Raw genomic sequence first — 57,671 nt, forward strand, 5'->3', positions numbered from 1 at the left:
GTCTACCGCGACAAGCACCGGGACCTGGTCGGCCGGCTCCGCAAGGAGGGCTTCCAGCCGGTCGCCGCCCGCGCCGTGCGTGCCACCCCCGAGATGATCGACGACCTGTACGCGGACCTCATCGCGGGCCAGTGGCGCACCTGGCGCTACCGGCTGGTCGACGCCGCCCTGGCCATCGGCCCGGCCCTCGGGGTGATCTGCCGCTACACCGGCGACGACCCCGACCCGTACGCGCTGCTGGCCCGGCGCAAGGGCTACCAGCACCCGATGGAGGCGGAACCGGGCACCATCCGGCTCGACCTGGGCGCCGTCAACAGCGTGCTCAACCTGATGCACTCCTCCGACGATCCCGCCGAGTCCGAGCGCGAGGCCGCCGTCTTCGGCCTGACCGCGGCGGACGCCGTCGACGACCCGGACGAGGCCGCGGTGACGGTCGACTACCTGGCGGACCTCGTGGCCCCGGCGACCGCCGAGCACCGCGACTTCGACGCCGTGCTGGCGTCCGTCCGCACCAAGGTCCTCGCGACCCGCTGGAACGGCCTCACGGCGGACGGCAGGAGGGCCGTCCGCACGGCCTTCCCCACCACCAGCGCCCTCGCCGCTCCCGGCGCCGGGGACCGGCTCGCCGGACTCCTCGCCGACCACGTGCCGCACGAACTCCTCCCGGCGGTGCGCTGCGACTTCACCCCCGAGTGGCTCGGCCGCATCACCATGAGCGACGCGGACGAGCAGCTGCGCCGGACCGGTGTCGTGCTCGACCCCTGGGAACGACTGGTGCTGGAGACCTCGCTGCAGTTCCAGCCGCTGCGCCGCGAAGGGACGGCCGTATCGTGACCGCCCTGCGGACGGACACCGGGATGTCCCTCTCGGTCGCCGGCTCCCTGGACGGGATCGGCGCGGGGGCGTGGGACGCGCTCGCCGACGCGGCCGGCGCCTCGGTCTTCTACCGCCGCGCGTTCCTCGAAAGCGTCGAGAAACAGCCGCTGTCCAGCCCGTCCGAGGCGATGTACCTGCTCTGCCACGACCCGGCGGGACGGCTCGTCGCGGCGCTCCCGCTCTACCTCCAGGAGACCCGCGACCCGTTCGCGGCCTCACCGGCCTCCGGCACCGTCAGGGCCCTGCTCGGGCACGTCTGGCACTGCTACGACACCGCGCTGCTCAGCGCGGGTCCCCTCGGCGCGGACCTGGTCGCCCGCTTCTGGTCCGCGCTGGAGGACCTCGCCGACGCGTCGGGCGCCGAGCTGTGGGGGCTGGTCAACCTCCCGCTGGAGGAACCGCTGGCGCAGCACCTGGCGGCGGCCGGCGTGGACATCGAGGAGACCGTGCCCCGCTACCGGCTGCCCCTCGTGGCCGGCCCCGCCTCGCTGGACGACCACCTCGCCTCCGTCGGCCGGGCGTCCCGGCGGACCCTGCGCCACTACGTGCGGCGCGCCGAGCACGCGGGCGCCGTGATCACCGTGCGGGAGGGCCGGGAGGTGCTGGACCGGGCGGTCCTCGACCTGTGCCTGGCGACCGCGGACAAGCACGCCCCCGGCTACTACCCGCCGGACCGGCTGGCCGCGCTCGTCGAACGGCTCGGCACGGACTGCCGCATCATCCGGCTGGAGCTCGGCGGGGAGCTCCTCGCCGTGTCGCTCTGCATGCTCGACCACACGCGGATGCACGCCTGGGCCGGCGGCTGTCTGTATCCGCCCGAGCTCAACTGGAGCCCGCAGTACGTGCTGTTCGCCGCCGAACTGCGCGCCGGGTTCGAGTCCGGGCGCGCCGTGCTGGAGTGTGGCCGGCGCAACGACGAGTTCAAGACCCGGTACGGGCTGAAGGCCCACCGCCTCGGCCGGGCCGTCCGCAGGCGGGACGGCTGACATGGCGACCGGGACCACACGGATCACCGCCGGCTTCGACGCCGGCGCCTGGCAGGCGCTGCGCACCTCCTCGCCCCTGCAGAGCACGGCCTGGCTGCGGGCGATGCACTCCCGGCTGCCGGGGGCCGTCCACACCGTCACGCACGGGGACGAGGTGGGCTTCGTCGGCGCCGTCGTCGACGACCCCGACGCCTACGAGGCGTACAACCCGTACGCGATCCTCTGGCGCGACCCGCCGGTGTTCGGCGTGACGGACCCGCTGCGGCGCCGCACCGTGCTGGAGCGGCACGGCCCCGGCGCCGCCGGGGTGCTCCCCGCCCTGGTCCTGGTCGTGCCCGGCTACAGCGGCAACCCGGCCGGCGCCGGCGCCCGGCGCCCCGAAGCGGTCCGGGCCTGTCTGGAGGACACCGCGGTGTGGTGCGCGGTGAACGGGCTCGCGGGCCTCTACGTCCTGTACACGGACGACTCGCCCGAGGGCACGGCCACCGCCCGGGCGGCCGCCGCACTCGGCGCGACGTCCTTCCCGCTCACCACCCGGTGGGGCCTGGACGTCCGGTGGGACGACTGGGACGGCTATCTGGCCGGGCTGCCGGGCCGGCGGCGCGCGGAGGTACGGCGGGAAGTGCGCCGCGCCGCCGAGGCGGGAGTGGTCCCGTGCGGAGTGGACCCGGTGCGGGAGTTCGACCAGATCATCGACGCCCGCTGCGAGCTGCTGGAGCAGTACGGACAGCACGCCGACCGGGACGCGGAGAGCCGCCGGCTGTCGTCCCTGATCGACGCCTTCGGCCCGGCGCTCACCGCCTACGGCGCCCGGGGCGGCGACGGGCTCGCCGCGGCGTCGGTCTGCGTCCGCGACGGCCGCTCCCTGCACGTCGTCTACAGCGGGACGAGGAAGGCGGCGCACCGGCAGCCGTTCGCCCACTTCCTCGCCACCTACTACGCCGTCGTGCGGCACAACGGGCGGGACGCGCTGGACGAGATCGACTACGGCATCGGGCACGGCTCCGGCAAGGCGCTGCGGGGCTGCCGCGGCCGTCCCCTGCACGGACACGCCCTGGCGGTCGACGCCCGCACCGCGCCCCGTCTGGCCGAGGCGGCCCGCCTCCTGGACCCCGTCCCGGACGGCCGGTCCGCCTGACCGGCCGTCCCACCCACGAGCACCGGAGTGGCCATGCGACAGCACGAACACGACGCCGACTTCGAACGGCGGGCGGCGAGCCTGTTACGGGCCGCCGCCAACGACCTCAAGCGCGACGAGGAGAGCGCCGACCGCGACCTGGGGCTGGAACCGGGATCCTTCGCCGCGTACGTGTCCGGGCGTACCCCCGTCACCTGGGAGCTCATCCAGCGGGCGGCCGGGGTGTGGCCCCTCAGCGAACGCGATCTGCTGCCGGTCCGGGACGACTGCCCTGACGGGGTGCGCGTCCACCGCCTCAAGGAATCGCTGGCGAGCTCCCGCGTCCTGACCAGGGACGGCGCCGACTACTACGAGTACCGGGACACGGCGATGTCCCGTGGCGCCTCCTACCGGCCCGAGTGGATCCGCATGCTCCAGGTCGTGGAGGACAACGACCCGGACAACCCTCTGGTCAAGTGGAACCGTGGTCATCTGCTGTACCAGTTCACCTACTTCGTCGGCCCGGTGAACTACTACTACAGCTGGGGCGGGGAGCGGGTCTGCGTCCCCATGGACACCGGCGACTCCGTCTGGGGCCTGCCGTTCGCCCCCCACACCTTCACCGCGCGGGAAGCCGGCCGGCCCGCGTACATCCTGGCGCTGACCTACGGCGGCGATCTGGTCGGCGACGCCCAGCGGGAAGCCGCCCTGCTCGGCGCCGGCACCGCCCACGACCTGGCGCTGCCGGTCGACGACCCGCGGCGGGCCGGGGCCCGGCTGCTGGCGTCGTTCTTCGCCGCACGGGCGATGACGGTGCCCGAGGCCGCGGACCGGACGGGACTGCCGGCCGACCGGCTCACCGAGCTGCTGGCCGGAACGGCCGAGCCCGCCGCGGGGGAACTCCAGCGGCTGGCCCGGGCCCTGGGGGTCTCCGTGCGCGATCTGCTGCCGCCGCGCAGTACCGCGGAGCGGGGCGTGGTGGTCCGCCGCGCGGCCGGAACCCGCCGGTGGCTCCACCCCGACCCGGCCGCCCCCTCCTACCGGATGCGGGAACTGGCCACCGACCCCCTGCACCCGCACACCAGCGCCCTCGAAGTCGAGGTGCTGGACACCGCGGGCCGCCCGGCGGCCCCGCTCACCACGACACAGCACCAGTACGCGTACGTGCTGGGCGACGCCCCGGTCACGCTCACCTGGACGCACGACGGCACCGAGCGCCGGGAGGAACTGGCCCCCGGTGACTCCGTGTACGTCCGTCCGTGCGTCCCGGTCGCCTTCTCCGGGGAACGGCCGCGCGTGCTGCTGCTGCGCATCGGCGGCGCCGTCGGCCCCGGCGTCCGCTTCGCGCTGGGGGCGATGGCCGAGGGCGGGATCAGCCGGTACATCGCCGAAGACAGGCTCTGGTACGCGAAAGGGAAGGGAACACAGTGACAACGACGACTCCCGGCAAGGCATCCGGCCGGCAGCCGGCCCCCGGCGCCCCCCTGTCCAAGGCCGCCAGGCTGCGTGCCATGCTCCGCGACGGCCCCGGGCCGGTCCGTGCCGTGGGCGCGCACGACGGGCTCACGGCGAAACTCGTCGAGCAGGCGGGGTTCGACGCGGTGTGGTCCTCCAGCTTCGAGATATCGGCCAGCCACGGGCTGCCCGACGCCAGCCTGATCACGATGTCGCAGTACCTCGCCGCGTCCGAGGCGATGGACCTGAGCGTCGGCATCCCGGTGATCGCCGACTGCGACACGGGGTTCGGCGGGCCGCTCAACGCCGCGTACACCGTGCAGCGTTACGAGCGGGCGGGGATCGCCGCCGTCTCCATCGAGGACAAACTCTTCCCGAAGATCAACAGCTTCGCGGACGCCTCCCAGGACCTGCTGCCCACGGAGGAGTTCGTGCTGAAGATCAAGGCGGGCAAGGAGGCGCAGACCGACCCCGACTTCCTGCTGATCGCCCGCACCGAGGCGCTCATCGCCGGGATGGAGGTGTCCGAGGCGCTCGACCGGGCCCACGCCTACGTCGCCGCGGGCGCCGATGCCGTCCTGGTGCACAGCAAGAGCAAACGCCCCGACGAGGTGCTGGAGTTCGCCTCCCGCTGGGACAGTGAGGTCCCGCTGGTCGCGGTGCCCACCACCTACCACGTGGTGGACGAGGCGACCCTGTACGACGCCGGTTTCCGTGTGGTGATCTACGCCAACCACGGGCTGCGGGCCGCGGTGCGCGGTGTGCAGGAGACCCTGGGCGAACTGCGCCGGGCCGGGCGGGCGCAGGCGGTCCAGGAACGCATCGCGCCCATGCACGAGGTCTTCGCGCTGCAGGGCATGCCGGCCCAGTACCGGGAAGGCCGATGACGAGCGCCCGGGAATTCCTCGACGCCCTGCGGGACCAGCACGTCGGCCTGGTGGCGGGGGTGCCGTGCTCGTACTTCGCCGGCCCGATCCAACTGCTCGAACAGGGCGCGGGACCGGTGTACGTGCCGGCCGCCAACGAGGGCGGTGCTCTCGCCGCCGCGGCGGGTGCCGGGCTGGCCGGGCGGACGGCCGTCGTCCTGGCGCAGAACTCCGGCTTCGGCAACCTCGTCAACCCGCTGACGTCTCTGGTGCTGCCCTACCGCATCCCGGTGCTGGTGATGATGAGCATGCGGGGATGGCCCACCGCGGGCGCCGGAGAGCCCCAGCACCGGTGGATGGGGCGCGTGGTGCCGCAGTGGCTGGAGTCTCTGGAGATCCCCCATTGGACCCTGTCGCCCGGCGGTGAGCCCCTCGACGCGCTGCTGAGCAAGGCCCGGCCCGTCCTGGACGGCGGCGGCACCGCGTTCGTCCTGGTCGAGAAGGGCGCGATCGGGGCCGCCGAGCCGTCGGCCGCCCACGGCGCTGCGGCGTCCCGCGCTCCGGCACCCGCACCGGCGGACGCGTCCCCGGTGCCGACGCGGGACGACCTGGTCGACGCGCTGCTCGCGGAGGTGAGCGACGAGAACGTGCTGTCCACCACGGGCTACCTGTCCCGCACCCTGTTCAACCGGGGCGACCGCGACCGGAACTTCTACATGCAGGGCTCCATGGGACACCTGCCGTCCCTGGCCCTGGGGGCCGCCCTGGCCCGCCCCGACGAGCGCTTCGTCCTGTTGGACGGCGACGGGGCGGTCCTGATGCACATGGGAGCCCTGGCGACCGTCGGACACCACGCCCCGCGCCACTTCCTGCACATCGTCTTCGACAACGGTTCCTACGCCTCCACGGGCGGACAGGCCGCCGTGCGGGCGGACTTCGCCGCGGTCGGGCGCGGCTGCGGCTACCGGCACGTCCACCGCGTCGCGACCACCGCGGCTCTCGGGCCCGCGCTGCGCGAGGCGCTGGCCGCCGAGGGTCCGGCCCTGCTGGTCGTCACCGGCTCGGACGGCGGCGCACTGGGTGAACGGGCCTCCAGCGCCCTGGGCGTCGAGCAGGTCGCCCGGCGGTTCGCGGGGGCGCTGGAGGGCTCCCGGGGAGGTGAGGCACGTGATACTGCCGACCGCCTCTGAGGGCCTCGCCGTCCCTGTCGCGCCGGACGGCCTGTTCGAGGGGCCGGCCGCGCTGCCCGGCCACCCCGCCGCCCACCTCGGCGACGGCTGTGCCGCCCTGCTCGGTGGTGTCCTGGACCGGCTCGGCGCCACCCGTCTGCTGCTGGTGCACGGCCGGGGCTCGTTCTTCCGGTGCGGCGCCGGCCGGCTGGCCGAGGAGTGGGGACGCCACCGCGAGGTACGTCACTTCGACGCCTTCACCGCCAACCCCCGGGTGGAGGACGTCGAGGCCGGGGTGCGCCGCGCCCGGGCGTTCGGGCCGCACGCGGTGGTCGGTGTCGGCGGGGGCAGCGCCCTGGACATGGCCAAGATGATCGCGGTTCTGAGCGGACAGGACGCCGCCCCCGGCGACTGCCTGGCCCACCCGGAACTCGTGCGCGCGCCACGCGCGTGCTCGCTCGTCCTGCTGCCCACCACGGCCGGGTCGGGCAGCGAGATGACCCGCTTCGCCACCGTCTACGCCGGGGGCCGCAAACGGTCCCTGGACCATCCGGACGTCCGGGCCGACGTGGTGCTCGTCGACCCGCTCCTGACCGCGTCGGTGCCCCGTCCCGCCGCCGTGGCCGCGGCACTGGACGCGCTGAGCCAGGCCGTGGAGTCGTACTGGTCCGTCAGCGCCACCCCGCAGTCCCGGCAGCTGGCCCGGGGCGCCCTGACCGAACTCCTCCCGGCGCTCGGCGGGATCGCCGCGGGCGGCGTATCCGGACCGGGGCGCGGCGGGTCCGGACGCTCAGGGTCCGGACGCGCCGGACCGGGACGCGCCGGCGCGGGCGGCGGTGGGGGCGGTTCCGGCCGGCTCACCCCGTCGGACGTGCGGACCCGGCTCGCCCGCGGGGCCTCGGCCGCCGGGGCCGCCATCGACATCACCCGCACCACAGCGGCCCACGCCCTGTCGTACGCGCTCACCGCGCGCCTCGGGCTGCCGCACGGCGCGGCGGTCGCCGTCCACCTGCGCTGGCTCATCGGGCACCACGCGCAGGCCACCGCCGAGGACTGCCGGCACCCCGGGGGACCACGTGAACTCCGCCGGATCATCGAGGACGTCCAGGAACTGTCCCTCCGGGCGACCTCCCTGCCCGTCGAGCAGCTGCTGGCCCGGCTGCTCGCGGCGGGCGGCCACCCGGCCGGCATCCACGACCTCTCCCTGCCCGCCGGTGACTGGGCCGCCCCGCTCACCGAGGCGCTGGCCTCCCGGCGGGCGGAGAACACCCCGCGCGCGGTCACCGAGGCCGATGTGCACCGTCTGCTGTCCTGACCAGAAAGGTTGCGCTACGCATGGCCACTCACCAGGTCCTCTACACCGACCCGCCCTACCTCGTCGAGCAGGGTGTCTGTGACCCCGGCCGGGCCGTGACGGAACGGGAGGTGCTCGGCGCGGACGTCGACCTGCGCTTCGGCCGCCACTTGGAGGGGCGGTACGAGATCACCGGCGACGGTCTCCTTCAACGGGCCGCCGGCTCCGACGTTCTGGTGGTCTACCGGTGCCGGGTCACCCCCGAACTCCTCGACGCGGCCGGGGACCGGCTGCGTGCCGTCGTCCGGCAGGGCGTCGGCGTGGACAACCTCGACCCCGCCCTGCTCGCCGAGCGCGGTCTGCCGGGCTACAACGTTCCCGACTACTGCGTGGACGAGGTGGCGACCCACACCAGCGCCCTCGCCCTGGCCCTGGAACGCCGCGTCGTCCCCCAGCACGGCACGCTCGTCGGCGGCACCTTCGACATCTACGCCGGCGGCGTCCCGCGCCGCCTCAACCGGGCCACCCTCGGCATCGTCGGCTTCGGCCGCATCGGCCGGGCCGTCGCCCGCAGGCTCGGCACCTTCTACGGTGCCGTCCGCGTGTACGACCCCTATGTGGGACGGGACCTGGCCGAGGGGTACGGCGCCCGCGCGGTCGACTCCCTCGACGAACTCCTCGCCACCTCCGACCTGGTGACCCTGCACTGCCCGCTGACTCCCCGGACGGAGCTGCTGATCGGCGAGGAGCAGCTGCGCACCATGAAACGCGGGTCCTACCTCGTCAACGCCGCCCGCGGCCGGCTGGTCGACCCAGGCGCGCTGCACAAGGCACTCGACGAGGGATGGATCGCCGGCGCCGGTCTCGACGTGTTCTCACCGGAGAACCCCCACCACGACGAGCTGTGGACGCCGGTGCTGGGCCACCCCGGCGTCGTCGTCACGAGCCACCGGGCCTTCCTCTCCCAGGAGGCCGAGAGCAGCAGCCGCCGCCGGGTCGCGGAACTGGTCCGCGCCGTGCTGGACGGCCGTACCGAGGGCCTCGTCGGCCGGGTCGACCCGGAAGCGGGCCGCCGGTGACCGTGCTCTCCCCCACCGCCGCCGCGTCCACCGCGGCGGACGTCGTCGTGCTGTCCACCGGTGACGTGCGCGTGCCCCTCCACGAGGAAGCGGCGCCCTTCGCCCCTCGGGCCGAGGACCAGCCCTACCGCGCGCCCCAGGGGGACGCCGGGCTGCGCGAGGCCGTCGCCGCGTACACGGCCCGGGCCGGTGCCGTGATCACGGCGGACCAGGTCGTCGTCGCGCCCGGGGCCCGTCAGGCCATCGTCGTCACGCTGCGCGCCCTGCTCGGGCAGCGGCCCGAGGTCCTCCTGCCCACCCCGTACTGGACCAGCTACCCCGAACTCATCGGCATGGCGGGCGGCACCACGGTGCGTGTCCCGGGCACGGTCGGCGACGGCGCCCTGGACGTGGCCGCGCTGGACGCCCGCAGAACGCCGCGCACCGGCGCCGTCGTCGTCAACTCCCCGCGCAACCCCGACGGCGCCGTCGTGCCCGGGCACGCCCTGCGGGAGGTGGTCGGCTGGGCGGAGCGCCACGGCATCGCCGTACTGTTCGACCAGGTGTACCGGGGCGTCGCCCTCACCTCCGAGCCCGCGCCGACCGTCGCCGGCCTGTACCCCGAACTGCCCGGTCACTGTGTGGTGGTGGACGGGCTGACCAAGAGCCACGCCCTGGCCGGGCTCCGGGTGGGCTGGGCGGTGGTCCCACCCCGGCTGCGGGCTCCGGTCACCGCCCTGGCCTCGCACCTGATCGGCGGCACCTGCGGCCCCGCGCAGGACGCCGCGCTGACCGCACTGGCGGGCACCGTGCCCGGCCGGGTGCGGGAGGCCCTGACGCGCAACCTCGACCGGGCCGTCGCGGCGCTGCGGGCGATTCCGGGGCTGGAGTGCCCCCGCCCCACCTCCGGCATCTTCCTCTTCCCCGATCTGCGGCCGTGGCTGGCCCGCGACGCGCCCGACGCCGCCCGGCGCGACCTCGGCGGCTGGCTGAGGGATCACCACCGCGTCGCCGTCGTGGACGGCGGGCACTTCGGGGCGCCCGGGCACGTCCGGCTCTCGTTCGCCGTGCCGGCGCCGCAGCTCGACGAAGGCCTGCGCAGACTGAGGTCCGCGCTCGAAGGGAGCGCGCGGTGACGGACGCCCTCCGGGTGAGCCGGGCCTACCCCGCCTCCTGGCGGGCCGACCCCGCACTGCCGCTGCTCGCTTCGGAGCCCTGGCACGACGCCATGAGCGGCCGGTTCGAAGGGCAGCCCGTGTGGCTCTGGACCCAGAAGCCGTTCCCGGCCCCTTCCCCGGCCCTGTCCCCGGCCCCTCCCCCGGCCGTGTCTCCGGCCCCGGACGGCGACGACGGGACCGCCCCGCCCGCGGTCGGCCTCGCCGGCCATATCGTGTCCGAACCGGCCGGCTATCCGCTGGCCGACGCCCTGCACCTGGCCGCCGGAGCTGACTCGCCGTTCGCCGACGACGCGGTACGGGACCGCCTCGGCGCCCTCGCGCCCGAAGCGGCGGCCTGGTATCCGTATCTGCTGCTGACCTGCCCCGGCTACGCCACCTTCCCGGTCGGCGGCGCGGCGCACGACCCCGCCGCGCTGCGCCGGGCACTGGCCGCCGTGCTCGACTGGTCCCGGGCCCAGGGGCTGCGGGGTGTGGCGCTGCCGTACACCGAGGCGGCCGGTCCGCTCGCGAGCGCGGCCCGCGACCTGGGTGCCGTGGGACCGGTCATCGGCGCCGACTCGCAACTCGTGGTCGGCCCGGGGGGTTTCGGCCCGTACCTGGAGCGGTTCGAGCCGAAGCGGCGCAGAAGGCTCAGGGCCGAGCGGCGCGCCCTGCACGCCCGGGGGCTGCGCGGCCGTCGCGCCGGCCGGGTGACCGGCCCACTCCTGGACCGGCTGGCCGAACTGCGCTGCCACCACCGGGAGAAGTACGGCCTGCCGGCCGACCGGGCGGCCGAACGGGCCCGTCTCGCCGGCCTCGTCGGCCCCCTTGCGGACCGCACCGACGTCATCACGGTCGGAGGGGAGGCCGACGACGGCTCCGACGCGGTCTCCTTCGGTCTCTTCGTCCGCGACCGGCACGTCTGGCACGCCGTGTACACCGGCAACGACTACCGGGACCCGCGCAGCCGGAACGCCTACTTCGAGGCGGTGTACTACGCGCCCGTGGAGCTGGCCGGGCCGCTGGGCATCAGCCACATCTCGTACGGGCTCGCCGCCGACCGGGCCAAGAGGCTGCGCGGCTGCACGTCCGTCCCGGTCACCTGTCTGCTGCTGGGTCTCACCGAGCGATCGGCCGCCGTGGCGGCGCGGGTCGTGGACGCCTGGACACCCGGCTCGCCCCCGTCGCCGCCCCCGGCGGCCCCACCGCCCTCACCGACCGCATCGCTCACGGAAAGGAGCTGACCATGCTGAGCGGCGCCCACGGGGCCGGCGTCCCGGACACCGAGCGCGTCGATCCCCGCGAGGCCCTGCGCCGACTGCCCGGACCGCTGCAGCTTCCCCTCACCTGTCTCACCGGCAAGGCGTACCGCGGCCAGCGCGGCCCCGGCCTCACACCGACGTTCCACCTCGTCGCCGCACTGACGTCACTGACGGCCGGCGTGGCGCTCGGCGCATGGGCGCTGGCGGCCCTTCGGGCCCCGTCCTGGTGGGCGGTTCCGCTGCTGGCGGCGGGCTGGGCCGTCACGCTCCACGGCATGCGCAATCTGCGGATGATGGTGTTCCACCAGTGCGCCCACCGCAACATGTGGCGCCGCAGAGCCCTCGACCGGTTCACCGGCAAGCTGCTGGCGGGACTGCTGCTGATCCAGGCGTTCGACGCGTACAGCCGGGAGCACGTGAAGGACCACCACGCGGTGCACCACATGACCCTGCGTGATCCCACGGTGCAGGCCTTCCTGCTCACGCTGGGGCTGCGGCCCGGGATGACACGGCGCCGGATGTGGCGCATCGTGCTGCGCAAGCTGGTCTCCCCCGGGTACCACCTGCGGTTCCTGGTGGCGCGGTTGCGCGGCTACTGGGCGACGGCCGGCGCGGCCGCACGGGCGGTGACGGTCGCGGCGTACGCGGCGCTGGCCGCCGCCCTCACCTGGTGGGGCGCCTGGACCGTCTTCCTGGTGTGCTGGCTGGTGCCGCTGACCGTGCTGTTCCAGATCAGCAACACCCTGAGGCTGTGCGTCAAGCACACCTTCCCCCGGCCCGGTACCTCCACCAAGGGCAAGGAGTACTTCGCCTCCCTCACCAACGCCATCTTCCTCTGCTCGGCGCCCCCGTCCCCCGCGCTCACCGGGCTGCCGAAGTGGCGTGCGTGGTCGGGCTGGTGGGCCCGGCTCCTCCTCGTCCACTTCCCGAGCCGCTATCTGGTCCTGACCGGCGACACCGTGTGCCACGACTACCACCACCGCCACCCCATGAGCAGGGAATGGGCCGACTACGTGTTCGCCCGGCAGCGCGACATCGACCGCGGGCACCCGGGCTGGCCCCCGTACCAGGAGGCCTGGGGGCTGGTGCCCGCGATCAACCGGGTCTTCGACTCCCTGGCGACCGCCGATCCGGACGTGTACGACGCGGCGCGCATCGCGCGGGCCGCCGAGGGCAGCCGAGCGGCCTTCCTCGCCTTCGACGACTGAGACCGACCGAGAAACCGAGGTGCCATCATGCCCGCCCTGCCCGTCTCCGCACCCACCCCGGGCGCCCGGGGGACGGTGATCCTCGGCGTCGCGGCGAGCGACGCGCACGCCGTCGCCAACCAGCTCATCGCCGCGTCGCTCCGGCTCGCCGGCTTCACCGTCGTCAACCTGGGCGTGTGCACACCGCTGGAGGACTTCGCCCGTGCGGTGGACGAGCACCCGGACGCCCTCGCCGTCGCGGTCGGCAGCACCAACGGCCACGCGTACGACGATCTGCGCGCCCTGCCCGAGCTGCGCCGCGCCGGCCGTCTGCGGTGCCCCCTGCTGCTCGGCGGGAATCTCTCCGTCGGCCGGCACAAGGACGACGCGCACCGTGACCGGCTGCGGAGCCTGGGCGTGGACCGGATCGTGTCGGACATCCATGAACTGCACGACGTCCTCCTCCGGCTGGCGGCGAGCAGGGAACCCGACTCCCTGGTTTCGGGGCTGTGATGTTCGCCGGCATCGAGACCCCCCGCCTGCGGGACCTCCCGGACCTGGACTCCTGCGTCGGCTACATCGAGCGGCTCGGCAAGCCCACGTCCGCGCGGCTGATCGAGGACGCGGCCCGCACCGGCCGGCCGGTCCTCCAGCCGCGCTGCGGGGTGGGCGGCCAGGAGGAGATGCGGCGGTTGCTGCGCGCGCTGGAGGAGCGGGCGGCTCCGGAGGTGCTGTCCCTGACCATCGACTCGCACACCCGGCTGCTGCGGTTCGCCGAGGCGGGCCGGATCCTGCGCAGCGATCCCTCGCGGCTCAACGGCTATCCCCTCGTCAGCCACGGCTGGCGGCGCGGCCGGGAACTCAACGAGTCCGTGCGCGCTCCCCTGGAGGTGCGGCACGGCTCTCCCGACGCGCGGGAACTGTTCGTCACGGCGATCGCCTCCGGCATCACCTCGTTCGAGGGCGGCGGGGTCTCGTACAACCTCCCCTACGCCAAGGACGTGCCACTGGAGCACTCCCTGCGGGCCTGGCGGGAGGTGGACCGGGCGTGCGGGCTGCTCGCCGAGCGGGGCGTGGTCGTCGAACGGGAGCTGTTCGGCACGCTGACGGCGGTGCTCATGCCGCCCAGCATCAGCATCGCCGTGTCGCTGCTGGAGGCGCTCGCCGCGGCGGACGAGGGCGTCACCTTCCTCACCGTGCCCTATCCGCAGGGCGGGAACGCCGTCCAGGACGTCGCCGCGCTGAGGGCCATCGCGATCCTCGGCGAGCGCCATCTGGGCGGGCGGGCGGCCGTGCACCCGGCACTGCACCAGTTCATGGGCGCCTTCCCGCGCGACCCGGCCCAGGCGGACGCGCTGATCCTCCTCGGCGGTCTGGTGGCCGTGTGGGGCGGTGCGGCGAAGGTGGTCGTGAAGACGAACCAGGAGGCGTACGGCATCCCGGACGTCGCGGCGAACGTGCGCGGGCTGCACACGACGCGGGTGGCCGTGTCGGGATACCTGGGCGGCGGATTCGGTGTGGCGGAGGAAGCCGTGGCCGAGGAGACGCACTGGATCTGCCGGGAGGTGGAGGAGCTCGTCGAGCCCGTACTGCACGGTGGTGACCTGCCGCACGGCATCGAGGAGGCGTTCCGGGCGGGCCGGCTCGACGTGCCGTTCAGCGCCAGTGTGCACGCCCACAACGTGGTGCTGCCCTGCCGGGACCCGTGGGGGGCGATCCGCTTCGCCGATCCGGGCCGGCTGCCGTTCTCCGCCGGGACGCTGCACCGCAACAACCGGACGATCGAGCGCCGTTCGCCGCGGGCGGGCGCGAGCGCGACGGATCTGGTCGGCGCGATCCAGGCCGACATCGAGTACTTCTCCGCAGGGCTGAGGCAGCCCGTACGAAAGGAAGACGACGCATGCAGCACCACATGCTGGTGATCGGCAGGTCCCGGGAGATCCACGCCAAGGTGGCGAAACTGGGCTTCAGGATGTCGGTCGTCGCCGCCAGGTCGAAGCTGTCCACGATGGACATGGGCATCTACGACCGTGCCGTCGGGCTCCCCGCGGACGCGCCGCTCGACGAGTGGGTGGCCCTGGCCCGGGCGGTGCACGCCGTGGACCCCGTCATGGCGGTCGGGGGCCTCAGTGAGACCACGCAGTACGTCGCCGCCGCCGTGGCGGAGGAGCTGGGCCTGCCGTACGCCTCCAGCCGCACCGTCCTGCTGTCCCGCGACAAGTACGAGATGCGCCGGGTGCTGCGCGAGCGGGGCATCGACGCCACGGCGTCCCGCGTGGTGTCCGACGCGGCGGGCATCGAGAAGTTCGCCGCCGAGCACGGCTACCCGATCGTGCTCAAACCCCGTGACGGCCAGGGCAAGATGGGCTTCTCCCTGCTGCGCGGCGCGGACGACGTCCGGCCGGCCCTGGCCCGTTTCGAGGCCCAGACCCCCGCCTCGGACATGCTGGTGGAGGAGTTCCTCGAAGGCGAGGAGTACAGCGTCGAGGCCTTCTCCGAGGACGGGGAGCACCGGCTGATCTGCGTCACCCGGAAGTACAAGGACCCGCGGACGTTCGTGGAGATCGGCCACTGCGTCCCGGCCGCCGTGGACCCGGAGACCGACCGCACCCTGAAGGACTTCGCCGTGCGCGTGCTGGACGCCATCGGTGTGCGGGGCGGCCCCTCGCACACCGAGATCATGCTGGGCCCCGACGGCCCGCGGGTCGTGGAGACCCATGTCCGGCTCCCCGGCGGGGCCGTGGTCACCCTCATCGACCTGCTGAGCGGCGTCGACCTCGACGAGCTGTGGATACGCCAGCTGGCGGGCGAGAGCGTCCTGGCGGAGGTGCCGGTGGAGCTGCGCGGCCACGCCGCGTCCGCGTTCGCCGTCCCCGAGGGACCGGGGACGCTCCTGCGCATCGACGGCGCGGAGGAGGCCGCGCGGCAGCCCGGTGTGGCGGAGGTGCGGCTGATCTTCGAACCGGGCACGGAGATCTCCGGCATCTACGACTCCGACTCACGGGGCGCCGGGATTCTGGCCCGCGGGGCGACGGCCCAGGAGGCGGTGGCGCGCAGCCGGGCGGCGCTGGGTCTGCTGCGGTTCGACATCAGCCGCCCGGAGATGTGACGCGGCGCGCCACCGGACGACCCCTACGGGTGCAGGCGGTAGCGGAAGACGCCGGTCTCCCGGCGGGCGAAGCCCACCCGCTCGTAGAGGCGGTGGGCGGCGACGCGGCTCGGCCGGGAGGTGAGGTCCACCTCGCGGGCGCCGAGCCGCTCCGCCTCGCGCAGCGCTTCCTCCACCAGGGCACGCCCCACGCCTCGGCCGCGGTGGTCCTCGTCGACGACGACATCCTCCAGCCGTGACGTGATCCCGGTGGGAAGGACCACCACGACCAGGGTCAGCAGCCCGACCACCCGGCCGTCGATCCGCGCCGCCAGTACGGTGTTGGAGTCGGCGCGGACGACCCGTTCCAGGTGATCGGCGGCGACTTCCGTGGTCTCCTTGCCCAGTTGGGGAATGAGCCGGCCGACGTCCTTCACGACGTCGTCGGTCAGCCGGTCCAGCACAGTGACGGACAGATCGCTCACAGCCGAGTCTCCCTCGAACAACCCCGTACGGCGGAAAGTCACCCGCCCATCTTCGAACGGGTGGCAGCGACACGGCAAAGCTCCGCCCGTGCCACAACGGGCACGTTATGTTCGGCGGCATGATGGAACGCGTCGCTGTCCTCTCCGACATCCACGGTGTCCTGCCCGCGCTGGAGGCGGTGCTCGCGGAGCCCGACGTGCGGGACGCCGATCGGATCGTCCTGACCGGTGACATCGCGGCCGGCCCGCTCCCGGTGGAGACCCTCGACCTCCTCACGGCCCTCGGTGACCGGGCCGTCTGGATCAGGGGCAACGGCGACCGTGCCCTGATCGAGACCGACGGCGACGACCGCCGCTCCGTCTCCGCCTGGGCCGCCGAGCAGCTCCGCCCCGACCAGGTGACGCTCCTGTCGTCTCTGCCCGCGACGGCGGAACTGACCGTCGCCGGCCTCGGCCGCGTCCTTTTCTGCCATGCCACCCCGCGCGACGACGAGGAGATCGTCCTCGTCGACTCCCGCGCGGAACGCTGGGCCGAGGTCCTGAAGGACGTCGACGACGCCGTCACCACCGTCGTCTGCGGTCACACCCACATGCCGTACGCGCGGCTGGTCCACGGCCGCATGGTCGTCAACCCGGGCAGCGTCGGCATGCCCTACGGCCGCCCCGGCGCCCACTGGGCCCTCCTGGGCCCCGGCATCACCCTGCGCCACACCCCTGTCGCCCCCGAGCCCGCCTGCACCCGCATCACCACGGAATCCTCCTTCGCGGGCGCCCCGGACTGGGTGGACACCTACGTCCGCCGCACCGCCTCGGCGGAGGAGGCGATCGAGGTCTTCGGCCCCGGGGACGGGCGGGACTGAGAGCTCCGGGATCGGCGCCGCCTCGCCCCCAGGGCGCCGTGGGGCGCCACATGGCGCGCCACCCCTCAGCGAATGGCGCCACATGGCGCCATATTCGCTTGCAATGGCGCCACATTGGTGCCACTATCATTCCCATGGACCTGACCCCCTACGTCGATCACCTCCGTCGTGAACTCGCGGTCGCCGCGAACGCCGGCGGGGACGAAGCACGCGCCCTGGCCGAGCGACTGACCGCCCCTCTGGAGTCGGCCGCCCGCCTGACGCTCCTGAACGCGCTGTCCGCCGCTTCGGACGAGATCACTCGCGAGTTGGCGCCGGGCTCGGTGGACGTGAGGCTGCGGGGAGTGGACCCCGAGTTCGTGGTGACGGCACCGCCGGCACCGGAGGGCACCGGCGAGGACGCCAACGGCGCGGCAGCACCGGTGGCGCCACCCATGGCACCGGTGGCACCACTCCCCGCGGACGGCGAGGAGGGCGGTACGGCCCGGATCAACTTCCGGCTCCCGGCGCCCCTCAAGGCCCGGGTCGAGGACGCCGCCGGCCAGGAGGGCCTGTCGGTCAACGCCTGGCTCGTACGGGCCGTGGCCCTCGCCCTGGAGCCGGGCGAACCGGCGCAGCCCGCCGCACGCACCACCCGGCAGGGCAAGAGTTACCGGGGCTGGGTCCGCTAGGGCGAGCGCATCGCCTGCGCCACTCCTTCACCCCGCGCCCCCGCGCACACACCCAATCAGAGTCAAGAGGACGGGACAGCCATGCCTGCTTTCGAAACCCCCGGGCCCATCACCGCCGTCGTCGAGTTCGAGGTCGGCAATGTGCGGATCACCGCGAGCGAGCGCACGGACACGATCGTCGAGGTGCTGCCGAGCAACGGGGCCGAGGACGTCGACGTACGGGTGGTGCAGCAGACCAAGGTCGCGTACGCCAACGGCGTCCTGACGGTCAAGGGCCCCAAGAAGCGCTCCCTGTTCGGCAAGCACGGCTCGGTCGACGTGACCGTCGAGCTGCCCGCCGGTTCGCACCTTCAGGGCACCTCCGCCATCGGGGACTACATCTGCGAGGGACCTCTCGGGGAGTGCCGGCTCAAGACCTCGCTCGGTGACATCCAGCTCGACGAGGCGGGCGTCGCGAACCTGCGGACGGGCACCGGGGACATCCGCGTCGAGCGCGCCATGGGCGACGCCGAGCTCCACGGGGTCGGCCGGATCGAGGTCGGCAGGATCGCGGGGGCGGCGACCGTCAAGAACAGCAACGGCGACACCGCGATCGGCGAGATCACCGGTCGGCTGAAGGTCAACTCCTCCAACGGCCGCATCACGGTCGGCGTCGCCCACGCGTCCGTGGAGGCCAAGTCCGCCTATGGCGCCATCCGGATCGACGAGGTGGCCCGGGGCGTGATGCAGCTCCAGACCGCCACCGGTGACGTGGAGGTCGGCATCCGCGAGACCTCCGCGGCCTGGCTGGACGTCAACTCCCGCGTCGGCACCATCCGCAACTCGCTCGGTGCCGCCGAGGGCCCCGACACGTCGGAGGAGACCGTGGAGATCCACGCCCGTACCGGCGCCGGCGACATCGTGATCCGTCGGGCCTGAACCCCCCGATCGCCGCGAGACGCACAAGAACGTCCGCCACGAGGAAGGACCTCATGTCACACCTGAAACGTCACAACCCGTCGGGTGCGAGGCGGGCCTTATGACCGCGTCACCCCTCGCCACGTCCGCCCCGGCGATCGCCACCGCCGGTCCGCGCACGTCGTACGCCGACAAGGTCGTCATGGACGGCATCGAACCGCCCCTCCCCGAAGGCACGGCCTTCGCGCTGCCCGGCCCCGACGGCGCCGGTAGGACCACCACCGTGCGGGCCCTTTCCGCACTCATCGCCCCCGACGCCGGCCGGGCCCGGATCGCCGGCCACGACCTCACCGACGGGCCGGACGGCACACCGGGCACCTCGTCGGCAGCGTCATCCGGACCCTGGTGGCCATCGCGACGGTGCCCGGTGTCGCGCTCGCCATCGGCTTCCGCCCCGACGCCGCCGCCCTCGAACCGCTCGCCGCGGCCGGGCTCCCGACGCTGATCACCTACGCGCTGGGCCGGCTTTCCGGCGGCATCGGCCTGGTGGCCAAGCCAACGAGTCGGCGAGCAACACACCACTGCCGCTGATCTTCCGGTCTTCCTGCCCTTCCTGCCCTTCCTCGGCAGCGCCGTCGTGCCGACGGGCTCGATGCCCACCGGGCTGCGCGGTTCGCCGAGTACCAGACCTCGCCCCGGTCGTCGAAACCCTGCGCGGCCGGCTGATGGGCACGGAGATCGGCGACAGCGGAGCCGTCGTGTCGGCCCGGTGCCTCGACCTCACCCTCGTGGGCCACCTCTGGTCGCGCTCCGCCTTCGAGCGCACCACCAAGCGGTGAACACCGCTTCTCTCATGTCACTTCACCGGTCGCATCAGGATGCCACCGCTCTTCACCGTTTCGTCCCTCTCCATGGAGGACACCATGCAGCACGAACCAGCACCCCGCCTCGGGGTCACCGAGCCCGTCGCCCTCCCCACGCGGCGCGCCCCCGGCTGTCCCTTCGACCCGCCCGCCCGACTGGCGGAGCTGCGCCACGAGAGCCCGCTGATCCGGATGACCTACCCCGACGGTCACGTCGGCTGGCTGGCCACCGGCTACTCCACGGTTCGCGCGATCATGGCGGACAGCCGCTTCAGCTCGCGCTACGAGCTGATGCACTACCCCTTTCCCGGGGGGCCCGAGGGCCCGCTGCCGCCCGCTCCGGTCGGCGACATGACCGGGATGGACGCGCCCGAGCACACCCGCTTCCGGCGGCTTCTGACGGGCAAGTTCACCGTACGCCGGATGCGCCTGCTCACCGACCGGGTCGAGGAGATCACCGCGGAGCACCTGGACGCCATGGAGCGCCGCGGACCGGGAACCGACCTGGTGGAGGCGTACGCCCGGCCCATACCCGCGCTGGTGATCTGCGAACTGCTGGGTGTTCCCTTCGCGGACCGCGAGCGCTTCCAGCACCACGCACACACGATCATGTCCATGGATGTGACGCCCGAGGACCGGTACGCCGCCCACGCCGGACTCGAGTCCTATATGGCCGAGTTGGTCGCCGCCAAGCGCGCGGTGCCCTCCGACGACCTGCTCGGCGACCTGGCCCAGGACTCCGTCCTCAGCGACGAGGAGCTGATCGGCATCGGGGGCTTCCTGCTCGCCGCCGGGCTCGACACCACCGCCAACATGATCGCCCACGGCACGTTCGCGCTGCTCAGCAACCCGGCCCAGGCCGAGGCCCTGCGCCGGGACCCGGGCCTAGCGCCCCAGGCCGTCGAGGAACTGATGCGCTATCTGACCATCGCCCACACCAGTGTGAAGTCCGCGCTGGAGGACGTCGAACTGGAGGGCCGGCTCATCAAGGCGGGCGAGAGCGTCACGATCTCGTTCGAGGCCGCCAACCGGGATCCGGAGCGGTTCCCCGACCCGGACGTGCTCGACCTGCACCGCGGGGCCACCGGGCACCTCGGCTTCGGACACGGCATCCACCAGTGCCTCGGCCAGCAGCTGGCCCGCGTCGAGATGACGGTGGCCCTGCCCGCGCTCCTCGCCAGGTTCCCCACACTGCGGCTCGACGTGCCGGCCGGGGAGGTGCCGCTGCGGACGGACATGAGCATCTACGGCGTGCACCGGCTGCCCGTCACATGGGACGAGGACTGATCCGGTGGACGTCCGTGTCGATCGCGACCGGTGCCTCGGCGCCGGAATGTGCGTCTTGACCGCTCCTCAGGTCTTCGACCAGGACGAGGACGAAGGCCTGGTGGTCCTGCTGAACGCCCGACCGCCGCGGGAGCACCACGCGGCAGTCCGCGTCGCCGCCGGTGTCTGCCCGGCCGCGGCCCTCACCGTCACGGAGCGGGACTCCTCCTCCGCCTGACAGCCACGGCCTCTCCTCCCCGGAATCCCCCGGCTCCCCGGCTCCCCTTCTCCCCGGCGCCGCCTCCGGGCGACGAGCCCGCCGGATGATCAACCCCCGCGGGCAGCCCCCGCCGACGGCCCCGGCCAACAGCGGCTTCGCACCTGCCGCTTCCCGGCGCCGGCCGCTCTTCTCCGCCCCGCTCGTCGCCGCCCCGCGCGGCAGCCACCGACTGGGTCCGGCTCTGCCCGGGGCGTCCCTGGTGCCCGACGCGCACCCTTCCCCACCCGCAAAAAGACCGGTCCGTCCGCCGACGGCGCCTCCCGGCATGCCGCCGGCGGCCCGACCGCCTCACCGACAGGACTCCTCCACCATGGCCATGCTCCTTTCCAGACTGGGCCGCTTCGCCTTCCGAAGGCGGGGCCTGGTCGTCCTCCTGTGGCTCCTGGCCCTCGTCGGCGCGGGCGTCGCGGCGTCCACCGCCGCCGCCCCGCCCGCCGACACCTTCTCGATGCCGGGTACGGAGTCGCAGAAGGCGTTCGACCTCCTCCGGGAGAGGTTCCCGGACGCCCGCGCGGACGGCGCCGTCGCCCGCGTCGTCATCCGCGCCCCGGGGGCCGAGGAGATCACCTCGCCCGTCCGCAGGGCGCGGGTCGAGCGACTCGTCGTCGACCTGACCGGGGCGCCTCAAGTAGCGGGCGTGACAGACCCGTTCACGGCGGGCGCCGTGAGTGACGACCGCACGACCGCGTACGCCTACGTCACGTACGGGGCGAAGGCCACCGAGCTCACCGACGCGGCGCACGAGGGCTTCGGCGACGCGATGGAGCGCGCCCGGGACACCGGTCTCGCCGTCGAGGCGGGGGGCGACGCCGTCAAGATCGAGCAGGCGATGAGCGGTACGGGTGAGAAGCTCGGCATCCTCGTCTCCGCCGTGGTCCTGCTGCTCACCTTCGGCTCCCTGGTGGCCGCCGGAATGCCCCTGCTGACGGCCCTGATCGGAGTCGGCATCGGCATCAGCGGCATCACCGCGCTCGGCAGCACCTTCGGTCTGTCGTCCACCACCTCGATGCTCGCGATGATGATCGGCCTCGCCGTAGGCATCGACTACGCCCTTTTCATCGTGTCGCGCTTCCGCTCGGAGATCGCCGAGGGGAGGGAGCGCGCGGACGCCGCCGCACGTGCCGTGGGCACCGCCGGGACGGCCGTCGTCTTCGCCGGCCTCACCGTGATCATCGCCCTGGCCGGGCTCGCGGTGGTGAACGTCCCGATGCTCACCAAGATGGGCCTCACCGCGGCCGGTACGGTCGCCGTCGCCGTGCTCGTCGCGATCACGTTCGTACCCGCGCTCCTCGGGTTCGCTCCCGTCAGGGTTCTCGCCCGCAGGGACCGCAAGCAGTACACCGGTAAGCCGCTGTCGAAGCGTGAGCGGCGCCGGGCCGCCAAGCGCGAGGCCCGCCGCAAGCCCAACCTCGGCGCCCGCTGGGCCGGCCTCGTGCTCCGGCACCCCGTCGCCGTTCTGCTCCTGGGCGTCCTGGGGCTGGGCGCCCTCGCCGTGCCCGCGGCGAGCCTGGAACTGGGCCTGCCCGGCGAGGGCTCGATGGCCCCGCACACCACCCAGCGCAAGGCGTACGACATGCTGTCGGACTCCTTCGGCCCCGGCTTCAACGGGCCTCTGACCGTCGTGGTCGAGGCGGAGGACGCGAAGACGGCGGCGGGTCGGGTCCGCACGGCTCTGGAGGGGGCCCCCGGCGTCGCTGCCGTCTCCCCCGCCGGCACCAACGCGCGGGGGGACACGGCTCTCGTCAATGTCGTGCCCGACACCGGGCCGACCGACGCCCGGACCGAGGACCTGGTCCGTTCCCTGCGCGCCACGGCGGGCGATCTGGAATCCCGGACGGGCGCCTCCGAGATCCTGATCGCCGGCCAGACCGCGATGTTCATCGACTTCTCGCAGACCCTGGACGACGCGCTGCTCCCGTACCTCGCCCTGGTCGTCGGCCTGGCGTTCCTGCTGCTGATGCTGGTGTTCCGCTCCGTGCTCGTCCCGCTCAAGGCGGCGCTCGGCTTCCTGCTATCGGTTGCCGCGGCCCTCGGTGCCGTCGTGGCCGTCTTCCAGTGGGGCCGGCTGGCCGGCCTCTTCGGGGTCGACCAGCCGGGTCCGATCATGAGCACGCTGCCGATCTTCATGATCGGTGTGGTCTTCGGTCTCGCGATGGACTACGAGGTCTTCCTGGTCTCCCGGATGCGCGAGGCACACGTCCACGGGGCCCGCCCCGGCGAGGCGGTCGTCACCGGCTTCCGCGACGGCGGGCGGGTCGTCGCCGCGGCGGCGATCATCATGGCCAGCGTCTTCTCCGGCTTCGTCATGGAGGACGACGACTTCATCAAGATGATCGGCTTCGGCCTCGCCGCCGCCGTGCTCTTCGACGCCTTCGTGGTCCGCATGGCCATCGTGCCCGCCCTGTTCGCCCTGCTCGGCAGGTCCGCCTGGTGGCTGCCGGGGTGGCTCGACCGGCTCCTGCCGAACATCGACGTCGAGGGCGAGAAGGCGGCGCGGCAGTCCGGCATCCCGTCGCGGCGCTCCGCACGGGAGGACCAGCTCGTGGGCTGAGCGTGCGGCACACCGCCGCACAGCCACACGAAAGCCGCCCCGGCCGGGCCCGAAGCGGACCGGCGGGGCGGCTTTCCGGGTCGGCGGCCCTTGTCCGCGGCCCCGGTCCGCACCGGGGCCCGCACGCATGTCGCCTTTCCGCGCGGCGAACCCCTCTCACTGGGCGTGCAGGGCCCACTTGCTGCCATTGACGTGCGTCGTCCCGGGCAGCGCGATGAGCTCGGGCTTGAACAGCGGTGGCGCGCCCATGGCGGGCTCCCAGGTCGCCAGCTTCTCGTCCTGCGGGACCTCGATCCGCCTGCCCTCGGCGAGGTCGGCCACCACCTTCAGCAGCAACCGCACGCCGAGCGGGGCCAGATGCTCGCGCCACAGGCTCTGCGCGGTCGAGCCCGGGGGCACGAACAGGTGCTCCTGGGCGGCCAGCGGTCCGGCGTCCGTGCGCTCGGTGAGGTGGTAGACGCTCCCGCCCGTCACCTTGTCACCGTCGCGGATCGTCCATCGGATGGCGTCCCGGCCGCGGTGCAGCGGCAGCAGGCTGGGGTGGTAGCCGATGGTGGCGACGGCGGCTCTGGCACGCGTCCGGCGGCCGAGGAAGGCGTGGGAATGCGCGGCGATGATGAGGTCCACCCCGTCCGGGACATGCATGGCCCGCAGTTCGGCCGAGTCCGTCCAGGGGATGCTCCTGGGGTACGCCCAGGCGCGCAGGCGGTCCCAGGACATCGGGTTGCTCTCGTCGCTCTGTCCTTTGCGCAGCCGGGGGGCGGCCACGCCGGCGATCCGGTGCTCCGCGTCCAGCAGGGCTTCCGCGACCTGCACCGCGAACGCCCCTTGTCCTGAAATGAAGATGTTCATCATGCGCGCCCCTTGCGGTCGCCGGTCGGGTGTGTTCAGTAGGGGGAGGAGCGGTCCACCGGTTCGGCCGAGCCGGTGGTCATGTCGTCGGCGTTCCCGCCGCCGCGGTGACGCTCCGCTCGACGTGGTCGAGGGCGCCGTCACGGTCCGGGCAGGAGTGGACGATCCGCCAGCCCTTCGGCACGTCCAGGTACGGCCTCCACAGCGCGTACTGCCCGGCGGCGTTCGCCACGACCAGCCATTCGGCGTCGCCGCCGTCAAAGGGGTTGCCGCTCATCGGTCGACCTCTTTCAGTCCGGAGTGATCGGGCCGGAAACGCACCTTCAGGGTGGAGAAACCGGTCAGGAAGTTGGACCGGATACGCAGCGGCTCCTCGGTCTGTTCGACCCCTGTGGTGAAGTCCCGCAGGGCCAGGAGCAGTTCGGAGATCTCCACCTTCGCCAGGTGCGAGCCGACGCAGAAGTGCGGCCCGTAGCCGAAGGCCAGGTGTTTGTTGGGGGTGCGGCCCAGATCGAACACCCCGGGCCGGTCGAAGACCCGTTCGTCCCGGTTGCCGGAGGCGTGCCAGAGCGTGACGATCTCTCCGGGCCGCAGCCGCACGCCGTGCAGTTCGGTCTCGCGGACGACACTGCGCCCGAAGTGCATCGTCGGGGACGCCCAGCGCAGCACCTCGTCCACCGCGGTGTCGATCGCGACCTCACCGTGCTTGAGCCGCCGCCACTGCTCGGGCCGGGACGCGAGCGTGTGGACGCTGTCGATCATCGTGAGTCGGCTGGTCTCGTCGCCCCCGATGATCAGGCTGTAGCAGTTGAGTACGACGTCCTCGTCGGACAACGGCACACCGTCGATGGAGCTGCCGATCAGCATGCTGATCACATCGTCGCCCGGCGCCTCGCGCCGCTCCTCCACGATGTCCATGAAGTACATCAGGATCTCGTTGCGGGCCATCTCCGAGTCGACCTCGTCGATGTCCTCGTCCTCGGCCGAGAGCGCGGTCTTGGTCAGGGTGAGCAGGTAGTCCCGGTCCTGCTCGGGCACGCCGAGCAGGTTCGAGATCGTGGTCATCGGGATCCGGCTCGCGATCCGGTCCGCGAAGTCGCACCCGCCGGTCTCGACCGCCTCGCGGATCAGCTGCCGGGTGTTGGCCCGCACCGCCCGCGCGACCTCGCTGAGCACCCTCGGGGAGAGCACCCGCTGGAGGATCTTGCGCAACTCGTGGTGCCGGTGCCCGTCGGTGACGGCCAGCATCCGTCCGGCAGCGGCGTCACCGCCGCCCAGCAGCGTGACGAGCACGTTGCCGCGCTCGGACGTGAAGTGCACGTCGTCCCGGTAGGTGGCCATGATGTCGTCGTGGCGGGAGAGCACCCAGAAGCCCCGGCGGCCGTCGACCGGAGGGTTCCAGTGCACCGGTGCGGCGTCCCGCAGACGGCGCCAGAACGCGTCGAGGTCGTGGTCGGCGAAGGTGTTCGGGTCGCCCAGGTCCAGGGTGTCCAGTGCCGGTGAGCTCATGGTCACCAGTCCGTGCGCCAGAACCGGCGCGGCTGGAAGGGGTACGTGGGCAGCGGCACGCGGTGGCTGGACTCCCCCTGGTGCAGGGAATCGAAGTCCACCTGCTGGCCGGTCACCCAGGCGGCGGCCAGACCGGACAGCTCCTGCGCGTCCGTGCCGCTCGCCACGATCCCGTTGTCGTTGCGCCGGAAGGAGTCCACGTCCACCCACGGCGCGGCGGCGGTCTCGGTGGCCGGGCCACGGGCGGAGTCGTCGGACAGCGCGGCGATCAGCTCCGCACGGCTGCGGACCACGGCCGCCCAGCGGCGGGCCATCACCTTGCGGCCCAGGTTGAGGCTGAAGCAGATGTCGTCGAGGCGCAGGTCGGGGTTGGCGACCAGCCAGTCCTTCAGCCGCGCGCGCTGCCGGGCGAGCGCCTCGTCGTCCAGGGCGGACAGCGTGGCGAGGCGCGGCCTGCCCTGCTCCTCGGGGGCACGTTCGGCGGGTGCGGGCGCCTCTTCGAGGACCAGATGCGCGTTGTAGCCACCGCCGCCGATCGAGGTGATGCCCGCGCGGCGGATGCCGGCCTCCGTCTCCCAGTCCGCCGCCTCGATCTGCGGCACGAACGGGGTGCTGGGGAAGTCGAGGTCCTCGTTGACCTCTGTCAGGTTGATCGTCGCGGGCAGCTTCCTGTGGTGCAGCGCCAGCAGGGCCTTCATGGCGCCGAAGCCGCCGGAGACGACACCGCCGTGGCCCACGTTGCCCTTGACGCCGCCGATCGACGTGGTGGCGGTCTGCTTGCCGAACGCCATGCTCGCGGCGTGCACTTCGAGCTCGTCGGTCATCGGCATGCCCAGACCGTTGGCCTCGTACATGGACACGGTGTCCGGGGTGACGCCGCCCACCTCCATGGCGGCGGCGATGCACGCGCTCAGCCGCTCGGGCTGGGCCAGGCCGTAGGCCATCGCGCTGACACCGTTGTTGTTGACGGCCGAGCCCTTGACCACGGCGTAGATGTGGTCGCGGTCGGCGACGGCCTGTCCCACCGGCTTGAGCAGCACCGTGACGACACCGCTGGAGAGCGCGGTGCCCGTGCCGTTGGCGTCGAACGGGCGGCAGTGGCCGTCCTTCGACAGGATGCGGTTCTCCTCCCACAGATGACCGCGCGGGTGCGGCAGGCGGACCATCGAGCCGCCGGCTATCGCCATGTCGGTCTGGCCGAGCAGCAGCGACTGGCAGGCCAGGTGCACCGAGTAGTGGAAGCCGGCGCAGACCGCGGCGACGGTGACGGCCTCGCCGGTCAGGCCCATGTAGTAAAGGGCGTTGGACGTCATGGTGTCCGGCGACCAGGCCAGGCTAGCCTCGATCGCCTCGGGGCCGACCGAGACGCGGTCCGGCGGGGAGCTGTACAGGGCGGCGGTCTGGGGGTTGTTGGCGCCGTAGATGCCCACCTCGCCCGTGACCCGGTCCGGGTCGTAGCCGCCGTCCTCCAGCGTCTCCCAGGCGCTCTCCAGGAACAGCCGGTTCTCCGGGGTCATCGCGGCCGCCATCCGGTCGCTGATGCCGAACACCGACGGGTCGAACTTGTCGTACGTGTCGAGCACGCCGCAGGCACGCACGTAGAACGGGCTGTGGATCAGGGTCTCGTCGACGTGGATGTCGTCCTTGGCCAGGAACGACACGGTCTCCCTGCCGTGTATGAGGTTGTCCCAGAACTGTTCCTTGGTGCGGGCGCCGGGCGCCCGGCACGACATGCCGATGACGGCCACATCGCCCGGGTCGTAGTCCTGCTCGGGGCTTTCGGTCATGGGAAGGCTCCTGCTTCGGGTCGAGTGGGGGCTCAGCTGCCGGTGGAGGTGGCGCGGCCGCGCAGCGCGGCGCGGCGGGCGCCCGCGCGCAGGCGGGCCGACTGGACCACCTCGGGGGTGGCGCCGCTCTCGTCGTCGAGCCAGCGGCCGAGGGAGGAGATGTCGCGGAAACTGAACAGGTCGGGCACGCGGACGCGCCGGCCGAACCGCCGGGTCATCAGCCTGGCGAGCCGGACGAGCAGCAGGGAGTCGCCCCCGAGGTCGTAGAAGGCGGCGTGGATGTCGATGCTCGCCGGTTCGAGGCCGAGCAGTTGGCCCCAGATCTCCGCCAGCGCCACCTCGGTCGGGGTACCGGGGGCCGTCATGGGCGTGCCGGTGTCGGTCGCGGGGGGCTCGGGGAGCGCGGCGCGGTCGAGCTTCCCGCCGGGCGCCAGGGGCAGCGCGGTCAGGAACACGATCGTCCCCGGCACCATGTAGTCGGGCAGCTCGGAGGTCAGCCTGCCGGTGATCGTGTTCTGGAGTCCGGCGTCCAGCCAGACGCCGTCCCGGGGGTCGCCCTCGGGCACGACGTAGCCGATGAGCCTGTTGCCCCGTACGACGGCGGCCGCTTCCCGGACCTCGGGGCAGCCGGTCAGCCGGGCCTCGACCTCTTCCAGCTCGATGCGGTAGCCCCGCAGCTTGACCTGGTGGTCGGCACGACCGCCGAACCGGAGTTCACCGTTGTCGGTGAACGTGACGATGTCACCGGTGCGGTACATGCGTTCGCCGTCCATGAACGGGTCCGGCACGAACCGTTCGGCCGTGGTCCGCGGCCGGTTGACGTAGCCGTGGGCGAGACCGACGCCGCCGATGTAGAGCTCACCGGGCACGCCCGCCGGCAGCCGCTTCAGGTTCTCGTCGAGGACGTAGGCGCGGGCGGCGGTCGACGGCGTGCCGATCGACGGCTCGTCGGTCTCGTCCTCCGGTACCAGCTTGAACGAGCAGAAGACGGTGCCCTCGGTGGGGCCGTAGGCGTTGAAGACCCGGTCGGCGCCGGTCTCCCGGTAGGCCCGGTCCACCAGCTTGCGCCGCAGGGGCTCGCCACCGAACACGACCGTGCGCACGTTCGGCGGCAGAGCTCCGGCGTCGAGCAGGCCGTTCATCACCGACGGGACGACGTTGAGGTGGGTGATCCTGTCGACGTACCGGCTCTCCGGCAGGTGGACGGCGCTTTCGACGAGCACGACGGCGCCGCCGCGGCACAGCGCGGCGAAGATCTCCATCACGGACATGTCGAAGCAGACCGAACTCGCCGCCGAGACGCCGCTCAGGTCGCAGCCTTCGAAGATGCGGTCCATCTCGGACAGCATGGCGACGCAGCCGGTGTGGTGGATGGCCACGCCCTTCGGCCGGCCGGTGGAGCCCGACGTGTAGATGATGTACGCGGTGTCGCCGGGCACGATCGGCACGGGCGTCTCGCCGGGCTCGGTCGTCACGGTCTCGCCGAGTACGACCACGGTCGGTCCTGCCGGGCAGTTGGCCCGGGACGCGGGTGTGGTCACCAGCAGGTGGGTCCCGCTGTCGCGGACCATGAAGGTCAGCCGCTCCGCCGGATAGTGGGGGTCCAGGGGCACGTAGCAGGAGCCGGCGCGCAGTGTGGCCAGGATGGCGACGAGCAGGTCGGGGGTGCGCTCGACGCAGATGCCGACCGGGACACCGGGGCCGGCACCGTCGGCGACGAGCCGTTCGGCCAGCACGCGGGACCGCTCGTTCAGCTCGCCGTAGGTCAGGACGCCGGCGTCGGAGTAGACCGCCGGGGCGCCGGGGTTCTTGACCGCTTGCTCGATGAATTCGGAGTGCAGGGTTTCGGTCACTGGTCCGTCTCCTCCGGGCGGCCGCTCGGCGTGATGTCCCGGAGGGCCAGGTCGGGGTGGGCGATCGAGTCGAAGAGCACGGTGCGGTAGAGCGCGAGCAGTCCCGTCACGGTCTGCCTCTCTAGGTAGCTCGGCTTGTACTGGACGTGGCCGACCACCTCGCCGTCGATGTCGGCCATCGAGATCTCCAGGTCGAATTTGGCGAGGTGCCTGCGTACCTGCAGCGGTTCGAGCGGCAGGGCGCTGTCGGGCGCGATGGTGTCGCCGAGGCCGTGGAAGAGCTTGACGGACCGGGGGAACGCGTCCGAGGACAGCCAGTTCACCACCACGTCGAACCACGGGGAGCGGCCTTCGGCCCTCGGCGGTTTCAGGGCGGACGCCAGCAGGTCCAGTGGGTAGTTCATGTGTTCGAGGAGGCCGAGCGAGAAGGCGTGGACCTCGCCCAGCAGGTCCCGGAAACTGCGGTCGCCGGTGGGTTCGGCCCGTACCAGCACCGTGTTCAGGTAGTAGCCGACGGCCGATTCCCAGCCCGGTTCGCCGCGTTGCGCGATGGCGGTGGCCAGCACGGAGTCCTCGACGCCGGCCGCGCGATTGAGCGTGGCGAAGAAACCGGCCAGCACGACGGTGCTGATCGACACGCCTTCCCGCAGGGCGAACTCCCGGAGCCGCCGGGTCTCCTCGGCGGTCCAGCGGAACGTGAGGTCGCGGCCTTCGTAGGTGACGCCGGGGGGTCGCTCCCTGGTGGACAGGTCGAGGTGGGCGGGTGGGTCGGCCAGTTTCCGCGACCACCAGTCCAGTGCCGCGTCGGCCGCCGGTCCTGCCAGCCACTGCCGCTCCCACTCGACGAAGTCCGTATAGGGGGCGGCCGGTTCGCTATCGCCGGGGTCGGCACCCTCGTAGTACTGCTGGAGTTCGCGGATCATCACGTCGGCCGACGCCGCGTCCGACGCGATGTGGTGCACGAGCACCAGCAGGTAGTGGTCGGCGGGGCCACGCGTCATCAGCACCACCCGGACCAGCGGCCCGTTGTCCAGGTCCAGCGGCAGGTGTCCGTACTCGGCCAGTTCCTCCCGGGCCTGTTCGTCGTCCAGGTCGGTGCTGTCCACCACGAGGAACTCGTAGACCGGTTCATCGAGGATGACCTGGTACGGGCTGCCGCCGGCCTCGGCGAAGAGCGTGCGCAGCGCCGGATGGCGCTCCATCACGGCCCGTACGGCGCGATCCAGGGCCTTCTCGTCGACCTCGGTCCGGATCCGGGCGGTCACCATGAAGTTGTAGGGCACGGCGTCCGGCGCGACCATCTGCATGAACCACAGGGAGGCCTGGCCGTGCGACGTCGGGGCCAGTTCGAAACCGTGGCCGCCGGAGCGCAGCTGCTCCAGTGCCGGTGCGTCGGTGGGATCGAGCAGTCCGCGCACGGCCAGCTCGTCCACCAGCTCCTCGGCGTCCAGCGGGGAGAGATCGTCGAGGAACGTCCGGGCCGGCTCGGCCCGCGGCGCCGGCTCCGTCACGACCACCGCCTTCGGTGCCGGCACGACCACGGCCTCGGGCTCGGGCCCGCGCTCGGACTGCGGGGTCGCGGTCGGGGCCGGCTGGACGCCCGGGGCGGGCGCCGGCTCGACGGCGGTGGCGGCCGGCCGGCCGATGGCCTCGGTGACGTGGTCGACGACCTCGGATATGGGTCGGCCGTCCAGGAACACGACGGGTGACACGCGCTGCCCGAACAGCGACTGCAGCCGGTTGACGAGGCGGATCGCCAGCATCGAGTCGAGGCCGAAGTCGCGCAGACCGGCGCCTTCGGTGAACCTGCTCGCCGGCACGCCCAGCGCGTCGGCGATCTCGCCGAGGACGACGTCTTCCAGCGGCCGGTTCTCCACGGTCCCGACGACGGGCTCGGCCACCGTCGCGACCACGGGCTCGGCCGCGGCCGCGGCGACGGGTGCCGGCTCGGCCCGGGGGCGAGGCGCGGTGTCCAGCCAGTAGCGGTCCTTCTGCCACTGCACGAGCGGGGTTTCCACGACCTCGACGTCGTCGGCGAACAGCGAGTCGAAGGCCAGCGGGAGGCCCCTGACGTACAGCGACGCGACGGCTCCCAGCACACAGCGGACATCGCTTTCGTCGCGTCGCAGGGAGTTGATCGCGTGCACCTGGGCACCGCGGGTCAGCGCGATCTCCTCGACCGCGCCGCGCAGCGTCTCGTGCGGGCCGATCTCGATGAAGGTGCCGACACCTTCCTCGACCAAGGCACTGATCGTTTCGGCGAACCGGACCTGGTTGCGCAGGTTGTGGACCCAGTAGTCGACGTCGGCGACCGGGTTCACCGTGTCGGCCAGTGCCGTGGAACGGAACTCGATGGTGTTCGTCAGCGGCGTGATGCCGTCGATCATCTCGCGCAGCGGCTGGATCAACGGATCCATGCCGGGGCTGTGCACCGGCCGCTCGACCCGGATCCTGCGCGTCGAGACACCGTCCCGCTGGAGGTCGGCCTCCAGGGCGTGGACGGCTTCGGGCGAGCCGGAGACCGCCGCGCTGGTGGGGCTGTTGACCACGGCGACGGCCGCGTGCTCGGCGTACGGGGCGAGCCGCGGCAGCAGCTCCTCCTCCGGCAGGTCGACCGAGATCATGGCGCCTGCGGCCGCCTTGCGTTCGAGCAGGTGGGAGCGGGCGACCACGACGCGGGCGGCGTCCTCGAGCGACAGCGAACCGGCGACGCAGGCGGCCGCGACCTCGCCCAGGCTGTGCCCGACGACGGCGGTCGGCCGGACGCCGAGTTCGAGCCAGACCTTCGCCAGCGAGACCTGCAGGGCGAACAGCACGGGCTGCTGGAAGTCCATCTCCTCGAACCTGGCCTCGTCGGCCGGGGCGGCGAGCCGGTCGAGCACCGAGCAGCCGCCGGCCGCGCGCACGGCGGCGTCGCAGGCCTGCATCGAGGCGCGGAAACCGGCGTGCGAGCGCAGGAGCTCCCGGCCCATGCCGACCCATTGGGTTCCGCCGCCCGAGAACACCAGCGCGACCCGCCGGTCGGTGTTCCCCGCGACCGTGCCCGTGACGACGTCCGGGTGCGGCTGACCGGCGGCGACGCGGGCGAGTCCGTCCAGGACGTCCTGCCGGTCGCGGGCGAACAGCGCGATCCGGTGGTTGTGGTGGGTGCGCCTGGCGGCGAGCGTGTAGGCGAGGTCGGAGACGCGGAGGCCCGTGTCGCGTTCGACGTGGCTGGACAGTTCCCGGCAGGTGTCGGTCAGCGCGGCGGCCGTACGCGCCGTGACCGGTACGAGGTGCACCTGTTCGCCGGCCGCGACGTCGCCGCGGCTCGGCGTGACGTGCCGCCCGCGGTCGCCGGCGGTGAACGGGCCGACGGTGACGGGGTGCCCGGCGGCGTACAGCGCGCCGAGCGATCCGAGCAGGGTCGACGCCTCGTCGGCGCCGCGGCGCAGCGAGGGCAGGGTGGCCGCCGCCGGAAGGATCTCCGACACCGACTTGAGCAGCACGGGATGCGGGCTGAGTTCGATCACCGCGTCGACGTCGTGGTCGCGCAGGGCCGTCAGGGCGTCGACCACCCGGATCTCCTGGCGCAGGTTGTTCGCCCAGTAGTCCGGCCCCAGTTCCCCGCCGTCGACGAGCTCGCCGGTGACGGTCGAGATCATCGGGATGCGCGTGGTCCGGGGCGCGATGCCGTCGAGTTCGGACGTGAGCGGGGCGAGGACATGGTCGACCAGGGCGGAGTGCGGGGCGTGGCCCATGCGCACCCGGTGGTTCGTGACGCCCTCGTCGGTGAGCCGCTGGACGAGTTCGTCGATCTCCTGCGGTGTGCCGGTGACCAGGGTGGAGTTCAGGCCGTTGCGGCCGGAGAGGGTGAGCCGGCCGGTCAGGTACCGCTGCGCCTCGTCCGCACCGGTCATGATCACGATGCCGTCGCCGCGGCCGACGGCCAGCTGCTGGAGCAGCCGGCCATGGTGGGCGGCCAGCCGGGAGGCGTCCTCGAAGTCGAGCGCACCGGCGATGTGGGAGGCGGCGAACTCTCCGACGCTCTGTCCCACGACGATGTCCGGTTCCACTCCGAGGGACCGCCAGGCGTCGGCCAGGGCGACCTGGAGGGAGAACAGCAGCGGCTGGAAGACGTCCATGTCGTCGATGCGGCCGTCCGGCGCCAGCATCTGGTCGACGAGCGAGAAGCCCAGCAGCTCCCGCATCCGCTTGTCGGACCTCATCATGGACCGCCGGAACACGGGCATGCCCGCGAGCAGTTGTCTGCCCATGCCGACCCACTGCGAGCCGTTGCCGGAGAAGAGGAACGCCACCCGCGGCTTGCGTGCGGTCTTCTCCCCGACGCTCAGCCCGTCGGCCGTCGTGCCCTCGGCGAAGGCGTCCAGCCGGTTCCTGAGCCCGGCCATGTCGCGGGCGGTGGCCGCGAGCCGGAACCTGCCGTCGCCGGGTGCCCGGTTGCAGAGCGCCCGCAGGTCGGTCTCGTCACGCAGCGCGAGGGCCCGCTGGGCCAGCTCCTCCCGGGAGTCCTCGGCGAGCAGGAGGAGGGAGTGCTCGGGGCGCGGCAGTTCCTCGACGGCGACGTGGCAGATCGCGCCGCCGAATCCGAACGAGCTGACGCCGCCTCGGCGTGCGTCGGACCGCCGCGGCCAGGTCGTCAGCCGGTCCTGGACGGTGAGGTTGTACTCGTCGAACATGATCTGCGGGTTCGGTGAGGCGTAGTGCAGGCTCGCCGGGAGTACGCCGTTGCGCATCGACATGGCGAGTTTGACCAGGCCGACGATGCCGGCCGCCGCCTCCAGGTGCCCGACATTGGACTTGACGGAACCGAGCCGCAGCGGCACCGCGCGGTCACCGCCCAGGACCGCGCCGATGGCGTTGGCCTCGATCGGGTCGCCGAGGGGCGTCGCGGAGCCGTGGCACTCGATGTAGTCCACGAGGTGCGGTGCGATGCCGGCCCGCTGGTAGGCGGTGCGCAGCATCTTCTCCTGCGCCTGGGGGTTCGGTGCGGTCATGCCGTTGCTCAGACCGTCGTTGTTGGACGAGCTGCCCTTGATCAGGCAGTACACCGGCAGGTCGCGTTCGAGCGCCACACTCAGCGGGGCGAGGACGACGACTCCGGCGCCCTCGCCGCGGACGTAGCCGTTGGCACGGGCGTCGAACGACTTGCAGCGGCCGTCCGGGGCGAGCGCGCCCATCGCGTCCATGGCCGTGTAGTAGTCGGAGACGAAGCTCAGGTTCACGCCACCGGCCAGCACCAGATCGCTCTCGCCCAGCCAGAGCGACTGGCACCCGACGTGCACCGAGACCAGTGAACCGGCGCAGGCGGCGTCGATGGCCATGCTCGGGCCCTGCAGGCCGAGGATGTAGGAGACCCGGTTGGCGATGATGCCGTCGTGCATGCCGGTCGCGGTGTGCGGGGTGATCTGGCTGTCGGGACCGCGATAGTGCGCCAGCGCGGCGTAGTCGCCCCAGCAGGAGGCCATGAACACGCCGGTGTCGCTGCCGACGAGACTGTGGGGCGCGATACCCGCGTCCTCCAGCGCCTCCCAGGCCAGTTCGAGGACCAGGCGCTGCTGCGGGTCCATCTGGACGGCTTCGCGGGGTGAGATGCCGAAGAACAGCGGATCGAACTGGTCGATGCCGTCGATGAATCCGCCCCACCGCACCTTGTCGCCCAGGAGTTCGCGTCGCGCGGCCGGTACCGGGCCGACGGCGTCGCGGCCCTCGGCCAGCAGCTGCCAGAACGCGGAGGGGTCCGGCCCGCCGGGGAACCGGCAGCCGATGCCCACGATCGCGATGGGCTCGTGCGACGCCGCACGGCGCGGGGTGCTCGGGGCGGCCTCCGCGTTACCCGGACCGTCGACCAGCGCTCGGGACAGCGCGTCGACGGTGGGGTACTGCCACATCCAGGTGACCGGGACTTTCCAGCCGAGTAATTCGGACAACGCGGCGGCAATGGTCGACAACTTCAGCGAGTCGAGGCCGTACTGGTGCATCGGTGTCCAGCGATCCACCGCGTCCTTGGACAAGTCCATCAGCTCGGCGACACGCGAAAGCAGGAATTCTGCTATGGCATGCGAATCTCGTGCTGCGCGCTCTTGGGGCATGGCGGCTCCTCAGCAGGGCGATGGAATGGACTGGTACAGCCTGCAGCCGGCTGTTCCGGGTCCAGGAATTCCGTCGGGATGCAATGTGGGGGTATTGGCCGGACTGCGGCGCCCATACGGGCGGTGTCGGCGAGCACGCCCGCGCCGAGCCGGTTCTTCAAATGGCGAGTCAGGCTCGAGCGGCAGGCCATGGAAATGGCTCATGACACGGAAGCTTCGCTTCGACGTGTCGGGTGCCGCGTGGGAGCCGTATATGGGAGGACGCCCTGTCAGGGCGCTGGGGCCGGTGTCCTGCTGGGCAGGCTGTGCCCTCCCGGACGGGATGGCAGTGGCTGTCGGGAGATGAGCACCTGCACCGCGACTCGATCCCCGTCACGTCGTCCTGGCTGTACACCGCCCCCGTCTCTGGTCAATTCGATCCGCGACTGCATTACCTTCGAGGTCCGTCTGCCCAGGTCAAGAATGATGTGGACTGACGTGGACCGCATCGCGGTACGTGCCTGATCGACACAGCGAAGACTGTCACCCTGTGGGTGGTGAAACAAGTGTGATCCGCGGGTCGGGAGGTGCACTGGCGTGATTTGGTACCCGACGTGACCGGTTCACTCTCTTCTCCCGGAAATGACGGCGGGTGGTTCGCTTGTCAAGGGCAACGGATCCGGTGGGGAATGCCTCCGGCGGCATACGCGCGGGGACGGGCTGGACAGCGGACGGGCGGCACTGCAAGCTGCTCGGCATGAAAATCATGAACTACGCGTCGACGCCGGCCGACGCACGCGTCCTGGCGGCAGGCGCCGGGGTGGTACGTCCGGCCGCCGCACGGCAGTCCCTTTCGGCCGGAGCCGGCGACTTGGTGCGCGGGCATTCCCGGCCGCGTTTCGAGGCGGCGTCACCCGGCGTGCCACCGGTGGTGGGGGATGTGTTGGCCCGATTACGGCAGGCGGTCACCGTTCCCGTGGCCGGCACGGTCGGCGGCGAGCTCTCCGGGAGGGCCGCATGACCAGGACCGACCGGGAGGCCGGCCCGACGGGCGCCGAGACGGCACCACGGCACAGGCCGGGACTGGCACTTGGCGTGCTGGCGGGGGCGCTCGCTCTGGACGTGAGCGGCCTCGGGGTGCTCAATGCCGCCCTGCCGTCCGTCGGAGCGCGGTTCGACCTGGACGACACCACGCTCCAGTGGGTCATGACCGCCTACGCCGTCACGTTCGCCGGCTTCCTGCTGGTGGGTGGCCGGCTGGCCGATGTGCTCGGCCGGAGGCGGGTGTTCGAAGTCGGTGTCGTCCTGTTCACCGTGGCCGCGCTGGCCGGTGCCCTGGCACCGAACACCGGGGTGCTGCTCGGGGCGCGGGCGGTCCAGGGAATCGGCGCGGCCCTGTCGGGCCCGGCCGCGCTGGCCCTGCTGACCGAGGTGTTTCCCGCCGGTCCGGCGCGCAACCGGGCATTCAGCGTGTACGCGGCGGTCGGCGCCGCGAGCTTCAGCGGCGGAGTGCTGCTGGGCGGTGTACTGACCCAGCTCATGGGCTGGCGGTCGGTGCTGTGGTTCTCGGTGGTCCTGGGGCTGGCCGTGGTGGCCGCGACGCGCGTCGGGCTGCCCGGTGGTGCGGGGCGCGGCGGGAAGCTGGATCTGCCCGGCGCGGTGACGGGCACGGTCGGTCTCACCCTGCTGATCGTCGGTGTGAGCAGCAGCGGCGCGTCGGCGTGGACCGCGCTCTGCGCCGCGGTGGCCTTCCTGCTGCTCTTCGTCGTGCGCGAACACCGCACCGCCGACCCGGTGCTTCCCCTCGGCCTCTTCCGGGTCTCATCGGTGCGGGCCGCGAGCCTGGCCGCGTTCCTCCAGTACATGGGCTCGGTCGGGATGCTGTTCTTCGCGCCGCTCTATCTGCAGGAAATGCTGACGTACTCTCCGTTCGAATCCGGTCTCGCGCTGGTGCCGATGTCTGCGGCCGTGCTCCTCACCGCCAACTTCGCCACCGGGCGCCTGCTGGCCAAGTACCCCCCGCGAGCGCTCATGGTGGTCGGGCTCGTCCTGATCGGCGGCGGAACAGCGCTGTGGATGAGTACGCCGCAGCACGGCAGCTATGTGCTGCACATCCTCCCGGGCCTGGTGATCAGCGGCATCGGCCAAGGGCTGAACTTTCCCTCGATGACGTCCGCCGCGCTCACCGGCGTCGCGACGGAACGGCACGCGGTCGCGGGGGCGGTGAACGTCGTGGCCCAGCAGATCGGCGCCAGCGTCGGCGTGGCGGTCATGGTCCTGGTCGCGGCGACCGGTGAGGACCAGCTCACCGGCTACCACCTCGCCTACCTCGCGGCCGGCGTCGCCTGTGCGCTCGGAGCCGTGTACATCGCCCTGTCGGGTCGTCGTGACGAGTCCGGCGCCAAAGGCCCTCGGTAGAGGGTGTTCCGCCGGTCCGGTGCCGGGGCTCCGACGGTCGGCCTGTGCCGTCGCTCACACCGCCTGAGGGCGCATTTCCTCGTCCCAACTCGTGGGTAATGTAGCGGTGTTGTGGTCCACAACTTCTACTCACGGAGGACGTCGTGTCCGGATCCGTCATCCTTGCCGGGGCCCGTACCCCCACCGGTCGCCTGCTCGGGGCTCTGAAAGACTTCTCCGGAGCCCAGCTCGGAGGCATCGCGATCAAGGCGGCCCTGGAGAAGGCGGGGGTGGCGCCCGAGCAAGTCGAGTACACGATCATGGGGCAGGTGCTCACCGGCGGGGCGGGCCAGATCCCGGCCCGTCAGGCAGCGGTGGCCGCCGGTATCCCGATGAGTGTCCCCGCGCTGACCGTCAACAAGGTGTGCCTCTCCGGGCTCGACTCGATCGCGCTGGCCGACCAGCTGATCAGGGCCGGTGAGTTCGACCTCGTCGTGGCCGGCGGTCAGGAGTCCATGACGCAGGCTCCGCACCTGCTTCCCAAGTCGCGTGCGGGCTTCAAGGCCGGGGACGTACCGCTGATCGACCACATGATCCACGACGGCCTGTTCTGCGCCTTCGACCAGCTCGGCATGGGCGTCTCGACCGAGAAGTACAACAGCCGCTACGCCGGGCTGACCCGGGAGAAGCAGGACGCCTTCGCCGCGGCCTCGCACCAGCGGGCGGCCGCCGCGGCGGCCGCCGGGCGGTTCGCCGAGGAGATGGCTCCGGTGACGGTCCCGCAGCGCAAGGGCGACCCGGTGGTGTGTGACACCGACGAGGGCGTGCGTCCCGACACCACGGTGGAGGTCCTGGCGAAGCTGCGTCCCGTGTACAGCGCCGACGGCACCATCACGGCGGGAACGGCGTCGCAGATCTCCGACGGCGCCGCGGCCGTGGTGGTGGCGAGCAAGGCCAAGGCCCAGGAGCTGGGCCTGCCCTGGATCGCCGAGATCGGCGCCCACGGCGTGGTGGCCGGGCCGGACGCGAGCCTGCACGAGCAGCCGTCGAACGCGATCAGGGCGGCACTGACCAAGGCCAAGCTGGAGCCGTCCGACCTGGACCTGGTGGAGATCAACGAGGCGTTCTCCGCCGTCGGCATCGTCTCGACCGAACAGCTGGGCCTCAGCCCCGACATCGTGAACGTCGACGGCGGAGCCATCGCGCTCGGCCACCCGATCGGAGCCTCCGGCGCCCGGCTCATCGTGCACCTCGCCTATGAGCTGCGCCGCCGAGGCGGTGGTCTGGGCGCGGCGGCGCTGTGCGGCGGCGGCGGGCAGGGCGACGCCCTGCTGATCCGCGTGCCGTCCGCCTGACGGCCGGTCGGAGCGGCACGGCCGCGAGCCGGAGGAACACACGGCCCTCTCGGGGCGGCCCCCTGTGGGCCGCCCCCAGGGGGCTGTCCGCACCCCGCGACCCGGCGGAGCGGGCGACCCCCCGAGCAGGGGGTCATGGGGTGGGCGTGATCCGTTCCTGCGGCGCCTGAGCCGAGGCCGCGGCCGACGGCGCGGGTTTCGGCCGCAGCATGATGAGCATCGTGCACACCACGGCCGCGCACAGGATGTTGACGGCCATCGCGGCGGCATAGACGTGGTGGAAGGACGCGATTCCGCCGGGGGCCGGGCCCGACGCCATGATCGAGGCGAATCCGGCGACGCCCACCGCGCCGCCGACCTGGCGTACCGTCAGGGTCATCCCGAGGCCGCCCGCGAACTTCTGCGGGGGCACCGTGCCGGCCGCCAGCGACGACAGGCAGGTGATGGCGAGACCGAGCCCGCCGCCGCCGAGGACGGCGGCCGGCAGCCAGCCGCCCAGGAAGTTGGGCGTGGGGCCGAAGAGACTGGACGCCCAGATGGCGTTGCTGCCCGTGAAGGACAGCGCGCCCAGGACCGTGACCTTCACCTGGGTGGCCGGTCGGGTGAGCCGTCCGGCGGTGAGCGAGCCGGCCATCGAGGAAACGGCTCCGACGCTCAGGGCACCGGCGGTCTGCAGGACCGACCAGCGCCAGATGTCGGCGGCGAACAGGGGTGCGGCCAGCATCCACGCGAACATCGTCATGTTGAGCATGCCGAGGCCGAGGTTGGCGGTCGCGAAGACGGGGCTGCGCCACACCGTCATCTCCACCGCCGGCGCCGGGTGCGTACGCGAGCGGAGCACGGTCACGGCGACGAGCGCCAGGCCGGCCAGTCCGAGTCCGACGGTGCGGACGTCTCCCCAGCCCCAGGTGTCCCCCTCGGTGAGCGCGCTCACCACCCCGGCGATGCCCAGGGCGAGGGCGATGCTGCCCACCGCGTCCGGCAACCGGTCCCCGGTGCCGCGCAACCGCTGCCTCGGCAGCATCACCACGGCGGCGACCAGCATCGCGCCGCACAGCGGGAGGTTGACGTAGAACACCGAGCGCCAGCCGAAGGCGCGCAGCAGCAGCCCGCCCGCGGCCGGTCCGATGACGGCGGAGAAGCCCGCCACCGCGGACCAGGTGCCGACCGCTCGGGCGATGCGCTCCCGCGGCGTCGTGGCGAGGATGAGGCCGAGCGCGGCGGGGATCATGCCACCGGCCGCCGCGCCCTGGACGACCCGCGCCGCGATGAGCCACCAGATGGACGGTGCCACGGCGCAGACGAGCGAGGCCGCGGTGAAGGCGGCCAGGGACCAGAGGAAGACGGTGCGCCGGCCGACGCTGTCGGCGATCCTCCCGGCGGGCGTGAGCACGGCCGCCAGCAGGATCGTGTAGCCGCTGATGACCCACGACATGGTGTTGAGCGACGTGCCCGGGAAGTCGTCCAGAATGTCCGGGAAGGCGATGCTGGTGATCGAAAGGTCGAGGAAGGCCATGAAGCTCGCGCCGCTGCACAGCGCCAGGACCCTGGCCGGGTTGATCTCCCGCGTCGCGGATGTGCGCTCAGCCGACTCGTCGGGCATGCCGGTCCCCTCAGCTCGTGTGCGTCGTCGAACTCGCCTGTGGTCCAACTGGGTGCGCGGGGAGGGTGGTTGGAGCGATGCAGCCGAAGACAGTGTGCCCCCACCCCCCTTTCACCGCGGGGCGCATTACGTGATCAGCGCATGTGATGACCATCACTCGGGGTCCACTCCAAGATCTTTGCCGTCATGCCTTGCGGTGGCTCTCGCGGCAGGCCAATGATGGGTCGGGGCGCCCGGGGGAGGAACCGGCGCAACGGCGGGGGCCGCAACCACCCCATCGCCCGACAGCACACCTCTGCAGCCCAGCACGTCTGCACGTCTGCACGATCGCGTTTCCGCACGTCTGCACATCTGCACTTCTGCACTTCTGCACTTCTGCACGACAGCGTTTCTGCACACAGCACTTGCGCACTTCGGCAGTTCAGCACTTGGCGTACTTGCAATCCTGACGGCGCGGACGACTCACGGAGCAGCCACTCGCACCACTGCTCGTGGGACGCACGCCGCTCGATCACGGGGGAATCGGCACGGGTGCACGGGGGATCGGCCCTGTGCGCGCGCTTGCATCCGGCACCTGTAGGCCCTCACAGGGCTGCCTCGGGTGCCGTTGCCCTGCCCCGGGACGGGCGGCGCCCACCGGACGCGCCGCGGGTGATCACGGGGAGGCACGGCATGACTTCTTTGAGTTCCGTCCTGATAGGCAGCGGGAGCGTACTCGTTCGCTGCGGCGAGGTACTCCTGGAGAAGGGACACCGGATCACAGCCGTGGTGACCGGTGACGCCACCGCCCGGTCCTGGGCGGTCAAGGCCGGTGTCCCGCAGCACGAACTCGCCGAGGCCGTGGCACTCGCACCGCGGTTGTCCTGCGACCTCCTGCTCAGCGCCGGCAACTACGCGGTGGTGCCCGAAGCGCTGCTGGCCTGCGCGAGGCAGGCCGTCAACTACCACTACGGCCCCCTCCCCGAGTACGCGGGACTGCACTCGCCGTCCTGGGCCATCGCCGACGGGGCGCGGGAGTACGGCATCACCTGGCACCGCATGGCCGGGGTCGTCGACGGCGGCGAGGTGCTGGGGCGGTTCCCGGTGGCCATCGAGCCCGAGGACACCGCGCTCTCGCTGGGCCTCAAGTGCGACGAGGCGGCCGTCGCCGCCCTGGCCGGACTGATCGACGACATCGCGGAGGGCCGCGAGACCGCGACCCCCCAGGACGCCACGACGCGCCGCTACTTCTCCCGGCACAGCCAGTTCGCCGCCGAGGGGCTGATCGACTGGAGCCTTCCGGCCGAGCGCATCGCCGCCCTGGTGCGGGCCACCGACTACGGCCCGTTCGCGAGCCCGCTGGTGTGGCCCAAGGTCAGCCTCGACGGGCGGTTCTACGCCGTCCGGGCAGCCCGCTCTCAGGCCGCCGACGCTTCCACCGCGGCCACCGCGGCCGGCGCGTCCGCCGCCAACCCCTCCGAACACGCCGCCGCGCCCGGAACGGTCCTCTCCTGTGACGACGCGTCGGGCCTGCGGGTGGCCACGGGCGCCGGAAGCGTCACCCTGACCCGGCTGTGCACCCTGGAGGGTGAGGAACGGCCCGTCGGCGCCGTCGCGGCGGCCCACGGCATCCTGCCCGGCACCGTCCTGGACGTCCCCGGCGAGGACGCGGGCGCGCGTCTGACCGAGGCGGGCGTCAAGGCCTCCAAGGCCGCCGGCCGATGGCGTGAGCGCCTGATCGGGGACGGCGACCACCCCTACCGCCTCCCCTACCCGCAGCCCCGCCACGGGACCGAGAGCGCCGGGAGCGGGACCGGGACCGACAGCGCCGGGAGCGGGCCGCAGGCGGACCCCGTCCTCGTGCGATGCCACGTCCCGTTCCAGGAGGGCGGCGACGGCGGCGACGGCGTCCTGGAAGCGTCCGCGGCGGCCGCCGCCCACCTGGCGGGTGCGCTGGGCATCTTCCTGAGCCGGGCGAGCGGCCGGCGGGAGGTCCACCTCGCGATGGAGGCCCCTCGCGAGGGCGTCGACGCCGCGCACCGCGACCTGTTCGCCGCCTGGCTGCCCCTGCCGTGCCGTGTCGACGCCGACGCGACGGTCTCGGAGAACCTGCGGGCGGTGCGACGGGAGTTCGTCCTCGGCCAGGAGCGGGGATGGCTCCGCCGCGACGCCGTCGGCCGCGACGAAACGCTCCGTGAACGCTGGAACAGCGGCGCGCTGACACCGGACGTACTGATCTCCTGGGGGACCCGCGACCGGGACCGCCAGGACTCCGGCGGCCGGGACGGCGACCGTCCGCGACTGGAACTCCACGTCCGGCAGGACGGCGCCGAGGACGGTGCGCTCGTCACCTTCCACTACGACGCCACGCGCCTGGCGGCCCGGGACGTCGCCCGGCTGGCCGACCAGTTCACCGCGTGGTGCGGCCGTCTGCCCGCCGCCGCGGAGCGGCCGACGGCCGCCGCCGACCTCCTCACCGAGGAGGAACGCGCCCTCCTCGTCGAGGAGTTCAACGACACGGCCCGCGCCACCGCGGACCTCGCCGGGCGGAGCCTGCACCGGCTCTTCGAGCGGGCCGCACACGACCATGCCGAGGACACCGCACTGCTCTGCGCGGACACCGGGCTGACCTACGCCGAGCTCAACGCCCGCGCCAATCGGCTCGCCCACGCGCTGGCCGACCGGGGTGTGGGCCGCGGGGATCTGGTCGGCGTGGCCCTGGACCGCTCGATCGACCTGGTCGTGGCCCTCCTGGCGGTGCTGAAGACCGGCGCGGCCTATGTGCCCGTGGACCCCCGGTTCCCGGCGGAACGCATCCGCCAGATGATCGAGGACGCCGAACCCACACTCATCGTCACCCCCGCCGCCGCGCCCGCCGGCCTCGCCGCCTGGCACGGCCTCTGTGTGAGCGTCGACCTGAGTGCCGGGCCGAGCGCCGACGCGGACCTCGCGGTCGATGTGGACGCGGGCGACCTGGCCTACGTCATCTACACCTCGGGCTCGACCGGCCGCCCCAAGGGGGTCGAGATCACCCACGGGGCAGTGTGCAACTTCCTGGCCGCCATGCGTGAACGGCCGGGGTGCGCCGCCGACGACCGGCTGCTGGCGGTCACCACCGTGTCCTTCGACATCTCCGTACTGGAGCTGTTCCTGCCGCTGGTCTGCGGCGCGACCACGGTCATCGCCCAGGCCCGGGAAACCCTGGACGCCAAGGCCCTGAGCGGGCTGCTGGAGCGGCACGCGATCACGGTGATGCAGGGCACCCCCGCCACCTGGCAGCTGCTGCTGGACGGAGGCTGGCAGGGCACCCCCACCCTGAGGAGGATCCTCTGCGGCGGTGAGGCGCTCCCCCGTGACCTGGCGGACCGGCTGCTCGCCGCCGGGGCCCCGGGCTCGGTGTGGAACATGTACGGCCCCACCGAGACCACCGTGTGGTCCACGGCCTGGGAGGTGGCGGCGCGTGCCGAGGAGGACGGAATCCTCGTCGGCGCTCCCATCGACCGCACCCAGGTCTATGTCCTCGACGAGAACCTCTCGCCGGTACCGCTCGGCTTCCCCGGTGAGTTGTGCATCGGCGGCGCGGGAGTGGCCCGCGGCTACCGCAACGACCCCGAGCAGACCCGGCTCCGCTTCGCGGACAACCCCTTCCACCCCGGCACCCTCTACCGGACCGGCGACCTGGCGCGGTTCGTCGAACCCGGCAGGCTGACGCTGCTGGGACGCAACGACCGCCAGGTCAAACTGCGCGGCCACCGGATCGAGCCCGCCGACGTGGAGGCGGTCGTCAGCCGCCATGAGGCGGTCCGCCGCGCCGTGGTGGTCGGCCGCGACGAGCAACTGGTCGCCTACTGCGTCCGCGACGCCGCTCCGGCCGGTGACCCGGTCCGTACCCCGGCGGACGAGAGCACCGCCCTGGTCGAGTGGGCCGCCGCCTGGGACCGCGCCTACGAAGCCGGTGCCGACACCGCTCCCGCCGACACCAGCACCGACACCGGCACCGACACCGATCCCGTCAGCGCCGATGCCACGTTCAACCTGGCAGGCTGGCGCAACAGCTACGACGGCCTCCCCTTCTCGCACCGGGAGATGCGCGACTGGCAGCGGAGCTCCGTCCGGCGCATCCTCTCCCACGCACCGGAGAACGTCTTCGAGATCGGCTCCGGCAGCGGCCTGATGCTCTTCGGCCTGGCACCGCACTGCCGCACCTACCACGCCGTGGACGCCTCCGCCGCGGCCGTCGAGACGACCCGGCGGCACCTGGACTCACTGCCGCACGTGACGTGCGAACAGCGCGCGGCCCACGCGCTCCCCGAGGTGGCCGCGGGCGCCTTCGACACCGTGGTCATCAACTCGGTGGCCCAGTACTTCCCCAGCGTCGACTACCTGACGTCGGTGCTGGAGTGGGCGACCAGGGCGGTCACCAAGGGACGGGTGTTCCTCGGTGACGTACGCGACCTGTCGCTGCTGGAGGTCTTCCACGCCGACGTGGCGCACTTCCGCGCGGACGGGGAGGCCGGCGGGATCTCCGCCGAGGAACTGGCGCGCCGCGCCGAGCGAGGCGTCCGCGCCGAGCGTGAACTGGTCCTCAGCCGGGACTACTTCGCGCATCTCCCGCAACTGTTCCCGCAGATCACCGGCGTCGACATCACCCTGCGCGACGGTCGCCACGTCAACGAGATGACGCGCTACCGCTACGACGTCACCCTGCACATCGGCGAGGCCGCCCGGCCCGCCATCCCGGCGGCGGAGCGGGACTGGCAGGCCGACGGCCCGGACCTGGCCGCGCTCCGCGCCGAGCTGGGTGCCGTCGCCGACCGCCCGCTCCGTCTGAACGGCATCCCCAACGGCCGGCTGGCCGAGGTGTCCGGCCGGGTGGCCGCGGCCCTGGAGGTCATGGGCACGAGCACCTCGGTGGTGCCCACGTCCTGGATCGACCCCGCCGATCTCGCCGATCTCGCCGGTGAGGCGGGCCTGGAACTGGCGCTGCTGCCCAGCCGCTCCGGCGGGACCTGGCGGTGCGACGCCCTGTTCTGGCGGCCGGGGCAGACCCCCGACCTCAGCCCGGCCCCGGCCGAAGCGCCGGACCGGGACACCCCCGCCCGGTACGCCAACACGCCCGCGGCCGGCGAAGCGCCCCGGACCCCGCTGCACCGCGTGCTGCGTCCCTGGCTGGCCGAGCGGCTGCCGGAGTACATGGTGCCGGCGTTCATCGTGGAGCTGGACGAGCTTCCGCTGACCCCGAACGGCAAGATCGACGAGAACGCGCTTCCGGACCCCGTGGTGGAGGTCGACGCCACCGTCAAGCCCGCCACCGAGCTGGAGCGGGACATCGTGGCCATCTGGTCGGACGTCCTCGGCCACGACCGGATCGGCGTCAACGAGAACTTCTTCGAGATCGGCGGCAACTCGCTGCGGGTCGTCCGGGTCCAGACGCGGCTGGAGGAACTGCTGGGACGCCCCGTCCTGGGGGCCAAACTCTTCGAGCACTTCACCGTCAAGACCCTCGCCGCCTATCTGGCCGGCGGCACCGGTGTCGGCACCCACACCGGCCGGGAGGTCGTGCCCGACCGCCGCCGCGCCGTCCACGACGAGCCCATCGCCATCATCGGCATGGCCTGCCGTCTCCCCGGCGACGCCAACACCCCGGAGGAGTACTGGGAGCTGCTGGAGCGCGGCGGCGACGGGATCGTCGAGGTCCCGAAGGACCGCTGGGACGCCGAGGCCCTCTACAACCCCGACCCGGAGGTGCCGGGCACCTCGTACTGCAGCAGTGGCGGGTTCGTCACACCCATCGACCTCTTCGACCCCGCCTTCTTCGGCATCTCCCCGCGCGAGGCCCGTTCGCTCGACCCCATGCAGCGCATGGTGCTGGAGACCACCTGGGAGGCGTTCGAACGCGCCGGCTACACCATGGACCGGCTGCGTGGCAGTCAGACCGGCACCTTCATCGGTGTCGGCAAGAGCTCCGCGTACCACGAGTACGGCCTCACCATGGCCGGCGGGCTGACCGACCTCGACGGCTACGTGGGACCGGGGTCCGCGGGCGGCACCATGTCCGGCCGGGTGTCGTACGTGTTCGGCCTGGAGGGCCCGACCCTCACCCTGGACACGGCGTGCTCCTCCTCCCTGGTCACCACCCACCTGGCCGCCAACGCGCTGCGCAACGGTGAGTGCGATCTGGCGGTGTCGGCCGGGGTGAGCCTGATGCTCACCCCCGAACTGCACGTCGAGTTCAGCCGTCTGCGCGGCATGTCGGCGGACGGCCGCTGCCGGTCGTTCTCCTCCGACACCGACGGCACCGGCTGGAGCGAGGGCTCCGCCGCGGTCGTCCTCAAGCGGCTGTCGGACGCCCGGCGCGACGGCGATCCCGTCCTGGCCGTGCTGCGCGGCACCGCCGTGAACCACGACGGCCACAGCGCCAGCCTGACCACGCCCAGCGGCCCCGCCCAGCAGCGGGTCATCCGCGCCGCGCTGGCCGCCTCGGGGCTCCAGCCGGACGACATCGACTACCTGGAGGCGCACGGCACCGGCACCAAGCTGGGCGACCCCATCGAGGGGACCGCGCTCGCCGAGGTCTTCGGCGGCAGCCACTCGAACGAGGTACCGCTGTGGGTCGGTTCGGCCAAGTCCAACCTCGGCCACACCCAGGCCGCCGCCGGTCTGGCCGGTGTGATGAAGGTCGTGCTGGCCATGCGCCACGACACGCTCCCGCGGACCCTGCACGTCGCCGAGCCCACCCCCACCGTGGACTGGCAGGGCGCCGGCATGGCGCTGGTCCAGGAGCAGCGCCCGTGGCCGGCGAAGGACGTGCCGCGCCGCGCGGGCGTCAGCTCGTTCGGCATCGGCGGCACCAACGCCCACGTGATCGTCGAGGAGCCGCCGCGGCCCGCGGCGAAGGACGCCGAGGAGGACGCGTCCGCGCCCCTGCCGCCCACGGTGCCGTTCGTGGTGTCCGGCTACACCGACGCCGCCCTGCGCCGGCAGGTGGAGAACCTGCACCTGCACATGGGCATGAACATCCAGGACCGCCTGGGTGACGTGGCCCGCTCCCTGGCGACCACCCGCAGCCACTTCCGCCGCCGGCTGGTGCTCCAGGTCAAGGACAAGGCCGAACTCCTCGACAAGCTCGCCTCGTTCGCCCGTACCGGGGAACTGCCCGCGGAGTCGGTGCGCACCGGGAACCACGCCGAGGAACCCCGGCTGGCCCTGCTCTTCACCGGCCAGGGCAGCCAGCTTCCGGGCATGGGCAAGGACGTCTACGACGTGTACCCCGTCTTCCGCGAGGCGCTGGACGAGGTCGCCGCCCGCTTCACCGGGCTGGAGAGGCCTCTTCTGGAGGTGATGTGGGCCGATCCGGACAGTGAGGACGCGGCCCTGCTGCACCGTACCGACTTCACCCAGCCCGCCCTGTTCGCCCTTCAGGTGGCACTGTGGCGGCTGTGGGAGAGCTGGGGTGTGCGGCCGGAGCTGCTGCTCGGCCACAGCATCGGCGAGTTCGCCGCCGCCCATGTGGCGGGGGTGTTCGACCTGGACGACGCCTGCCGGCTGGTCGCGGCCCGCGGCCGGCTGATGCAGGCCCTGCCCGCCCGCGGAGCCATGGTGTCGCTGGAAGCGGCCGGCGAGGAGGCGGAGGCCGCCATCGACGCCCTCGGGCTGCGGGGCGCGCTGGACGTCGCCGGGCTCAACACGCCCACGCAGACCGTGCTCTCCGGTGACACCGAGGCCGTCGAGGCGATCGCCGCCCACTTCTCGGAGCAGGGCCGCAAGGCCAAGCGGCTGACGGTGTCCCACGCCTTCCACTCGCACCACATGGACGGCATGCTCGCCGATTTCCGCGCCGTGGCGGAGTCCGTCCGCTTCCACGCTCCGGAGATCACACTGGTCAGCAGCCTCACCGGCGAGCCTGCCGCGCCGGGCGAACTGGAGCAGTCCGGCTACTGGGTCCGGCAGGTGCGCCACGCGGTCCGCTTCAGCGACGGCATGCGCAGCCTTCGCCGCGAGGGCGCGAACACCTTCCTGGAGCTCGGCCCGCAGCCGGTGCTGTCCGGCCTGGGGGCGTCCTGCCTGGCCGACGAGGGACTGGTGTCCTGGGTGCCCTCGTTGTCCCCGGGCAGGAACGGCGCCTCGGTGGTCCAGCGGAGCCTGGCCGAGCTGCACGTGCGGGGCGTCCCGGTCGACTGGTCCGGCTACTTCGCGCCCTTCGGCGGCGGCCGGGTGGACCTGCCGACGTACGCCTTCCAGCGGGAGCGGTTCTGGTTCGAGCCGCCGGTCTCCCGCGAGGTCGGCGCCGGTCTGAACGCCACCGGCCACGCGCTCCTCGGCGGCGGTGTGGAGATCGCCGGCACGGAGATGTCGCTGTTCACCAACGTGGTGGCGGCGGACCGGCCGGTGTGGGTGCAGGAGCACCGGGTGATGGACGCCGTCCTGATGCCGGGCACGGCGTTCTTCGAGGCCATGCGGGCCGCGGGCGACGCCGCCCACGAGGGCGAGTGGGACCTGTCGGACGTGGTCATCGCCTCCCCGCTGGTGCTCGCCTCCGGGGTGCCGGTGCGGACGCAGGTCACCGTGGGTCCGGCGATCGGTGAGTCCCGTCCCGTTCAGGTCTACAGCGCACCCGAGGGTGAGGACGGCGCCTGGCAGCTGCACGCCGAGGGCCGCATCACGCCCGCGGAGGGTGCCGGTACCGGCACCGCGGTGACGGTACCGCCCCGGGGCGCCGAGCCCCTCGACGCGTCCGCCCTCTACCGCGACCTGGACGCCCTCGGATACGGCTACGGGCCGACCTTCCAGGGCATCAAGGAGGCCTGGCACGTGGGCGGGGAGGTGTGGGCCAGGGCCGCCCTGCCGGAGAGCGCGGAGCAGTCCGCCGCCGGCTACGTCCTGCACCCGGCCCTGCTGGACTCGGCCATGCACTCGCTGCTGCTGACCCAGCGGCTGCAGAACCGGACCGGCGACGACCTCTTCGTGCCGTTCGAGGCCGAGCGCCTGTCGCTGCGGGTGAAGGGCCTGACGGAGATCTGGGTCCGGGTCGCCGACTTCGAGCTGGGTGACGGCGAGTTCTGGGCCTCCCTCGACATCCACGACAGCGACGGCGCCCATGTCGGCCGGCTGCACCGCCTCCACGCACGGCGGGTGGACCGGGCGGTGCTGCGCCGCCTGGCCGCTGCCGGGGTGGACCGCTTCCAGTTCGACGTCGGCTGGCGCCCGGTGGACACCGCGAACGTCGAACTCGGCGGCTCGTGGGGCATGATGACGCCGGCCGGGGACGTGCCGTGGGCGCGGGAGGTCAAGACCCTCCTGGCGCGGGCCGGCATCCAGGTGATCAAGGTCCGGGAGCTGGAGGACGCCGAGGACCTGGACGGCCTGGTCTGCCTGTGGGACTCCGACGCGGAGGTGCCCTCCCAGGCCCACGCGTTCGCCGCCGCGGCGCTGGAGCAGCTGCAGGAAGCGGTCGGCACGGAGTTCCGCACCCCGCTGGTGTGGGTCACCCGCCACGCGGTGGGCACCGGCGCCGACGACATGGTCTCCGGACTGGGCGCCGGCCCTCTGTGGGGCCTGATGCGGACCGCGCGCAACGAGCACCCCGAACTGAGCCTGCGCCTGGTCGACCTCGGCGAGGACGAGGCGGACCGCAAGGCACTCCCCGCCGCGTTGATGCTGGAGACGGAACCGGAGTGCGCGCTGCGCCACGGCGAGGTGCTGGTGCCGCAACTGCTGCGGGTGGGCTCGGCACAGGATCTGGAGATCCCGGCCGAGGGCCGCTGGCAGCTGGAGATCGCCGCCAAGGGCCGCCTGGACGAGCCGCTGACGGTCAAGTCCCTGCCGGAGAGGGCCCTGGCACCGGGCGAGATCCGCGCCGAGGTGCGGGCCGCCGGGGTGAACTTCCTCGATGTGCTCAACGCCCTGGGCATGGTGGAGATCCCCGCGTTCGGCCTGGAGTTCGCCGGTGTGGTCACCGAGGTCGGCGGCAGCGTCGACCAGGTGAAGGTCGGCGACGCCGTGCTGGGCCTGGCCCGGGGCTCCTTCGCCTCCGAGGTCGTCACGGACGCGCGCCAGGTGGTGCGCATGCCGGAGCACCTCGGCTTCGAGGAGGCCGCCACCCTCCCGATGACCTTCCTCACCGCCTGGTACGGCCTGCACGAACTGGGCGGCCTGCGAGCGGGCGAGCGGGTGCTGATCCACGCCGCGGCCGGTGGCGTGGGCATGGCGGCGGTGCAGCTGGCGCGGCTGGCCGGCGCCGAGGTCTACGGCACCGCCAGCGAGCCCAAGTGGCCCGCGCTGCGGGAACTCGGCCTGGACGACGCCCACCTCGCGTCCTCGCGGGACCTGGGCTTCGTCGAGCACTTCGGCGGGAACGCGTCCGGCGGGGAGTCCGGTGGAAGCTTCGACGTGGTGCTGAACTCCCTGGCGACCGAGTTCATCGACGCCAGCCTGGGCATGCTGGGCAGCGGCGGACGGTTCCTGGAGATGGGCAAGATCGATGTGCGCGAGCAGGCGGCCATCGACCAGAGCCATCCGGGCGTGACCTACACCGTCTACAACCTGCCCGAGGCGGGGCCGGACCTCATCCAGCGGATGTTGGTCTCCATCGCCGAACTGTTCACCCAGGGCAAGCTGGCGCCGCTGCCGCTGCGGACCTTCCCCATGACCCACACCTCCGACGCCTTGCGCTTCATGGCCCAGGCGCGGCACGTGGGCAAGGTGGTGCTGGTCCCGGCCCGGCAGCGGCAGTTCGTCCGGCCGGACGGCGCGGTGCTCGTCTCGGGTGGCGCCGGTGACCTCGGCCGGCGCGTGGCCACGTGGCTGGTCGGCACGCACGGCGTACGCGACCTGGTGCTGACCTCCCGCCGCGGGATGGAGTCCCCCGGGGCGCGGTCGCTGGTGGACGAGCTGTCCGAGCTGGGTGCCACGGCCACCGTGGTGGCCTGCGACGCGGCCGACCGCGACGACGTCGCCGGGGTGATGGCCCTGTTCGGTGCGGAGCGCCCGCTGCGCGGCGTGGTGCACGCGGCGGGTGTGCTGGACGACGGCGCTCTGACGGCCCTGACGCCGGAGCGGTTCGACGCGGTCCTCCGGCCGAAGGTGGACGGCCTGTGGCACCTCCACGAGCTGACGCAGGACATGGAGCTGGACTTCTTCATGATGTTCTCCTCCATCGCGAGCGTCATGGGAGCACCCGGCCAGGGCAACTACGCCGCCGCCAACGCCTTCCTCGACGCGCTCGCCCACCTGCGCCGGGCCAAGGGCCTGCCGGCCACGTCGGTGGCCTTCGGCCCCTGGGAGGGCGACGGCATGGCCGCCGGGCTCAGCGAGTTCGACCGGGCCCGCTTCGCCCAGCTCGGACTCGACCGGCTGGCACCGGACGAGGGCCTGGAGCTCTTCGAGCTCGCCGTCAGGAGCGGTCGCGCGCTGACCATGGCCGCCGCACTGGACCTGAACCGCGTGCAGCACTACTTCGAGAACCGCGGCGGCATACCCCCGCTGTTCCGCGCGCTGCTCAGCGGCAACGCGGGCGGACGTTCCCGGGCCGGCGGCGGAACCGACCTGCGCAAGCTCCTGGGCGAGGCCCCGCCGGAGGAGTACCCGGCCGTGGTGCTGGGCGTGGTCCGCGAGGAGGTGGCGAAGACTCTGGGCTTCGGCTCGCCGGAGGCCGTGGACGTCGACGTTCCGCTCCAGGACATCGGCATCGACTCACTGACCGCGGTGCTGATGCGCAACCAGCTCGCGGACCTGACCGGGCTCGCCCTGCCCGCGAAGATCGCCTTCGATCACCCCAACCTCACCTCGCTGGCCGACTTCCTGCTGGCGAAGCTGCTGGAGGCGGGGCTGGACGCGGCGCCCGCGACGGCCACGGGCACGGCGGCCACCGATGAGGCCGGGACGGCCGGTACCGCGGGCGTGGACCTGTCCACGGCCCGGAAGGGCTGCCTGCACCCCGACCTCCGCTTCGACAACGCCACCGCGGCGCCGGTACGCCCGGAGGCGGTGTTCGTCACCGGCGCCACCGGCTTCGTCGGCGCCTACCTGCTGCACGAGCTGCTCGCCTCCGAGGTGGTCGCCTACTGCCTGGTGCGGGCGGACGACGCCCGCCGGGCCATGGAGCGCCTGGTCGGCGCCCTCGACGGCTACGGCCTGTGGAGGGAGGAGTTCGCGCCGCTGCTGAACCCGGTGGTGGGTGACCTCACCCAGCCGCTGTTCGGCCTGGGCGAGGAGGACTTCGACGAACTGGCCGACCAGGTGGACGCCGTCTGCCACTCCGCTGCCCTGGTGGACTGGATGCGGCCGCTGGAGGACTACATCGGCCCCAATGTGGTCGGTACGCACGAGGCGCTGCGTCTGGCCTCACGCGGTCGCGGCAAGGCGTTCCACTTCGTCTCCACCTTCGCCACGCTGCCCAAGTACCTGGGGTACGAGGTCAGCGAGGACGACCGCGAGTACGGCTACCTGACGTCCAAGTGGCAGGCGGAACAGATGGTGACCGCCGCCCGCTGGCGCGGCGCGAAGGCGTCGACGTACCGGCTGCCGTTCGTGGGCGCCTCGACCCGCACCGGTCACTTCCGGCTCGACCGCGGCGACTTCCTGCACAACCTGATCACCGGCGGCCTCGAAATGGGGAGCTTCCCGTCGCTGGCCGCCGACCTCACGACGGTGCTGCCGGTCGACTACCTGTGCCGGACGATCGCCGAGGCGATGACCAGCGACCTGGCACGCATCGGAAGTGACTACGACTTCGTCAACTCCGGTGCCCCCTCCTTCGACCGCTTCTTCGAGATGGTCGGCGCCGCCGGCGGCGGGGCGGAGATCGTGCCCTTCGACGAATGGCGACAGCGGGCGCTGGCGTTCGCCGCCGCGCACCCGGAGGGCCCCCTCGCCCGGATCGCCGCCCTGGTGGACGGCCTGACGGCGGAGGGCCTGGCGGACATGTTCGCCGCGCTCCACGTGGGAGGCGCCGTCTTCGGCGCGGAGGACTACCCGTCCCCGCCCGTCGACGAGGACTTCGTCCGCATCTATGTGGACCGCATCAACACTTCGGACCGAGCGGAGGACACGACGTCATGAGCGACGCGACCCAGGCGGCAGACCCGACGGTGGACGAGGACGCCGCGGTGACGGGCACCTACCGGAAGACCGGCACCTTCCTGCACTCCTCGGCGGCGGCCCATGCCGAGCAGCTGTCCCCGGTGCTCGACAAGTACCAGGTGGACAAGGAGGAGATGGGGTCCCGGCTGCCTCCGCACCGGACGCTGAACACGAGCTGCTTCCACCCCGAGGTGCACCCCACCCAGGTCGTCCGGATGAACCTGGACGACGACCTGGCGGACAACCTGGCACGCCAGCTGCGCTGCCAGGCGGTGATCCAGGAGAGCTTCGCCGCCGCCTCGATCGGCAGCTACTTCCCGGTCTCCACCATGTTCGAGAACTGCGTGCTGTTCGTGCCCTCGGCGAAGCGCTTCTACGACCTGAACCAGGACATCGTCCAGGAGCACTTCCCCGAGGTCGAGACCGCGGTGGTGAACGCCTTCATCGTGCCGGCCGAGAAGCGGCCGTACGGCACGCACGCGGCCAGCTCGATCGCCCTTCAGATCCCGTCGCTGGTGAAGAAGCAGCTCGGATTCCCGACCGAGTACCGCAGCTTCCACACCGCGCTGACCCCGACGCCGCTGACCCGGCAGCCGTTCGTGATCTTCGAGGAGGCGGAGGTGGAGGCCCCGAACCTCCCGTACGTCTACGAGAAGATGCTGGAGTGCGGCCTGGAGGGCGAGGAGAAGGACGCCGTCGACAAGGCGCTGTACCTCTTCCTGGAGGGAAAGCTGTCCGAGATCGACCTGCCCTCGGTGCGGGACTACCTGATGGCGATGTACTGGGCGAAGACGTACGCCGACAAGCCGTCTCCCGGCTACTACTGCGACAGCCGGGTCGGTGACGCGCTGGTCTTCGACAACTACCGGGCCCACGCCGACAGCACCCTGCCCCGCACCACCAAGGACCGCCTCACCATCGACCTGCGCTGCTTCAACAAGGTGCACTACCCGAAGGGCATGACCAGCGGTCTGGACTTCATCGTCGATCCGGACGAGCGGGCCTACCAGATCAGGCGCAAGTGGGCGTCCATCGAGTTCCTCCTCGCCACGCTCGGCTACGAGAGCGTCGACGAGTTCCTGCGCCTGGTGTTCGGCGGGACCCGGCGCGCGGCCGACATCGATCCCTTCGGCCTGATGACGGACCTCCAGTTCGGCATCTACAACAAGTCCGAGTACCACCTCCTCGACCAGAACCTCGACGACCACTACGAGCGGGTCGAGGCCCTGTACGACCGCATCGCGAAGGAAGGGGAGTACGTCCTGCCGGAGCGGGCCAGGCAGTGCCTCGCCGGACTGAGCGAGCAGCCCGGCACCTGAGGCCCGGAAAGGACGCGGTCGAAGTGAACCACCGACACCGATCGAGGAATGCGCTGTGAGCCGAACCGAATCCGTGCACGACCTCGTGGAGCGCTTCTACACGGTCGTGAAGCTGCCGCACGATCCGTTCGCGAAGGCGTTCCTCAATCGGTGCCGTTCACACACCGTCAAGGTGAACGGCCGCTTCTACAAGTACTTCCAGAGCGGCAGTGGCCCGACCGTCCTCCTCGTGCACGGCCTGAACACCAACCTGGGCAGCATGGTGTCCATCGCCGAGGAACTCCTCGCGCAGGGCTACCGGGTGGTGCTGTTCGACGTGCCGCCGCACGGGGAGGCGCTGGGCACCACGGGCGATCCCACCGAGATCCGCGCCCTGCTGCGCGCCCTGTACGACCGGCTCACCGGCCTCCACGCGGTGGTCTGCCACTCCATGGGCGGCCTGTGGGCCCTCACCGCGTGGCACGCCGGGGTGACCGCCCGGACCGTGGTGTCGATCTCGTCCCCGCCCGCCAAGATGTTCCTGGTCGAGAGGTTCGCCGAGATGAACGCCCTCGACGAGGACCGGGCCCGGGGGGTGGCCGGGGAGATCGAGAGAAGGTTCGGCGAGACGGTGTGGCACGAGTACTCGGCGCTCGATGCCGCCCGGGCGATGAACGTGCCCGGGCTGATCGTGCACGGCACGGCCGACGACTACGTGCCGCCGGTGCACGCCGGAGAACTGCACGCGAGCTGGCGGAACTCCACCGTGGAACTCGTCGAGGGCGCCGGCCACTTCGACATCGTGGACTCACCCGAGGTCCGGAAGATCATCTCCGCGCACCTGCGGAGCGTGGAAGAAACAAGGTAAGGGGCGATCACATGGACACCGACATCACCGAGAAGCTGCGGCGGCTGGCCTTCACGCCGATGCGGACGCAGCCTCCGAACGCCACCCGGCCGATCCTCGAACAGGCCGCCAAGGAGGTCGAGGTCGTCGACGGCGGCAAGGTGGTCCACTACCTCTGGGGCGAGGGTGAGCGGCGGATCCTGCTGGTCCACGGCTGGGCCGGCAACGCCGGGCACCTGACCGTCCTGGCGGACGCGCTCGCCCGGGCGGGCTGCGCGGTGGTCGTCGTGGATCTCCCCGGCCACGGCGAGTCGGAGGGCGCGGAGTCCTCCGTCATCCACTTCGCCAAGGCGGTCGAGGCGGCCGGCGAGCGGTTCGGCCCCTTCGACGCCGTCGTCGCCCACTCGCTGGGCGCCGCGGCCACGACCTACGCCATGTCGCGCGGGGTCACCCTGGAGCGGGCCGTGTTCGTCAACCCCATCAGCAGCTACACCAGCCTCTGGCGCCGCTCCGGCGAAGTGATGCAGGTGTCGCCGGAGGCCATCGGGCTGGTCCGCACGCGTGCGGAGGAGTGGCTCGGCATCTCCTTCGACGCCATCGAACCGGCTCTCGCGGCGCGGGACTTCACCAGCCGGCTGCTCGTCGTCCACGACGAGAACGATCCGGAGGCGCCGATCGCCGACAGCGAGGCGCTGGTGGCGGCCTGGAGGCAGGCCGAGCTGATGCGCGTGCGGGACCTGGGCCACACCAAGGTGCTGCGCGACGACGCCGTGGTGCGCCGTGTCGTCGGCTTCCTGACGGCGGACGTCGAGACGGACGGCACGGCGGACGAGGGAGCGGCCGGCCGGTGACGCTCCTCGTGGCGGCGCACGCGATCGCCGCACTCGGCGCCTTCCTGGTCGTCGGGCTCCTGGGCCGCCGGCTCGCCCGCCGGATCGGGCAGCCCGGCGTCGTCGGCGAGATCGCGTTCGGCATGCTGCTCGGGCCGGCGGTGCTCGGCCTGGCCTGGCCGAAGGCGCAGTCCGTGCTGTTACCGGACAGCGTGCTGGGGCCGCTGCGCGACCTCGGGCACGCCGGACTGGTGCTGTTCCTCGTGGGCGTCGCCCACGAACTGCGGCTGGACGCCTCACGCCTGCGCGACAGGGCCGTCGGCTGGACGGCGCTGGGCACCCTCGTGCCCTCCCTGCTGGCCGGCGCGGCGTTCGGCGGCTGGCTCGTCTGGTACGACCGTCCCTCCCTGCGGGGAACCGCGCCCACCCTGGCCTTCGTGCTGCTGCTGGCGACCACCATGGCGGTCTCGGCCGTGCCCGTGCTCGCGAGGATCCTCTCCGACCGCGGTATGACCGCCACCCGCGCGGGGCGGCTCTCGCTGACCTCGGCGGCGCTGATCGACACCGTCGCCTGGCTGCTGCTGGCCGTGGTGATCGGCATCGCCCGCCCCGGCTCCGGCGGTGCCACGACCGCGGTCACCGTACTGGTGGCCGGAGCGCTGGCGGCGACGCTGGGCCGCCGTCTGCTGAAGACCACGCGGGCCGAGCGCCTTTGCGCCCGGCTGCCCTGGCTCATGGCCGTCGTCCTCGGCGTCTGCGTACTGCTGGCGGCGCACGTGGCGGAGGATCGCGGGCTCACCGCGATCTTCGGCGCGTTCGTGG

At 72.5% G+C, this 57,671-nt stretch carries 36 protein-coding genes and 1 pseudogene (2 of these 37 cut by a window edge); 29 read left to right on the forward strand and 8 right to left on the reverse strand.

The features are described 5' to 3' along the window. The 14 genes in view from ACY34K_RS10600 to ACY34K_RS10665 are tightly spaced (at most 33 nt apart) and all read left to right on the forward strand, a layout consistent with a single transcriptional unit that may run on beyond the window. On the forward strand, positions 1–834 hold the 3' portion of the coding sequence (locus ACY34K_RS10600; protein ID WP_462745912.1) for a nucleoside-diphosphate kinase. Its footprint begins 57 nt before the window's first position; 834 of the gene's 891 nt are visible here — the last part of the coding sequence; its start codon lies beyond the left edge, outside the window; the stop codon is at positions 832–834. Beyond that, positions 831–1,862: a GNAT family N-acetyltransferase gene (locus ACY34K_RS10605; protein WP_462745913.1), complete on the forward strand. Its 1,032-nt coding sequence runs from the start codon at positions 831–833 to the stop codon at positions 1,860–1,862. Before ACY34K_RS10600 ends, ACY34K_RS10605 begins: the two co-directional genes overlap by 4 nt. A gap of 1 nt (position 1,863) precedes the next feature. Further along, the gene (locus ACY34K_RS10610) at positions 1,864–3,000 is read left to right on the forward strand and encodes a GNAT family N-acetyltransferase (protein ID WP_462745914.1); all 1,137 of its coding nucleotides are present in this window, start codon (positions 1,864–1,866) and stop codon (positions 2,998–3,000) included. A 33-nt stretch (positions 3,001–3,033) separates the two neighbouring features. Continuing rightward, positions 3,034–4,410 (forward strand): helix-turn-helix domain-containing protein, encoded by a 1,377-nt coding sequence (locus tag ACY34K_RS10615; RefSeq protein ID WP_462745915.1) that lies wholly within the window; start codon positions 3,034–3,036, stop codon positions 4,408–4,410. Next, positions 4,407–5,321: an isocitrate lyase/phosphoenolpyruvate mutase family protein gene (locus tag ACY34K_RS10620; protein WP_462745916.1), complete on the forward strand. Its 915-nt coding sequence runs from the start codon at positions 4,407–4,409 to the stop codon at positions 5,319–5,321. The genes ACY34K_RS10615 and ACY34K_RS10620 overlap by 4 nt, the downstream gene beginning before the upstream one ends. Continuing rightward, positions 5,318–6,490: a phosphonopyruvate decarboxylase gene (gene aepY / locus ACY34K_RS10625; protein WP_462745917.1), complete on the forward strand. Its 1,173-nt coding sequence runs from the start codon at positions 5,318–5,320 to the stop codon at positions 6,488–6,490. The genes ACY34K_RS10620 and aepY overlap by 4 nt, the downstream gene beginning before the upstream one ends. Further along, the gene (locus tag ACY34K_RS10630) at positions 6,468–7,784 is read left to right on the forward strand and encodes an iron-containing alcohol dehydrogenase (RefSeq protein WP_462745918.1); all 1,317 of its coding nucleotides are present in this window, start codon (positions 6,468–6,470) and stop codon (positions 7,782–7,784) included. The genes aepY and ACY34K_RS10630 overlap by 23 nt, the downstream gene beginning before the upstream one ends. A gap of 20 nt (positions 7,785–7,804) precedes the next feature. Then, a complete protein-coding gene (locus ACY34K_RS10635) occupies positions 7,805–8,842 on the forward strand; it encodes a C-terminal binding protein (RefSeq protein ID WP_462745919.1) in 1,038 nt (345 codons plus the stop codon). Next, on the forward strand, positions 8,839–9,957 hold the full coding sequence (locus ACY34K_RS10640) for a pyridoxal phosphate-dependent aminotransferase (protein ID WP_462745920.1): 1,119 nt from the start codon (positions 8,839–8,841) through the stop codon (positions 9,955–9,957). The genes ACY34K_RS10635 and ACY34K_RS10640 overlap by 4 nt, the downstream gene beginning before the upstream one ends. Continuing rightward, complete coding sequence (locus ACY34K_RS10645) at positions 9,954–11,222, forward strand: hypothetical protein (protein WP_462745921.1); 1,269 nt, start codon at positions 9,954–9,956, stop codon at positions 11,220–11,222. Before ACY34K_RS10640 ends, ACY34K_RS10645 begins: the two co-directional genes overlap by 4 nt. Before the next feature lie 2 nt (positions 11,223–11,224). Continuing rightward, positions 11,225–12,448: a fatty acid desaturase gene (locus tag ACY34K_RS10650; RefSeq protein ID WP_462745922.1), complete on the forward strand. Its 1,224-nt coding sequence runs from the start codon at positions 11,225–11,227 to the stop codon at positions 12,446–12,448. Positions 12,449–12,475: 27 nt separating this feature from the next. Next, entirely contained in the window at positions 12,476–12,940 is a 465-nt protein-coding gene (locus tag ACY34K_RS10655; protein WP_462745923.1) for a cobalamin-dependent protein, read from the forward strand. Continuing rightward, a complete protein-coding gene (locus ACY34K_RS10660; RefSeq protein WP_462745924.1) occupies positions 12,940–14,349 on the forward strand; it encodes a methylaspartate mutase in 1,410 nt (469 codons plus the stop codon). Before ACY34K_RS10655 ends, ACY34K_RS10660 begins: the two co-directional genes overlap by 1 nt. Then, on the forward strand, positions 14,328–15,536 hold the full coding sequence (locus ACY34K_RS10665) for an ATP-grasp domain-containing protein (RefSeq protein WP_462745925.1): 1,209 nt from the start codon (positions 14,328–14,330) through the stop codon (positions 15,534–15,536). Before ACY34K_RS10660 ends, ACY34K_RS10665 begins: the two co-directional genes overlap by 22 nt. Before the next feature lie 23 nt (positions 15,537–15,559). Here ACY34K_RS10665 and ACY34K_RS10670 read toward each other — a convergent pair whose 3' ends face one another. Continuing rightward, complete coding sequence (locus tag ACY34K_RS10670; RefSeq protein ID WP_462745926.1) at positions 15,560–16,000, reverse strand: GNAT family N-acetyltransferase; 441 nt, start codon at positions 15,998–16,000, stop codon at positions 15,560–15,562. Positions 16,001–16,119: 119 nt separating this feature from the next. Here ACY34K_RS10670 and ACY34K_RS10675 point away from each other — a divergent pair, with 119 nt between their 5' ends. The 8 genes and pseudogenes from ACY34K_RS10675 to ACY34K_RS10710 all read left to right on the forward strand — a co-directional run bounded on the left by ACY34K_RS10675 (position 16,120) and on the right by ACY34K_RS10710 (position 23,388). Further along, complete coding sequence (locus tag ACY34K_RS10675; protein ID WP_462745928.1) at positions 16,120–16,860, forward strand: metallophosphoesterase family protein; 741 nt, start codon at positions 16,120–16,122, stop codon at positions 16,858–16,860. A 134-nt stretch (positions 16,861–16,994) separates the two neighbouring features. Then, positions 16,995–17,531, forward strand: a complete 537-nt coding sequence (locus ACY34K_RS10680; RefSeq protein ID WP_462745929.1) for a hypothetical protein — start codon at positions 16,995–16,997, stop codon at positions 17,529–17,531. Between the two features lie 81 nt (positions 17,532–17,612). Continuing rightward, a complete protein-coding gene (locus ACY34K_RS10685) occupies positions 17,613–18,449 on the forward strand; it encodes a DUF4097 family beta strand repeat-containing protein (protein ID WP_462745930.1) in 837 nt (278 codons plus the stop codon). Positions 18,450–18,630: 181 nt separating this feature from the next. Next, positions 18,631–18,723, forward strand: a pseudogene (locus tag ACY34K_RS10690) (hypothetical protein); the annotation flags it as partial. A 110-nt stretch (positions 18,724–18,833) separates the two neighbouring features. Further along, entirely contained in the window at positions 18,834–19,019 is a 186-nt protein-coding gene (locus ACY34K_RS10695; RefSeq protein ID WP_462746085.1) for a hypothetical protein, read from the forward strand. A gap of 332 nt (positions 19,020–19,351) precedes the next feature. After that, entirely contained in the window at positions 19,352–20,578 is a 1,227-nt protein-coding gene (locus tag ACY34K_RS10700) for a cytochrome P450 (RefSeq protein ID WP_462745931.1), read from the forward strand. A gap of 4 nt (positions 20,579–20,582) precedes the next feature. Beyond that, positions 20,583–20,795 (forward strand): ferredoxin, encoded by a 213-nt coding sequence (locus ACY34K_RS10705; protein WP_462745932.1) that lies wholly within the window; start codon positions 20,583–20,585, stop codon positions 20,793–20,795. Between the two features lie 352 nt (positions 20,796–21,147). Next, on the forward strand, positions 21,148–23,388 hold the full coding sequence (locus tag ACY34K_RS10710) for an MMPL family transporter (protein ID WP_462745933.1): 2,241 nt from the start codon (positions 21,148–21,150) through the stop codon (positions 23,386–23,388). Between the two features lie 156 nt (positions 23,389–23,544). Here the strand turns inward: ACY34K_RS10710 and ACY34K_RS10715 are convergent, their stop codons facing one another. The 6 genes from ACY34K_RS10715 to ACY34K_RS10740 all read right to left on the reverse strand — a co-directional run bounded on the left by ACY34K_RS10715 (position 23,545) and on the right by ACY34K_RS10740 (position 35,481). Continuing rightward, on the reverse strand, positions 23,545–24,243 hold the full coding sequence (locus ACY34K_RS10715) for a formyltransferase family protein (protein WP_462745934.1): 699 nt from the start codon (positions 24,241–24,243) through the stop codon (positions 23,545–23,547). A gap of 76 nt (positions 24,244–24,319) precedes the next feature. Then, positions 24,320–24,517 (reverse strand): MbtH family protein, encoded by a 198-nt coding sequence (locus ACY34K_RS10720; protein ID WP_462745935.1) that lies wholly within the window; start codon positions 24,515–24,517, stop codon positions 24,320–24,322. Continuing rightward, entirely contained in the window at positions 24,514–25,755 is a 1,242-nt protein-coding gene (locus ACY34K_RS10725) for a cytochrome P450 (RefSeq protein WP_462745936.1), read from the reverse strand. Before ACY34K_RS10725 ends, ACY34K_RS10720 begins: the two co-directional genes overlap by 4 nt. Next, the gene (locus ACY34K_RS10730) at positions 25,752–27,536 is read right to left on the reverse strand and encodes a beta-ketoacyl synthase N-terminal-like domain-containing protein (protein WP_462745937.1); all 1,785 of its coding nucleotides are present in this window, start codon (positions 27,534–27,536) and stop codon (positions 25,752–25,754) included. The genes ACY34K_RS10725 and ACY34K_RS10730 overlap by 4 nt, the downstream gene beginning before the upstream one ends. A gap of 32 nt (positions 27,537–27,568) precedes the next feature. Beyond that, positions 27,569–29,389 (reverse strand): non-ribosomal peptide synthetase, encoded by a 1,821-nt coding sequence (locus ACY34K_RS10735; protein ID WP_462745938.1) that lies wholly within the window; start codon positions 29,387–29,389, stop codon positions 27,569–27,571. Beyond that, positions 29,386–35,481 (reverse strand): acyltransferase domain-containing protein, encoded by a 6,096-nt coding sequence (locus ACY34K_RS10740; protein WP_462745939.1) that lies wholly within the window; start codon positions 35,479–35,481, stop codon positions 29,386–29,388. Before ACY34K_RS10740 ends, ACY34K_RS10735 begins: the two co-directional genes overlap by 4 nt. Positions 35,482–36,477: 996 nt before the next feature. On the opposite strand from ACY34K_RS10740, the gene ACY34K_RS10745 reads away from it, so the two are divergent. Beyond that, positions 36,478–37,878 carry an MFS transporter gene (locus ACY34K_RS10745; protein ID WP_462745940.1) on the forward strand — a complete coding sequence of 467 codons (1,401 nt, stop codon included), beginning with the start codon at positions 36,478–36,480 and terminating at the stop codon, positions 37,876–37,878. A gap of 143 nt (positions 37,879–38,021) precedes the next feature. Continuing rightward, positions 38,022–39,212, forward strand: a complete 1,191-nt coding sequence (locus ACY34K_RS10750) for an acetyl-CoA C-acetyltransferase (RefSeq protein WP_462745942.1) — start codon at positions 38,022–38,024, stop codon at positions 39,210–39,212. A gap of 133 nt (positions 39,213–39,345) precedes the next feature. Here ACY34K_RS10750 and ACY34K_RS10755 read toward each other — a convergent pair whose 3' ends face one another. Continuing rightward, a complete protein-coding gene (locus ACY34K_RS10755) occupies positions 39,346–40,815 on the reverse strand; it encodes an MFS transporter (RefSeq protein WP_462745943.1) in 1,470 nt (489 codons plus the stop codon). Between the two features lie 672 nt (positions 40,816–41,487). On the opposite strand from ACY34K_RS10755, the gene ACY34K_RS10760 reads away from it, so the two are divergent. The 5 genes in view from ACY34K_RS10760 to ACY34K_RS10780 are tightly spaced (at most 55 nt apart) and all read left to right on the forward strand, a layout consistent with a single transcriptional unit that may run on beyond the window. Then, positions 41,488–53,853: an amino acid adenylation domain-containing protein gene (locus ACY34K_RS10760; protein WP_462745944.1), complete on the forward strand. Its 12,366-nt coding sequence runs from the start codon at positions 41,488–41,490 to the stop codon at positions 53,851–53,853. Next, positions 53,850–55,193 (forward strand): hypothetical protein, encoded by a 1,344-nt coding sequence (locus ACY34K_RS10765; RefSeq protein ID WP_462745945.1) that lies wholly within the window; start codon positions 53,850–53,852, stop codon positions 55,191–55,193. The genes ACY34K_RS10760 and ACY34K_RS10765 overlap by 4 nt, the downstream gene beginning before the upstream one ends. Positions 55,194–55,248: 55 nt before the next feature. Then, entirely contained in the window at positions 55,249–56,040 is a 792-nt protein-coding gene (locus tag ACY34K_RS10770; protein ID WP_462745947.1) for an alpha/beta fold hydrolase, read from the forward strand. Between the two features lie 11 nt (positions 56,041–56,051). Then, entirely contained in the window at positions 56,052–56,870 is an 819-nt protein-coding gene (locus ACY34K_RS10775; protein WP_462745948.1) for an alpha/beta hydrolase, read from the forward strand. Continuing rightward, positions 56,867–57,671, forward strand: partial view of a cation:proton antiporter gene (locus ACY34K_RS10780; protein WP_462745949.1) — the 5' portion only. Its footprint extends 470 nt past the window's final position; the window shows 805 of its 1,275 coding nt (coding positions 1–805); it begins with the start codon at positions 56,867–56,869; the stop codon falls past the right edge of the window. Before ACY34K_RS10775 ends, ACY34K_RS10780 begins: the two co-directional genes overlap by 4 nt.

It is taken from the genome of Streptomyces sp. STAM6, from assembly GCF_054963715.1.

What these genes read in the sequence shown, in the direction of transcription:
- ACY34K_RS10610 (WP_462745914.1), top strand. Translation starts at nt 1,864, where the DNA reads ATGGCGACCGGGACCACACGGATCACCGCCGGCTTCGACGCCGGCGCC.
- ACY34K_RS10615 (WP_462745915.1), top strand. Translation starts at nt 3,034, where the DNA reads ATGCGACAGCACGAACACGACGCCGACTTCGAACGGCGGGCGGCGAGC.
- aepY (WP_462745917.1), top strand. Translation starts at nt 5,318, where the DNA reads ATGACGAGCGCCCGGGAATTCCTCGACGCCCTGCGGGACCAGCACGTC.
- ACY34K_RS10635 (WP_462745919.1), top strand. Translation starts at nt 7,805, where the DNA reads ATGGCCACTCACCAGGTCCTCTACACCGACCCGCCCTACCTCGTCGAG.
- ACY34K_RS10650 (WP_462745922.1), top strand. Translation starts at nt 11,225, where the DNA reads ATGCTGAGCGGCGCCCACGGGGCCGGCGTCCCGGACACCGAGCGCGTC.
- ACY34K_RS10655 (WP_462745923.1), top strand. Translation starts at nt 12,476, where the DNA reads ATGCCCGCCCTGCCCGTCTCCGCACCCACCCCGGGCGCCCGGGGGACG.
- ACY34K_RS10660 (WP_462745924.1), top strand. Translation starts at nt 12,940, where the DNA reads ATGTTCGCCGGCATCGAGACCCCCCGCCTGCGGGACCTCCCGGACCTG.
- ACY34K_RS10665 (WP_462745925.1), top strand. Translation starts at nt 14,328, where the DNA reads ATGCAGCACCACATGCTGGTGATCGGCAGGTCCCGGGAGATCCACGCC.
- ACY34K_RS10675 (WP_462745928.1), top strand. Translation starts at nt 16,120, where the DNA reads ATGATGGAACGCGTCGCTGTCCTCTCCGACATCCACGGTGTCCTGCCC.
- ACY34K_RS10680 (WP_462745929.1), top strand. Translation starts at nt 16,995, where the DNA reads ATGGACCTGACCCCCTACGTCGATCACCTCCGTCGTGAACTCGCGGTC.
- ACY34K_RS10685 (WP_462745930.1), top strand. Translation starts at nt 17,613, where the DNA reads ATGCCTGCTTTCGAAACCCCCGGGCCCATCACCGCCGTCGTCGAGTTC.
- ACY34K_RS10700 (WP_462745931.1), top strand. Translation starts at nt 19,352, where the DNA reads ATGCAGCACGAACCAGCACCCCGCCTCGGGGTCACCGAGCCCGTCGCC.
- ACY34K_RS10710 (WP_462745933.1), top strand. Translation starts at nt 21,148, where the DNA reads ATGGCCATGCTCCTTTCCAGACTGGGCCGCTTCGCCTTCCGAAGGCGG.
- ACY34K_RS10715 (WP_462745934.1), bottom strand. Translation starts at nt 24,243, where the DNA reads ATGATGAACATCTTCATTTCAGGACAAGGGGCGTTCGCGGTGCAGGTC.
- ACY34K_RS10720 (WP_462745935.1), bottom strand. Translation starts at nt 24,517, where the DNA reads ATGAGCGGCAACCCCTTTGACGGCGGCGACGCCGAATGGCTGGTCGTG.
- ACY34K_RS10730 (WP_462745937.1), bottom strand. Translation starts at nt 27,536, where the DNA reads ATGACCGAAAGCCCCGAGCAGGACTACGACCCGGGCGATGTGGCCGTC.
- ACY34K_RS10740 (WP_462745939.1), bottom strand. Translation starts at nt 35,481, where the DNA reads ATGCCCCAAGAGCGCGCAGCACGAGATTCGCATGCCATAGCAGAATTC.
- ACY34K_RS10745 (WP_462745940.1), top strand. Translation starts at nt 36,478, where the DNA reads ATGACCAGGACCGACCGGGAGGCCGGCCCGACGGGCGCCGAGACGGCA.
- ACY34K_RS10755 (WP_462745943.1), bottom strand. Translation starts at nt 40,815, where the DNA reads ATGCCCGACGAGTCGGCTGAGCGCACATCCGCGACGCGGGAGATCAAC.
- ACY34K_RS10760 (WP_462745944.1), top strand. Translation starts at nt 41,488, where the DNA reads ATGACTTCTTTGAGTTCCGTCCTGATAGGCAGCGGGAGCGTACTCGTT.
- ACY34K_RS10765 (WP_462745945.1), top strand. Translation starts at nt 53,850, where the DNA reads ATGAGCGACGCGACCCAGGCGGCAGACCCGACGGTGGACGAGGACGCC.
- ACY34K_RS10775 (WP_462745948.1), top strand. Translation starts at nt 56,052, where the DNA reads ATGGACACCGACATCACCGAGAAGCTGCGGCGGCTGGCCTTCACGCCG.